The sequence below is a fragment of the Gluconacetobacter sp. genome (assembly GCF_047721585.1).
Lineage (GTDB): Bacteria > Pseudomonadota > Alphaproteobacteria > Acetobacterales > Acetobacteraceae > Gluconacetobacter > Gluconacetobacter dulcium.
The window spans coordinates 1-52,729 of the sequence record NZ_JBDNXE010000013.1; the positions used below are offsets into that span (position 1 = coordinate 1).

At 67.4% G+C, this 52,729-nt stretch carries 45 protein-coding genes; 19 read left to right on the top strand and 26 right to left on the bottom strand.

The window, feature by feature from the left end:
• Window positions 1–141: 141 nt before the first annotated feature.
• The 13 genes from rpoC to ABF821_RS04490 form a co-directional block, all read right to left on the bottom strand.
• Window positions 142–4,329 (bottom strand): DNA-directed RNA polymerase subunit beta', encoded by a 4,188-nt coding sequence (gene rpoC / locus ABF821_RS04430; protein WP_182973376.1) that lies wholly within the window; start codon window positions 4,327–4,329, stop codon window positions 142–144.
• 105 nt (window positions 4,330–4,434) lie between these two features.
• Window positions 4,435–8,607 carry a DNA-directed RNA polymerase subunit beta gene (gene rpoB, locus ABF821_RS04435; RefSeq protein WP_415529173.1) on the bottom strand — a complete coding sequence of 1,391 codons (4,173 nt, stop codon included), beginning with the start codon at window positions 8,605–8,607 and terminating at the stop codon, window positions 4,435–4,437.
• Between the two features lie 277 nt (window positions 8,608–8,884).
• A complete protein-coding gene (gene rplL, locus ABF821_RS04440) occupies window positions 8,885–9,259 on the bottom strand; it encodes a 50S ribosomal protein L7/L12 (RefSeq protein WP_182973378.1) in 375 nt (124 codons plus the stop codon).
• Between the two features lie 101 nt (window positions 9,260–9,360).
• A complete protein-coding gene (gene rplJ / locus ABF821_RS04445) occupies window positions 9,361–9,879 on the bottom strand; it encodes a 50S ribosomal protein L10 (RefSeq protein WP_182949581.1) in 519 nt (172 codons plus the stop codon).
• 291 nt (window positions 9,880–10,170) lie between these two features.
• On the bottom strand, window positions 10,171–10,866 hold the full coding sequence (gene rplA / locus ABF821_RS04450) for a 50S ribosomal protein L1 (protein ID WP_182973379.1): 696 nt from the start codon (window positions 10,864–10,866) through the stop codon (window positions 10,171–10,173).
• 4 nt (window positions 10,867–10,870) lie between these two features.
• Window positions 10,871–11,305 (bottom strand): 50S ribosomal protein L11, encoded by a 435-nt coding sequence (gene rplK, locus ABF821_RS04455; protein WP_182949585.1) that lies wholly within the window; start codon window positions 11,303–11,305, stop codon window positions 10,871–10,873.
• A 108-nt stretch (window positions 11,306–11,413) separates the two neighbouring features.
• A complete protein-coding gene (locus tag ABF821_RS04460) occupies window positions 11,414–13,045 on the bottom strand; it encodes an efflux transporter outer membrane subunit (RefSeq protein WP_415529174.1) in 1,632 nt (543 codons plus the stop codon).
• The gene (locus tag ABF821_RS04465; protein ID WP_415529175.1) at window positions 13,042–14,325 is read right to left on the bottom strand and encodes an efflux RND transporter periplasmic adaptor subunit; all 1,284 of its coding nucleotides are present in this window, start codon (window positions 14,323–14,325) and stop codon (window positions 13,042–13,044) included. Before ABF821_RS04465 ends, ABF821_RS04460 begins: the two co-directional genes overlap by 4 nt.
• Window positions 14,322–17,504: an efflux RND transporter permease subunit gene (locus tag ABF821_RS04470; RefSeq protein WP_182973382.1), complete on the bottom strand. Its 3,183-nt coding sequence runs from the start codon at window positions 17,502–17,504 to the stop codon at window positions 14,322–14,324. The genes ABF821_RS04465 and ABF821_RS04470 overlap by 4 nt, the downstream gene beginning before the upstream one ends.
• A 153-nt stretch (window positions 17,505–17,657) precedes the next feature.
• Complete coding sequence (locus ABF821_RS04475; protein ID WP_415529176.1) at window positions 17,658–19,049, bottom strand: sensor histidine kinase; 1,392 nt, start codon at window positions 19,047–19,049, stop codon at window positions 17,658–17,660.
• 3 nt (window positions 19,050–19,052) lie between these two features.
• Window positions 19,053–19,811 carry a response regulator transcription factor gene (locus ABF821_RS04480; protein WP_375288959.1) on the bottom strand — a complete coding sequence of 253 codons (759 nt, stop codon included), beginning with the start codon at window positions 19,809–19,811 and terminating at the stop codon, window positions 19,053–19,055.
• Window positions 19,812–19,825: 14 nt separating this feature from the next.
• Window positions 19,826–21,073 carry a DNA recombination protein RmuC gene (locus tag ABF821_RS04485; protein ID WP_415529177.1) on the bottom strand — a complete coding sequence of 416 codons (1,248 nt, stop codon included), beginning with the start codon at window positions 21,071–21,073 and terminating at the stop codon, window positions 19,826–19,828.
• Window positions 21,074–21,095: 22 nt separating this feature from the next.
• Window positions 21,096–24,302, bottom strand: a complete 3,207-nt coding sequence (locus ABF821_RS04490; RefSeq protein ID WP_415529178.1) for an AsmA-like C-terminal region-containing protein — start codon at window positions 24,300–24,302, stop codon at window positions 21,096–21,098.
• A gap of 116 nt (window positions 24,303–24,418) precedes the next feature.
• Here ABF821_RS04490 and ABF821_RS04495 point away from each other — a divergent pair, with 116 nt between their 5' ends.
• Window positions 24,419–27,517 (top strand): bifunctional [glutamine synthetase] adenylyltransferase/[glutamine synthetase]-adenylyl-L-tyrosine phosphorylase, encoded by a 3,099-nt coding sequence (locus tag ABF821_RS04495; protein WP_415529179.1) that lies wholly within the window; start codon window positions 24,419–24,421, stop codon window positions 27,515–27,517.
• 52 nt (window positions 27,518–27,569) lie between these two features.
• Window positions 27,570–28,049, top strand: coding sequence for a peroxiredoxin (locus tag ABF821_RS04500; protein WP_415529180.1), 480 nt, complete (start codon window positions 27,570–27,572; stop codon window positions 28,047–28,049).
• A gap of 6 nt (window positions 28,050–28,055) precedes the next feature.
• Here ABF821_RS04500 and ABF821_RS04505 read toward each other — a convergent pair whose 3' ends face one another.
• From ABF821_RS04505 to aat, 4 genes are all read right to left on the bottom strand, one after another.
• Entirely contained in the window at window positions 28,056–28,448 is a 393-nt protein-coding gene (locus ABF821_RS04505) for a hypothetical protein (RefSeq protein WP_415529181.1), read from the bottom strand.
• A gap of 133 nt (window positions 28,449–28,581) precedes the next feature.
• Window positions 28,582–29,172, bottom strand: coding sequence for a hypothetical protein (locus ABF821_RS04510; protein ID WP_182973389.1), 591 nt, complete (start codon window positions 29,170–29,172; stop codon window positions 28,582–28,584).
• Entirely contained in the window at window positions 29,169–29,843 is a 675-nt protein-coding gene (locus ABF821_RS04515; protein ID WP_415529182.1) for a DUF4412 domain-containing protein, read from the bottom strand. The genes ABF821_RS04510 and ABF821_RS04515 overlap by 4 nt, the downstream gene beginning before the upstream one ends.
• Window positions 29,844–29,887: 44 nt before the next feature.
• A complete protein-coding gene (aat, locus tag ABF821_RS04520; protein ID WP_415529183.1) occupies window positions 29,888–30,592 on the bottom strand; it encodes a leucyl/phenylalanyl-tRNA--protein transferase in 705 nt (234 codons plus the stop codon).
• A 105-nt stretch (window positions 30,593–30,697) separates the two neighbouring features.
• Here aat and ABF821_RS04525 point away from each other — a divergent pair, with 105 nt between their 5' ends.
• Complete coding sequence (locus tag ABF821_RS04525; RefSeq protein ID WP_415529184.1) at window positions 30,698–31,672, top strand: 2-hydroxyacid dehydrogenase; 975 nt, start codon at window positions 30,698–30,700, stop codon at window positions 31,670–31,672.
• Window positions 31,673–31,677: 5 nt separating this feature from the next.
• Window positions 31,678–31,842 carry a hypothetical protein gene (locus tag ABF821_RS04530; RefSeq protein ID WP_182973393.1) on the top strand — a complete coding sequence of 55 codons (165 nt, stop codon included), beginning with the start codon at window positions 31,678–31,680 and terminating at the stop codon, window positions 31,840–31,842.
• A gap of 20 nt (window positions 31,843–31,862) precedes the next feature.
• Here ABF821_RS04530 and ABF821_RS04535 read toward each other — a convergent pair whose 3' ends face one another.
• Window positions 31,863–32,714, bottom strand: a complete 852-nt coding sequence (locus ABF821_RS04535) for a shikimate 5-dehydrogenase (RefSeq protein ID WP_415529185.1) — start codon at window positions 32,712–32,714, stop codon at window positions 31,863–31,865.
• A 39-nt stretch (window positions 32,715–32,753) separates the two neighbouring features.
• The gene (locus ABF821_RS04540) at window positions 32,754–33,734 is read right to left on the bottom strand and encodes a LacI family DNA-binding transcriptional regulator (protein WP_182973395.1); all 981 of its coding nucleotides are present in this window, start codon (window positions 33,732–33,734) and stop codon (window positions 32,754–32,756) included.
• A gap of 152 nt (window positions 33,735–33,886) precedes the next feature.
• Here ABF821_RS04540 and ptsP point away from each other — a divergent pair, with 152 nt between their 5' ends.
• From ptsP to ABF821_RS04555, 3 genes are read left to right on the top strand one after another with little or no spacing between them, the layout of a single operon-like run.
• A complete protein-coding gene (gene ptsP / locus ABF821_RS04545; RefSeq protein WP_415529186.1) occupies window positions 33,887–36,421 on the top strand; it encodes a phosphoenolpyruvate--protein phosphotransferase in 2,535 nt (844 codons plus the stop codon).
• A complete protein-coding gene (pfkB, locus tag ABF821_RS04550) occupies window positions 36,421–37,389 on the top strand; it encodes a 1-phosphofructokinase (RefSeq protein WP_415529187.1) in 969 nt (322 codons plus the stop codon). Before ptsP ends, pfkB begins: the two co-directional genes overlap by 1 nt.
• Entirely contained in the window at window positions 37,386–39,107 is a 1,722-nt protein-coding gene (locus tag ABF821_RS04555; protein WP_415529188.1) for a PTS fructose transporter subunit IIC, read from the top strand. The genes pfkB and ABF821_RS04555 overlap by 4 nt, the downstream gene beginning before the upstream one ends.
• A 30-nt stretch (window positions 39,108–39,137) precedes the next feature.
• Here the strand turns inward: ABF821_RS04555 and ABF821_RS04560 are convergent, their stop codons facing one another.
• On the bottom strand, window positions 39,138–40,034 hold the full coding sequence (locus tag ABF821_RS04560) for an EcsC family protein (RefSeq protein WP_415529189.1): 897 nt from the start codon (window positions 40,032–40,034) through the stop codon (window positions 39,138–39,140).
• Window positions 40,035–40,266: 232 nt separating this feature from the next.
• Between ABF821_RS04560 and ABF821_RS04565 the strand changes: the two genes are divergently transcribed.
• Window positions 40,267–40,803, top strand: coding sequence for a hypothetical protein (locus ABF821_RS04565; RefSeq protein WP_415529190.1), 537 nt, complete (start codon window positions 40,267–40,269; stop codon window positions 40,801–40,803).
• Window positions 40,804–40,849: 46 nt separating this feature from the next.
• Here the strand turns inward: ABF821_RS04565 and ABF821_RS04570 are convergent, their stop codons facing one another.
• Window positions 40,850–41,266 carry an EVE domain-containing protein gene (locus ABF821_RS04570; RefSeq protein WP_415529191.1) on the bottom strand — a complete coding sequence of 139 codons (417 nt, stop codon included), beginning with the start codon at window positions 41,264–41,266 and terminating at the stop codon, window positions 40,850–40,852.
• A gap of 3 nt (window positions 41,267–41,269) precedes the next feature.
• On the bottom strand, window positions 41,270–41,563 hold the full coding sequence (locus tag ABF821_RS04575) for a YciI family protein (RefSeq protein ID WP_182973401.1): 294 nt from the start codon (window positions 41,561–41,563) through the stop codon (window positions 41,270–41,272).
• A 182-nt stretch (window positions 41,564–41,745) separates the two neighbouring features.
• On the opposite strand from ABF821_RS04575, the gene ABF821_RS04580 reads away from it, so the two are divergent.
• Genes ABF821_RS04580 through ABF821_RS04620 form a run of 9 tightly spaced genes read left to right on the top strand, consistent with a single transcriptional unit; the run spans window position 41,746 to window position 47,562 of the window.
• Window positions 41,746–42,564, top strand: coding sequence for a heme ABC transporter permease (locus ABF821_RS04580; protein ID WP_415529192.1), 819 nt, complete (start codon window positions 41,746–41,748; stop codon window positions 42,562–42,564).
• Window positions 42,561–42,725: a heme exporter protein CcmD gene (locus ABF821_RS04585; protein WP_114727458.1), complete on the top strand. Its 165-nt coding sequence runs from the start codon at window positions 42,561–42,563 to the stop codon at window positions 42,723–42,725. Before ABF821_RS04580 ends, ABF821_RS04585 begins: the two co-directional genes overlap by 4 nt.
• Window positions 42,722–43,252 (top strand): cytochrome c maturation protein CcmE, encoded by a 531-nt coding sequence (gene ccmE, locus ABF821_RS04590; protein ID WP_182973403.1) that lies wholly within the window; start codon window positions 42,722–42,724, stop codon window positions 43,250–43,252. The genes ABF821_RS04585 and ccmE overlap by 4 nt, the downstream gene beginning before the upstream one ends.
• Window positions 43,253–43,258: 6 nt before the next feature.
• A complete protein-coding gene (locus tag ABF821_RS04595) occupies window positions 43,259–45,238 on the top strand; it encodes a heme lyase CcmF/NrfE family subunit (RefSeq protein WP_415529193.1) in 1,980 nt (659 codons plus the stop codon).
• The gene (locus tag ABF821_RS04600) at window positions 45,235–45,813 is read left to right on the top strand and encodes a redoxin domain-containing protein (protein ID WP_415529194.1); all 579 of its coding nucleotides are present in this window, start codon (window positions 45,235–45,237) and stop codon (window positions 45,811–45,813) included. The genes ABF821_RS04595 and ABF821_RS04600 overlap by 4 nt, the downstream gene beginning before the upstream one ends.
• Window positions 45,810–46,286, top strand: coding sequence for a cytochrome c-type biogenesis protein CcmH (locus ABF821_RS04605; protein WP_246401556.1), 477 nt, complete (start codon window positions 45,810–45,812; stop codon window positions 46,284–46,286). Before ABF821_RS04600 ends, ABF821_RS04605 begins: the two co-directional genes overlap by 4 nt.
• 16 nt (window positions 46,287–46,302) lie before the next feature.
• Complete coding sequence (gene ccmI / locus ABF821_RS04610; RefSeq protein WP_182973434.1) at window positions 46,303–47,022, top strand: c-type cytochrome biogenesis protein CcmI; 720 nt, start codon at window positions 46,303–46,305, stop codon at window positions 47,020–47,022.
• 27 nt (window positions 47,023–47,049) lie between these two features.
• Complete coding sequence (locus ABF821_RS04615; protein WP_415529195.1) at window positions 47,050–47,346, top strand: hypothetical protein; 297 nt, start codon at window positions 47,050–47,052, stop codon at window positions 47,344–47,346.
• A gap of 54 nt (window positions 47,347–47,400) precedes the next feature.
• Window positions 47,401–47,562: a DUF1674 domain-containing protein gene (locus tag ABF821_RS04620; RefSeq protein WP_415529196.1), complete on the top strand. Its 162-nt coding sequence runs from the start codon at window positions 47,401–47,403 to the stop codon at window positions 47,560–47,562.
• Between the two features lie 6 nt (window positions 47,563–47,568).
• Here ABF821_RS04620 and ABF821_RS04625 read toward each other — a convergent pair whose 3' ends face one another.
• From ABF821_RS04625 to ABF821_RS04635, 3 genes are all read right to left on the bottom strand, one after another.
• Window positions 47,569–47,742 (bottom strand): hypothetical protein, encoded by a 174-nt coding sequence (locus tag ABF821_RS04625; protein ID WP_415529197.1) that lies wholly within the window; start codon window positions 47,740–47,742, stop codon window positions 47,569–47,571.
• 44 nt (window positions 47,743–47,786) lie between these two features.
• The gene (locus ABF821_RS04630; RefSeq protein WP_182973408.1) at window positions 47,787–48,308 is read right to left on the bottom strand and encodes a hypothetical protein; all 522 of its coding nucleotides are present in this window, start codon (window positions 48,306–48,308) and stop codon (window positions 47,787–47,789) included.
• An 86-nt stretch (window positions 48,309–48,394) separates the two neighbouring features.
• Entirely contained in the window at window positions 48,395–48,601 is a 207-nt protein-coding gene (locus tag ABF821_RS04635) for a bacterioferritin-associated ferredoxin (protein WP_415529198.1), read from the bottom strand.
• Window positions 48,602–48,787: 186 nt separating this feature from the next.
• Between ABF821_RS04635 and ABF821_RS04640 the strand changes: the two genes are divergently transcribed.
• Window positions 48,788–49,336 (top strand): hypothetical protein, encoded by a 549-nt coding sequence (locus ABF821_RS04640; RefSeq protein ID WP_415529199.1) that lies wholly within the window; start codon window positions 48,788–48,790, stop codon window positions 49,334–49,336.
• 6 nt (window positions 49,337–49,342) lie between these two features.
• On the opposite strand, the gene ABF821_RS04645 is transcribed toward ABF821_RS04640, so the two are convergent.
• A complete protein-coding gene (locus ABF821_RS04645) occupies window positions 49,343–50,515 on the bottom strand; it encodes a serine hydrolase domain-containing protein (RefSeq protein ID WP_415529200.1) in 1,173 nt (390 codons plus the stop codon).
• 104 nt (window positions 50,516–50,619) lie between these two features.
• Here ABF821_RS04645 and ABF821_RS04650 point away from each other — a divergent pair.
• Window positions 50,620–52,729, top strand: a 2,110-nt coding sequence (locus ABF821_RS04650; RefSeq protein WP_415529201.1) for a M16 family metallopeptidase, incomplete at its 3' end; no start/stop codon positions are given.

The following is a 52,729-nucleotide window of genomic DNA, read 5'->3' on the forward strand; positions in this document are numbered from 1 at the left end:
CACATCTAGGCTCGGGGCGGGTCGGGGGTCGCCATACATACCCGGGACCTGCCCCCATTAGTAAGGGGGGGGGGTGTGGCCACCCGGCCCCTTCCACAACCCGCCCCTTCACAAGGGGCGGCAAACACCGCCGAGACGCGCTCAGCCGGCCTTGGTGACCACCGGACGGCCCTGCGCGAGGCGCTGGCGGTCCTGCCCTGCCGCGATCGCCCGCAGCTTGTTCATCACGCTGCCCGTGCCCGCCGGGATCAGACGCCCGACGATCACGTTTTCCTTCAGGCCGTTCAGCGTGTCGCGCTTGCCGGCCGTAGCGGCCTCGGTCAGGACACGAGTCGTCTCCTGGAACGATGCCGCCGAGATGAAGGACTGGGTCTGCAGCGAGGCCTTGGTGATGCCCTGGAGCACAGGCATGGCCGCGGCCGGGCGCTCGCCCATGTTCAGGCGCTTCGTGTTCTCGGTCTCGTACTCGATCCGGTCCACCGTCTCGCCGACCAGATAGGTCGTGTCGCCGGGTTCGAGGATCTCGACCTTCTGCAGCATCTGGCGAACGATCACCTCGATGTGCTTGTCGTTGATCTTCACGCCCTGGAGTCGATAGACGTCCTGGATCTCGTTCACCAGATAATCCGACAGCGCCTCGACACCCAGAACCTTCAGGATGTCGTGCGGCACGCGCGGACCGTCGACCAGCGGATCGCCCACGCGGACGAAATCGCCTTCCTGGACCGAGACGTGCTTGCCCTTCGGGATCAGGTAGTCGGTCTCCTCGCCCGTCTCGTCGTTCTTCACGATGACCCGGCGCTTGGCCTTGTAATCCTTGCCGAACTCGACGCGACCGTCGGTCTCGGAAATGATCGCATGGTCCTTCGGGCGCCGTGCCTCGAACAGTTCGGCGACGCGGGGCAGACCGCCCGTGATGTCACGGGTCTTCGACCCTTCACGCGGGATACGGGCCAGCACGTCACCGGCACTGACCTGCGCCCCGTTCTCGACCGACAGCAGCGAATCGGGCGAGAGGAAGTAGCGGGCGTCGTTGCCGTTGGACAGCTTGATGACGTTGCCGTTCGCGTCCTTGAGCTGCAGGCGCGGACGCAGGTCCACACCCTTGGCCGCCTGCTTGTAGTCGACGACCACCTTCGAGGTCAGGCCCGTCACCTCGTCCATCCGCTCGACGAGCGTGATGGAGTCGATCAGGTCCAGATACTCGACCGTTCCCGACTGCTCGGTGATGATCGGCAGGGTGTACGGATCCCACTCGGCCAGCTTCTGGGCGCGTGTGACCGTGGCCCCTTCTTCCACCAGCAGGCGCGCGCCGTAAGGCACGCGGAAGCGGGCACGCTCGACCCCCTTCTCGTCCGTCAGCACGATCTCGCAGTTACGCGACATCACGATCGGCACGTTCTGGCTGTTATGAACGACGTTGCGGTTGTTGATCGTCACCTGTCCGTCACGCGACGCCTCGACCATCGACTGCTCGGCGCCACGCTGCGCCGCACCGCCGATATGGAAGGTACGCATGGTGAGCTGGGTGCCCGGCTCGCCGATCGACTGGGCCGCAATCACGCCGACAGCCTCGCCGATATTGACCGGCGTGCCGCGCGCCAGATCGCGCCCGTAGCACAGGCCGCAGACGCCGACCCGGCTCTCGCAGGTCAGGACCGAACGGATCAGCATGCTTTCCACGCCGGCCTTCTCGATCTTCTCGGCCAGGGCCTCGTCGATCAGCAGGTCGCGCTTCACCAGCACGTCGCCCGTCGCCGGGTCCAGCACATCGGCCGCGACCGTGCGGCCCAGAATCCGCTCGGACAGCGAGGAGACGACTTCGCCGCCATCCATCACGGCACGAACCGTCAAGCCGCGCTCGGAACCGCAATCTTCCTCGACGATGATGCAGTCCTGCGCCACGTCGACCAGACGGCGGGTCAGGTAACCCGAGTTCGCGGTCTTCAGCGCGGTGTCGGCCAGCCCCTTGCGGGCGCCGTGGGTCGAGGTGAAGTAATCGAGAACCGACAGGCCTTCCTTGAAGTTGGCGATGATCGGCTGCTCGATGATCTCGCCCGACGGCTTGGCCATCAGGCCGCGCATGCCAGCCAGCTGCTTCATCTGCGCCGGCGACCCACGGGCACCGGAGTGGCTCATCATCCACACCGAGTTCGTGACCTTGCCGACCTCCTGGCGCGAGATCTCCTTCATCATCGCGGCCTGCACCTCGTCGGTGCAGCGCGACCAGGCATCGACCACCTTGTTGTAGCGCTCGCCAGCGGTGATCAGACCGTCCTGATACTGCTGTTCGAACTCCTTCACCTCGGTGGCGGTGCGATCGACCAGGCCCTTCTTCTCGGTCGGGATGATCATGTCATCCTTGCCGAACGAAATGCCGGCCTTGGCCGCGTGACGGAAGCCCAGCCCCATCATGCGGTCGCAGAAGATCACCGCTTCCTTCTGACCGCAGTGACGATAGACCGCGTCGATCACGTCCGACACGTTCTTCTTCGTCAGCTGCTTGTTGATCAGCGCGAAGGGAATCGCCGCATGACGCGGCAGGATCTGCGCGATCAGCATACGGCCCGGCGTGGTGATGACGGTCTGGCGCACGGGCTTGCCGTCGGCATCCACCGTCTCGTACCGCGCGACGATCTTGTCATGCAGCTTGATGGCGCCGGCCGACAGGGCGTACTCGACCTCGCCGACCGTGGCGAAGGACGACGCGCCCTGCACCGTGATCCGGCCCTCGGCGTCGTACTCGTTACGGTCGGGCGTAACGCGGAACTCGGGGGTCTCGAGGCTGAGATAATACAGTCCCAGCACGATGTCCTGCGACGGCACGATGATCGGCTTGCCGTTGGCGGGGCTGAGGATGTTGTTGGTCGACATCATCAGCACGCGCGCTTCCAACTGGGCCTCGAGGCTCAGCGGGACGTGCACGGCCATCTGGTCGCCGTCGAAATCCGCGTTAAAGGCGGTGCAGACCAGCGGGTGAAGCTGGATCGCCTTGCCTTCGATCAGCACCGGCTCGAACGCCTGGATGCCCAGGCGATGCAGCGTCGGCGCGCGGTTCAGCATCACCGGATGCTCGCGGATCACCTCTTCGAGGATGTCCCACACCTCGGGACGCTCCTTCTCCACCATCCGCTTCGCGGCCTTGATGGTGGTGGCGTGACCGTATTTCTCGAGCTTCGAGTAGATGAACGGCTTGAACAGCTCCAGCGCCATCTTCTTGGGCAGGCCGCACTGGTGCAGCTTCAGCTCCGGCCCGACCACGATCACCGAACGGCCCGAATAATCGACGCGCTTGCCCAGCAGGTTCTGACGGAAGCGACCCTGCTTGCCCTTCAACATATCGGACAGCGACTTCAGCGGCCGCTTGTTGGCGCCCGTGATCGCCCGGCCGCGACGGCCGTTATCGAACAGCGCATCGACCGATTCCTGCAACATGCGCTTTTCGTTGCGGACGATGATGTCCGGCGCGCGCAGCTCGATCAGCCGCTTCAGGCGGTTGTTACGGTTGATGACGCGGCGATACAGGTCGTTCAGGTCGGAGGTCGCGAAACGGCCGCCATCGAGCGGGACCAGCGGACGCAGCTCCGGCGGAATCACCGGGATGAGGTCCATGATCATCCACTCGGGGCGCGATTCGCTCTCGGCGAACGCCTCGATCAGCTTCAGGCGCTTGACCAGCTTCTTGCGCTTGGCCTCGGACGTCGTGTCCTTCAACTCCTGGCGCAGACGCTCCTTGTCGGCCTTGCAGTCGATCCGCTCCAGGACCTTCTTGATGGCCTCGGCGCCGATTCCGACCTCGATCCCTTCTTCGCCATGCTCGTCCATGACGTCGAGATACTGGTCTTCGTTCAGCAGGCTGTACTGCTTGAGCGGCGAGGTGCCGGGCTCCAGCACCACGTAGCTTTCGAAATACAGGATCTTTTCCAGATCCTTCAGCGTCATGTCGACCATCAGGCCGATGCGGCTGGGCAGCGACTTCAGGAACCAGATATGCGCGACCGGGCTGGCCAGTTCGATATGGCCCATCCGCTCGCGGCGGACCTTGGCCAGCGTGACCTCAACGCCGCACTTTTCGCAGATGATGCCGCGGAACTTCATGCGCTTGTACTTGCCGCACAGGCACTCGTAGTCCTTGATCGGCCCGAAGATCCGCGCGCAGAACAGGCCGTCGCGCTCGGGCTTGAAGGTCCGGTAGTTGATGGTCTCGGGCTTCTTGATCTCGCCGTACGACCAGGACCGGATCTGCTCGGACGAAGCGAGCTGGATCTTGATCTGATCGAAGACCGTGGTCTGGCCAGTCTGGCCCAGGATCTTCATGAGTTCGTTCATGCGCCGCAAACCCCCTGGGGGAAATGAATGGCTGCGACCCGCCGGGTCGCAACCATCCATGAAAAAAGAACAGATAGAGACGAAGTGGTGTGACTGACGGCGGCGTCAGTCGCCACTCTGCTCCAGATCCACGTTCAGGCCGAGCGACTTCAGTTCCTTGATCAGAACGTTGAAGCTCTCGGGGATACCGGCCTCGAAATCGTCCTGCTCGCGCACGATCGCTTCGTAGACCTTGGTGCGGCCGGACACGTCGTCCGACTTCACCGTGAGCATTTCCTGCAGCGTGTAGGCCGCGCCGTAGGCTTCCAGCGCCCAGACCTCCATTTCGCCGAAACGCTGGCCGCCGAACTGGGCCTTGCCGCCCAGAGGCTGCTGCGTGACCAGCGAATACGGACCGATCGACCGAGCATGGATCTTGTCGTCGACCAGGTGATGCAGCTTGAGCATGTAGATGTAGCCCACCGTGGTCACACGCTCGAACTTCTCGCCCGTGCGCCCGTCGATCAGTTGCGACTGGCCCGACTTGTTGACGCCGGCATCCGCCAGCATCGCCTCGATATCGGGGATCGACGCGCCGTCGAACACCGGGGTCGCGATCGGCACGCCCTTGCGCAGGTTGTTGGCCAGTTCGACCAGTTGCTCGTTGGGCAGAGTGACGATGGAATCGTCATACACCTTGTCGCCATAGACGGCCTTCAGTCGGTCCAGCAACTCCTGCTTCTTCTCGCCGGTGCGCTGGTATTCATCCACCAGTCCGCCGATCCCTTTGCCGATATTGGCGCAGGCCCAGCCCAGATGGGTCTCCAGGATCTGCCCGACATTCATGCGCGAGGGCACGCCCAGCGGGTTCAGCACCAGATCGACCGGCGTGCCGTCCTCGAGGAACGGCATGTCTTCCACCGGTACGACGCGCGACACCACACCCTTGTTGCCGTGGCGGCCGGCCATCTTGTCGCCGGGCTGCAGCTTGCGCTTCACCGCGACGAACACCTTGACCATCTTCATCACGCCGGGCGGCAGCTCGTCGCCGCGCTGCAGCTTCTCGACCTTGCTTTCGAAGCGCGCCTGGATACGGGCCACGGCGACATCGAACTCGCGCCGCAGCACTTCCAGCTCGACCATCACCGGATCGGCGGCGACGGTGATGTTGCGCCATGCACCGCGCGGATGCTCGGCCAGCACTTCCTCGGTGATCTCGGTGCCCGAACGGATGCCCTTGAAGCCCGTGCCGGATACCTGGCCCACCAGACGCTCGCGCAGCCGGTTGTAGAACGACCGCTCCTGGATCGCGCGCTCGTCGTCGCGGTCCTTGGCCAGACGCTCGATCTCGGCGCGCTCGATCGCCATCGCGCGCTCGTCCTTGTCGACGCCGCGACGCGAGAAGACGCGCACATCGACGATCGTGCCGGTGGTGCCGGGCGGCAGCTTCAGCGACGTATCGCGGACATCCGATGCCTTTTCGCCGAAGATGGCGCGCAGCAGCTTCTCTTCCGGCGTCATCGGGCTTTCGCCCTTCGGCGTCACCTTGCCGACCAGGATATCGCCCGGATTCACCTCGGCGCCGACATAGACGATGCCCGCCTCGTCAAGGTTGCGCAGGGCTTCCTCGCCGACATTGGGAATGTCGCGGGTGATTTCCTCCTGACCCAGCTTGGTATCGCGGGCCATGACCTCGAATTCCTCGATATGGATCGAGGTGAAGACGTCATCGCGAGCGATCCGCTCGGAGATCAGGATCGAATCTTCGAAGTTGTACCCGTTCCACGGCATGAACGCGACCAGCACGTTCCGGCCCAGCGCCAGTTCGCCCAGTTCGGTCGAGGGGCCGTCAGCGATGATGTCGCCGGCCAGCACCTGGTCGCCCACGCGCACCAGCGGACGCTGGTTGATGCAGGTGGACTGGTTCGAGCGCATATATTTGCGCAGACGGTAGATATCGACGCCCTGGGTTGCCCCAGCCGCATCGGTGGCACGGACGACGATGCGCGCGCCGTCGATCTGGTCGATCACGCCGCTCCGTCGAGCCACGATCGTCGCACCCGAATCGTGCGCCACGGCCGCTTCCATGCCCGTGCCGACCAGCGGCGCATCGGAGCGGACCAGCGGTACCGCCTGACGCTGCATGTTCGAGCCCATCAGCGCGCGGTTCGCGTCATCGTTCTCCAGGAACGGGATCAGCGCGGCCGCGACCGAGACAAGCTGCTTGGGCGACACGTCGCAGGCGGTCACCTCTTCCGGCTTCACCAGACGGAAATCCCCGCCACGACGCACCGAAACCAGTTCGTCGGTCAGACGGCCATCCTGATCCTGCTTCGCATCGGCCTGGGCGACGATCAGCTTTTCCTCTTCCATGGCGGAGAGGTATTTCCAGCCGTCCTGCAGCACGCCGTCACGCACCAGGCGATACGGAGTTTCGATGAAGCCGTACTTGTTCACCTTGGCGTAGGTCGCCAGCGAGTTGATCAGACCGATGTTCGGCCCTTCCGGCGTCTCGATCGGGCAGATGCGGCCATAATGGGTCGGATGGACGTCGCGCACCTCGAAGCCGGCACGCTCACGGGTCAGACCGCCCGGGCCAAGCGCCGAGAGACGGCGCTTATGCGTCACTTCCGACAGCGGGTTGGTCTGGTCCATGAACTGGCTGAGCTGCGACGAGCCGAAGAACTCGCGCACCGCCGCCGCCGCCGGCTTGGCGTTGATCAGGTCATGCGGCATCACGGTGTCGATATCGACCGAGCCCATGCGCTCGCGGATCGCACGCTCCATGCGCAGCAGGCCGACGCGATACTGGTTTTCCATCAGCTCGCCGACCGAGCGGACGCGACGGTTGCCCAGATTGTCGATGTCGTCGATCGCGCCGCGGCCGTCCTTCAGCTCGCACATGATCTTGACGGTGCGCAGGATGTCTTCCTTGCGCAGCACGCGCATGGTGTCCGGTGCGTCCAGGCCCAGGCGCATGTTCATCTTCACGCGGCCGACGGCCGAGAGGTCGTAGCGGTCCGCGTCGAAGAACAGACCCGAGAACATCGCTTCGGCGGTTTCCGGGGTCGGCGGCTCACCGGGGCGCATCACGCGATAGATGTCGGTCAGCGCGTCGTCGCGCGAGCCGTTCTTGTCCACCGCCAGCGTGTTGCGGATCCACGGGCCGTTCGCGGCATCGACCGCCAGCGTCGGCAGGCAGTCGACGCCCGCCTCTTCCAGGGCCTCGAGGCGCGCCTCGGTCAGTTCCTCGCCAGCCTCGGCATAGATCTCGCCGGTCTCGGGGTTGACCAGATCATGCGCCACGTAACGACCGACCAGACCGGCGGCGCCGACCAGCACTTCCTTGGTCGTCTCGGCGATCTTGCGCACCATGCGGGCGGTCAGCTTGGCGTCGGCCTCGGCCACCACTTCGCCGCTCTGCGCGTCCACCAGCGGCTCCAGCAGCTTCATGCCACGGAACGACTCGGCGTCGAACGGACGGGCCCAACCCTTGGGGCCCTTGGTGAAGACGACCTTGTTGTAGAAATAGCCCAGGATCTCGTCGGCATCCATGCCGCGGATCTCCAACGCGTCCACGTCGCCGCCCTCGGCGGTCTTCGCGGCACGGGCGGCGGCCGAGGCCTCGCCTTCCAGGGCGTACAGCAGCGTCGTGACCGGCAGCTTCCGCTTGCGGTCGATGCGGACGTAGATCAGGTCCTTGCTGTCGAATTCAAAATCGAGCCACGAGCCGCGATAGGGGATGACGCGGGCGGCGAACAGGAACTTGCCCGAGGAATGGGTCTTGCCCTTGTCGTGATCGAAGAACACGCCGGGGCTGCGGTGCATCTGGCTGACGATGACGCGCTCGGTGCCGTTGATGATGAAGGTGCCGTTATCCGTCATCAGCGGCATGTCGCCCATATAGACGGGCTGTTCCTTGATGTCGCGGATCGAGCGCGAGCCGGTGTCCTCGTCGACATCCCACACGATCAGGCGCAGGACCACCTTCAGCGGCGCCGCGAAGGTCAGGCCGCGCTGGATGCATTCCTCGACATCGTATTTCGGCTCTTCGAGTTCGTAATGCACGAACTCCAGGCGGCCGCGCCCGGCGAAATCATTGATCGGAAAAACCGAACGGAACACTTCCTGCAGGCCGGTCTGCGTCCGGCTGTCGGGCGACACGTTCATCTGCAGGAACGCCTCGTAACTGGCGCGCTGCACGTCGATCAGATTGGGCATCGGAGCGATTTCGGGTATCCGCCCGAAGCTCTTGCGGATGCGCTTGCGTCCCGTGAACGATTTCGTAATGGCGTTCATCGTCTATCCTGCCCCCATCCCCGACGACCCGGACCTTTCCGCGCCCGGAACCCGGAGCCACGGCGACCGAAAGCGGATCATCACAAACCATCCATGCCTGGGCGCCGAAACCGGCGCCCCCGCCCACCCCGAAAGATGGGCCTTCTACCGCCGAAGGCGCCCGAGACCTTGCGGTCAGGGCGCCAGAACGGCCAAGGGGGCGGGCACCTTTCGGTTTCCCGCCCTCACCTGACATCAAGCAGGAGAAGCAGCCCGGAGGCCGCCTGCATCCGGCAGATTACTTCACTTCGACGGTCGCGCCGTTCTCTTCAAGAACCTTCTTGATCTTCTCGGCTTCGTCCTTGTTTACGCCTTCCTTCACGGTCTTCGGCGCACCCTCGACCAGGTCCTTGGCTTCCTTCAGGCCCAGGCCGGTGATGCCACGGATTTCCTTGATGACGTTGATCTTCTTGTCGCCGGCCTTGGCCAGGATAACAGTGAACTCGGTCTGCTCTTCAACCGGAGCGGCAGCGGCGGCGGCCGGCGCAGCGGCAACGGCAACCGGAGCAGCGGCGGAAACGCCCCACTTCTCTTCCAGCAGCTTCGAGAGCTCGGCGGCCTCGAGAACCGTGAGGGCGGACAGCTCGTCAACGAGTTTGGTCAGATCGGCCATGATTTGGTCTTCCTAATTTATACACTGATTGGCGCAACACAATCCCGATTTCACGAGAGTGTGTAAATTTCATCACCCCGCGCACGCGGGGCGCAGATGGCTCAGGCAGCCTCGTCCTTCTTGGCGTAGGCGCCGAAAACCCGCGCAAGCTGTCCAGCCGGCGCCTGGAGAACACCCGCGATGCGCGTGGCCGGCGTGGAGATCATCCCCACCAGCTGCGCCCGGAGCGTATCCAGGGACGGCAGTTCGGCCAGCGCCTTAACACCATCGACATTCAATGTCTGGGTGCCGAGCGCTCCACCGAGCAGAACGAGCTTTTCGTTGGTCTTGGCGAACTCGACAAGCACCTTCGCCACGGCCACCGGATCGGCCGACCACGAAATCGCGGTCGGCCCCTTCAGCAGCGGCGAAATGCCTTCGAATCGGGTCCCTGCCAGGGCGAGGTTGGCCAGCCGGTTCTTCGCGACCTTGTAAGTCGCTCCAGCCGCACGCACGCGCTGCCGAAGGATCGTCGCATCAGCCACCGTCAGCCCGTCATTGCGGGTTACGACAACCATGGACGTCTCGGCGAACACGGCCGCGAGGGAGGCAACAAACTCCCGCTTCTCCGTACGGTCCAATTCCCGTCTCCGTCGTGACCTGCCGGGGATGCCCCAACAGGCCGGGTTTACCCTAGGAGGACAGAGCCTTGCGGCCCATCCTCCGGTTCGCCTGTCCTGTGAACAACGGAACAACCAGTGCGGGCGGCGAAACCACCCCTATCCGGCAATCCCCGTCTTCCGGTTGCGGACCCGAAGGCCCATCAAGGCATAAGCCACATCCGGTCATGGACAGGTTCGGAAGAACGGGACCCGAAGCGCCCCGTCTCCTGTCCGCGATGCCCTTGCGGGCATCACGTCATCTCCTGATGCTCAGGCCGCCGAGAACGAGGACACGTCGACGCGCACGCCGGGGCCCATCGTGGACGACAGAGCAGCCTTGCGCAGATAGGTGCCCTTGGCGCCCGTCGGCTTGGCCTTCTGCACCGCATCGACGAAGGCGCGGATGTTTTCGGCCAGCTTGTCGCTGCCGAAAGACGCCTTGCCGATGCCGGCATGAATGATACCGGCCTTTTCGGCGCGATATTCGACCTGACCGGACTTGGCCGCCGTAACGGCGCCCTTCACGTCCATGGTCACCGTACCCAGCTTCGGGTTCGGCATCAGGCCGCGCGGACCCAGGATCTTACCCAGGCGGCCGACGAGGGCCATCATGTCCGGCGTCGCAATGCAGCGATCGAACGCGATTTCGCCAGCCTGCACCTTCTCGGCCAGATCCTCGGCGCCGACCACGTCGGCACCGGCGGCCAGGGCCTCCTCGGCCTTCGCGCCACGGGCGAACACGCCCACGCGCAGGGTCTTGCCGGTGCCGTTCGGCAGCGACAGCAGGCCGCGGACCATCTGGTCGGCGTGACGCGGGTCGATGCCCAGGTTCAGCGAGATCTCGATCGTCTCGTCGAACTTGGCGGTCGCCGTCTGCTTCACCAGACCGATCGCCTCGTCCAGGCCATAGGCCTTGTTACGGTCAACAGAGGCCTGGCCGGCCGTCAGACGCTTGTTCTTGGCCATTGGATCAGCCCTCCACCACCGTAAGGCCCATCGAACGGGCGGAGCCGATCAGCATCCGCACAGCCCCGTCGATGTCGTTGGCATTCATGTCCTGCTTCTTCTGCTCGGCGATCTCGCGCAGTTGCGTCATCGTCACGCTGCCGACGGCCGCCGACTTACCGACCGTCGAACTGCCCTTCTTGATGTTCGCGGCCTTCATCAGGAAATAGGTATTCGGCGGCGTCTTCGTGATGAAGGTGAAGGTGCGGTCGGCGAAGGCGGTGATGACGACCGGGATCGGCATGCCGGGCTCGAGGCCCTGCGTCTTGGCGTTGAACTCCTTGCAGAACTGCATGATGTTCAGGCCGCGCTGACCCAGCGCCGGGCCGACCGGCGGGGACGGATTCGCCTTGCCGGCGGGAATTTGTAGCTTGATGTAGCCAACGATCTTTTTGGCCATATCCGGGGCTCCTGACTGTTTCACCCGGACCGCGGTTCCTGCGGTCGCCCCGCCGCGCAAGGCAGCGGACGCGACCTCCCGCGTTCCGTAAGAGGCGGGTCCCTAACCTTATTGGGCCGGGGTTGTCAACCCCACCCCCGCCAGGCCGGGACCCGTCAGGTTCAGCTTCTCCGGCCCACTGCCCGTCGCGATGCCGCCAGCCTCCTTCGGCACGCGCAGCCCGTCATATTGCAGCGGCGCGAACGGCATGATCGACTTGTCGGAGGGCAACTGCGTGCGCGTCCAGCCGCCGCCCAGCGCGCGGATCAGCGCCACCGTCGCCTGATGGCGGCGCGTCTCGACCTGCACTTCCGCGATCCGCGCCGTCAGGGCCGCGATCTGGGCCACCACCACGTCCAGGTAATTGGTCAGCCCACCCGTATAGAGCGCCATGGTCATGCCCTGGGTCCGCATCGCGGCCTGGACCGAGCGATGCTGCTGCGCCAGTTCGGCCCGCAACTGACCGGTCATGGTCAGCCCGTCCTCGACATCCTGGAACGCCTGAAGCACGGTCCCGCGATAATTGTCTTCCGCCTGGCGGTATTGCGACCAGGTGCGTTGCAGTTCGGCACGACGCAGCCCCCCCTGGAACAGCGGCATCGCGGCCTGCACGGCATAGGAATACATGCTGTTCGACAGGTCGGCGAGCGTGAAGCCGTTATCCATGAAGCCGGTCATCGCATTGACCGACACGTTCGGATAGAACGCGGCCCGCGAGACGCCGATGGCGCGGTTGGCCTGCGCCATCTCGCGCTCCGCCGCGGCCACGTCCGGCCGCCGCTCCAGCAGTGCCGAGGGCAGAAGCATCGGAACCGCGACATCGGGGAAGCGCATCTGGTTCTCAGGCTCCAGATGGAACGCCGCCGGCGCCACGCCGACAAAGGCCGCGATGGCATGCTCCAGCACCGCCCGACGCGCCAGCAGGTCCGTTTCCTGCGCCTGGGTCGCATAAAGCTGGTTTTCCGCGCGCGAGACGTCCAGCCCGGCGGCGATCGCCCCGGCCTGCCGCATTTGCGTGATCTGAACCGCCAACTTGTAGGTCCGAATCGAGTCGCGATAGACCGCATCCTGCGCGTCCAGCCCACGAATCGCGATATAGTCCGATGCCAGTTCGGCATCGGTACTCAGCCGCATCACCGCATAATCGGCCGCGCGCTCCTGCGCCTGCTGGGTGCGCATGCGCTTGCGGTTGCGGATCGCCGACCAGAAATCCGGCTCCCAGGTCGCGGTCCCGCTATATTGCTCCGACGACATGTAGGTCGGACCCGTCGCGCCATGACCGCGCCACAGGCGATGCTGGGACCCCTTGTATTTTCCCATGCCCGCGTTGGCCGAGACTTGCGGATACAGCCCCGCCTGCGCCTCGGCCGCCATGTCGCGCGCCTGGGTAAAGGTCTCCGCTGCCACTTGCAGGTCGGGATTGACCCGATTGGCCTGCTCTTCCAGCCGGTTCAGGATCGGGTCGCCCAGCAGCGTCCACCAGTCTCCCCGCAAGGCCGCTTCGTTCGGCGCGGCATACCGCACCGTCCCCTCACCCTTCCAGTTGTCCGGAAAGACGAAATGATCGGGATGATACGCCGGCGCCATGTCGCACCCGGCGACGCCGACGAGCACCCCCAGGCCGCCGGCCAGCCGGGCTGCACGCCACAATCGACGGGCGGAACGGAGCCGCGCTCGCCGCGCAGGAGAAGACAGGGTCATTGACGGGCTCCCGCCTCCTCCGTGCCCGCCCGATCGTTCGGCATGGCACGGACATCGTCGGAGCGGACAGGTTCGCTGCCCGTGGGCCGCTGCACGTTGTAACCCGGCGTCGCATCCACCACGCGGACTTCCTGCCCGTCCAGCAGGCCGGCCGAGGGGTTGTTGACCAGCCGGTCGGTCACCTTCAGTCCGCCCCGGATCTGCACTGTGGTGCCCAGGTTGGTCCCGACCGTCACATTATGCAGCCGGATGCGGTTATGCTCGTCGACCAGAGCCACCTGCATGCCTTCCGCACGGAAGATCAGCGCGCCTTCCGGAATCACCAGAATGTCCGGATCGCCCGGCGCACGGAAATGAACGGTGGCATAGGAATCCGGCCATAGGGTGCGGTCGCTGTTATCCAGCGTCAGTTCGGTGGTAACTGTGCGGGTCGTGGAATTGAACGCACCGGCGGTCGCCAGGAACGTGGCCTTGTACACCCGCCCCGGATGCTGCGGCACGGTCACCTCGGCCGTCAGCTTGGGGCTGATGATGTCGGCGTAATCCTGCGGCACCGACACGAACACGCGCATGCGGTGCACATCGGCCACGCTGAACAGTTCGGTCGCCGTTCCACGAGAACTGACGTCACCCCCACCCGCATTCACATAATCGCCGACATCGGCCAGACGCGAGGTCACGACGCCATCGAACGGCGCGACGATCTGCTTGAAGCCGATCAGCGCGGCGTACCGCGACACCTCGTGCCGCGCCGCCTCGACCTGCGCCTGCTCGGCCTCGGCGTTCGCGACCTGCACGTCGACTTCCTGCTGCGACACGGCCTGCGTGCCCTGCAATGCCTTCCAGCGCTTCGCCGTGATCTGCGCCAGTTTGTAGCGCGCCATCGCCACGTCGAAATTCGCCTTCGAGGCCGCGTACTGCGCGTCCAGACCCGGCGTGTCGATGGTGGCCAGCACGTCGCCCGCCTTCACCTCGGCACCGAAATCCTTGTACCACATGCGCACATAGCCCGAGACCTGGGCATAGATCGGCGCCAGGTACCACGCCGAGATATTGCCCGGCAGATCCAGCGTGCGGATGCTCGGCCCCCTGGCGGGCGAAATCAGTTGCACCCTCGGGATCGCGGCATCTTCCGTCTGCTGGTGCAGCGCGCTGACATGCATCTGCCGCTGTATGATTCCGCCGCCGACCACCACCACCGCAAGGATGACGCCAACGCTGGCAAGAAGCCGCCCGCGCCCCGACGGTTTTGGTCCGCGGGTCTGTTCCACGGCGCTCATGCGCGCTCTCCTTCGGTGCTACGGTGTCTCTCGGCCCGGCGGCCATGCAGCAGGGCGAAGACGGAGGGCACGAACAGCAGCGTCGCTACCGTCGCAACCATCAGCCCACCCATCACCGCCCGGCCCAGCGGCGCGTTCTGCGAATTGCTCAGGGACATCGGCAACATGCCGATGATCATGGCCGATGCTGTCATCAGCACCGGCCGGATACGTTCGAACCCGGCCTCGATCGCCGCCTTGATCGCATCGCCATGCACCTCCAGCCGTTCGCGGGCGAAGGACACGACCAGGATCGAGTTGGCGGTGGCGGTGCCCATACACATGATGGCACCCGTCAGCGCCGGCACCGACAGGGTGGTATGCGTCAGGAACAGGCTCCACGCGATACCCGCCAGCGCGCCGGGCAGCGCCGTGATGATGATGAACGGGTCCAGCCACGACTGGAAGTTGACGACGATGATCAGGTACACCAGCAGGATCGACATCGCCAATCCGATGCCAAGCTGGCGGTAGGCACTGTTCATCGTCACCGCCTGGCCACGCACCGTCAGGCTGGAGCCGCGCGGCAGGTCGTGGCGCGATGCCTCCACCACCCGGTTGACCTCGCGCGAGACCGCGCCCAGATCGAGCCCGTTATTCGTGGCGTAAATGTTGAACACCGGCATGATATTATAGTGCGAGACCTCGCCGGGCGTGCCGGTCTGGACGATCTGGCTCAGGCCGCCCAGGATCTGCGGCGCCTTGCTCAGCGGATTGCCATCGCCCCGGTCGATCGGGATCGTCTCCAGGTCGTTCAGCTTCTGCAGGAATTGCAGCGGCGTCTGGATATCGACCAGATGCGACACCCCGGTCTTCGGGTCCAGCCAGTAGGTCGGCGAGACCTGACCGCTGCCCGAAAGGGTCGCCAGCGCGTTGTTGGCGATGTCGGCTTCCGTCAGGCCGGTCCCTAACGCGTATGAGCGCCTGGCATTCACCCGCAGCGTGGGCGTCGTCATCGGTTCCTGCACCGAAACGTCGGTCACGCCCGTCACATGGCGCAGTCGTTCGGCCAGATGCTGGGCGAAGGTGAAGTTCTCGGTCAGGTTACGGCCGCTGATCTGCACATCCAGCGGTGCCGGGAGGCCGAAATTGAGGATCTTGGCCGTCAGATCGGCGGGCATGAAGGTCATTTCGGTACCGGGGAAGCGGTCGCCCAGCCCCTTGCGGAGGATATCGCGGTAGGCTGCCACCGGCGCTTCCTCGTCGCGCAGGGTGATGGTCAGGTCGCAATCCTGCGTGCCGACGGTGGGGGTCGGAATGAAGGCCTGATTCAGGCCACTGAACGGCAGGCCGCAATTGGCCACGATATCATCGACCTCGCCCGGCAGCAGGCGATGGATCTCGTTGCTGACCAGCATCGAGATCTTGCCCGCTTCGGTCAGCTTGGTGCCCAGCGGCGCGCGCATATGCATGGCCAGCGCGTTCGAGTTGATTTCGGGAAAGAAATCCTGGCCGACAAACATCAACAGCCCCACCGAGCCGACGGCCACCCCCAGGAACGTGCCGATAAAGCGCAGGCGCGCGGCCACCAGCGCCGTCAGCACGTCGCGGTAGGCATGGCGGAAGCGCGTGAATTTGGCCTCGAACCCCTGCTGGAAGCGTCCGAAGAACCCCTTCGGCGGTGCATGGCCGTGCGCAGCGGCATCATGAGCCGCGACCTGGGCCGCCAGCATGTATTTGGCCATGGTCGGGACAAGGGTTCGCGAGAGGATGAAGGAGGCGATCATCGCGAAAATGATGGCCTCGGCCATGGGCATGAACAGCCAGCCGGCAACGCCGGTCAACTGGAACAGCGGCATCCAGACGATACAGATACACAAGGTGGACACGAAGGTCGGGATCACGATCTGGTTCGCCGCGTCGATGATCGCGGTTTCCAGGTCCTTGCCCATTTCCAGGTGCGCGTCGATGTTCTCGATCATGACGGTCGCATCATCGACCAGGATGCCGACCGCCAGGGCCAGACCGCCCAATGTCATGACATTGATGGTCTGACCGGCCCAGCCCAGCCCGATGATGGCGCACAGCATGGCCAGCGGGATCGAGGTGGCGATGATGACCGTCGAACGCCACGAGCCCAGGAACAGCAGCACCACCAGGCTGGTCAGCAGCGCCGCCGTGCCCATTTCCTGCACCACGTCGCGCACCGCCTCCTTCACGAAGGTCGAGGCGTCATTCAGTACCTTGATCTGCACGCCGGGCGGCAGGGTGGCGGTGACACCGGGGAGCAGGGCCTTCACGCCGCTGACCACGTCCAGCGTCGAGGCATCGCCGCTCTTCATGATCACGATCAGGACCGCCTGATGGCCCTTGACCAGCACCATGTTGGTCTGCGGCGGCCCACCCTGATGTACCCACGCCACGTCACGCACATAGACGACCGCATTGCCGACCTGCTTGATCGGAATCGCGTTGAATTCGTCGATCGCGCGCGGTGTCGCATTGGTCTGGACCATGTAGTCCAGCGCCCCGATCCTCTGGTCGCCCGCCGGCAGCACGATATTCTGCTTACCCAGCGCGTTGCCCACGTCGGTGGCCGACAGGCCGTGCGCCAGCAGCTTCGCCTGGTCCAGATCGACCATGATATTGCCCGGCTGGCCACCATAGGGATTCGGGATCGCCGCCCCCGCCACCGCCACCAATGCGGGGCGGATCAGGTTCGACGACATGTCGTAGATCTGCGAGGCCGTCATGGAGTCCGACGACACCTGGAGCGTCAGCACCGGCACCGAGGACGCATTGTAGGTCAGCACCAGCGGCGGCGTCATGCCCGTCGGCATCTGCTTGATCACGGTTTGCGAGACGGAGGTGATCTGGGTCTGGGCGACCGCGGTATCGGTGCCCGGCTGGAAGAACACCTTGACGATGCCGCGTCCGTAATAGGACTGGCTTTCGATATGCTCGATATTATTGACGGTCGCGGTCAGCGCGCGCTCGTAATAATAGATGACGCGGCCGGACATATCCTCCGGCATCAGGCCGGTATACCCCCAGACGATCGCGACGACGGGGATCTTGATGCTGGGAAAGACATCGGTCGGGGTCTGGACCATCGACCGGACACCGAACACGACGATAAGAATCGACAGGACGACGAACGTATAAGGCCGCTTGAGCGCGGTAACGACAATCGAATTCATGCGCGGCGCGCCCCCCATGCGCGCTGGACCGCGCATCTCTCCTGCCTGTCCGCCACGCTCCTGCGATCTGGCCCGCAAGCGTGCATCGTCGTCACTCCCGATCGTTCGGCGCCTCGTTAGCACGCCATTCGATCACGCCAATGAAATTCCCATTTAAAAAACGGCCTGCGCAGGCGGGGGAAATGTGACCCCGAACAACGCACCGGGGCGCTCTTCATGCTGGCGGGCGTTGGAAATTGTCAGTTGCGCATTATGCAGGCGCAGGATGGCCGAGACCAGGCTGAGCCCCAGCCCGCTGCCTGGCACATGGCGGCTCTTGTCCGAACGGTAGAAGCGGTTCAGCACCGCCTGACGCTCCTGGGGCATGATGCCGATGCCGGTATCGGCGATTTCCAGCCGTGCCGAACCCTGGCCGTCAGCGAAGGCCGCCAGGGTGACATCGCCGCCTTCATCGGTAAATTTCAGCGCGTTATCAATCAGGTTCGCCAGCACCTCGATCAGCAGGTCGCGGTCTCCATGCACAGGCACAGGCCCCGACGCCGCGAGAAGTTCCAGCCGGATCTGCCTCGTCTCCGCGATCGGCTCGTACAGATCGACAATGTCGGCCGCGATCTCGTTCAGGTCCACCAGCGAGAATCCGACCCGCCGACGGGCGTTCTCGATCTCGCCGATCCGCAGAAGCGCGGTGATGACGGAAAAGCACTGGTCCAGATCGTCGATCGCCCGGGCGATCACGGCGCGCAGGTCGTCGGCCGACAATGTGCCGGCCTGCGCGCGGTCCAGACGGGCGCGCACGCGGGCCAGGGGTGTGCGCAGGTCATGGGCGATATCGTTCCCGACATCGCGGATCTCGCCCATCAGATGCTCCAGCCGGTCCAGCATGCGGTTCACGCTGCCGGCCAGGCGCTGCATCTCGTCGCGCTGACGCCCGGCGGGCAGGCGCTCGTGCAGGTCGCCATCCATGATCCGGTCGATCGCCTCGTGCATCCTGCCCACGCGCCCCAGCGCACGATGGCTCAATATGATGCCGCACAGCAGCGCGAACAGCACCGTGGGCACAATCGAGACCAGCAGCGAATGGCGCATCATCAGCCGCCATTCCGCCAGCATGTGCAGCCCGCGCCCCAGCACCAGCACCCGGCCGCCCGCGACCGGCACGGCCAGGACACGCAGCACATAGGGCTCGTCCTCGTTCGGTCGCACCGTCAGTTCGTGGACTCGGCCGTCGACCGCGAGCCCCTCGGGCCATGCGCGCAGATCGCCCGCGACATAATGATGGGCGGAGTCGAACAGGGCGGCCTGGTTAATCACGACGCGCAGATCGTCGGTCGCGCGCTCGCTGACCTTGTGCGCCAGATCCTGCGGTGTTTCCTGCGCCAGCAGGGCGGCCTCACGATGCAGCAGGGCATCCGTGCGACGGAACTCGAACGCCTTGGTCTGGCTATATCCCACCGAAAATTGCAGCGCCGCCGTGCCGATCATCGCCACCACCACCGCGAGCGTCAGCCGGAACGTCGCGGTGCGCAGCACCTCGCCCAGTTGCATCGCCTATTCAGGCACGCGCAGCATGAAGCCGGTACCCCGGATGCTGTGGATCAACGGCACGCCGGCGGGATCGTCGATCTTGCGCCGAAGCTTGCCGATATGGACATCCACCAGGTTGGTCTGCGGAATGAAACGGTAGTTCCACACATCTTCCAGCAGCATCGTGCGGGTGAGTACCTGATTGGGCCGGCGCATCAGATATTCCAGCAGCCGGAATTCGCGCGGCAGCAACTCGATCGGCTGGCCGTCGCGCGTGACCGTACGCTCGATCAGGTCCATGCTCAACGGGCCGACATGCAGCATGGTCTCGCGCGTGTTGTTGGGGCGGCGCATCAGCGCCTCCAACCGGGCGGCCAGTTCCTCCATCGCGAAGGGTTTGGTCAGGTAGTCGTCGCCGCCGGCCTTCAGGCCGCTGACACGGTCATCGACCGCCGACAGCGCGGAGAGCACCAGCACCGGGCTGGAGACCTGACGGCCGCGCAGGGTCTCGATCAGTGTCAGCCCGTCCATCTCGGGCAGCATCCGGTCCACGACCATGACGTCGAACGTCTCGGCCAGCGCCGCAGCAAGTCCGGCCGGCCCGGTTTCCGCATGGCGGACGGCGAAGCCCCGGCTTTCCAGCTCCTCGGCGACTTCCTGGGCGATCTTGCCGTCATCTTCCACCAGCAGCACCCGTGGCCTGGCTTCGCGGCCAGGCCCGGCCTCCCCTGGCGAGGGAAACGGTTCTGTGGTCGATGTCGCATTCATGGTCCGGTCAGGCATGATCGCACCCCGCCTCAAGCACCATTAAATTCGGTTTCACCACGCTCTGTCGCACCCTCGTCCACCGCCGGCGCGGCCGCCGCGTCGATCCCGTCCAGCCCGCGCAACTGCTTCGCCACCACCCGCGTCCGCCGCCGTGCCTCGTCGATCGACGACGACATGGCCGAGGCATTGCGGGCCAGCCGTTCCAGCACCCCGTCCATCCGCAGCATCTCCTGCCGGGTGGCCCCCAGCAGGCGGGCGATGCCGTCGGTCCGTTCCTCCAGCGCCATGGTGACGTATCCCAGATGGATCGTCCGCAGCATGGCCGGCAGCAGGCCCGGCCCCATGATCATCACCCGGCAGGTACGCCCGATCTCGTCCACCAGCCCCGGAATCCGCGCGATTTCGGCATAGAGCCCGTCGGTGGGCAGATACAGGACCGCGAATTCCACCGTGACCGGCGGAACGATATATTTGGACGCGATCTTGCGGGCTTCAATCTTCAGCGTCGTTTCCAGCGCGCGACGGGCAGCGCGTTCGGCGTCGGCGTCCACCCGGTCCACGGCATCCAGCAGGCGCTCATAGGCTTCGGTCGGGAATTTCGAGTCGATCGCCAGCAACGGCGGGGTGGTGGCCCGTACCGGCATGCGTACGGCAAACTCCACCACCTCCGCACTGCCCTCGCGCAGGCGGCAATTGGCCTCGTAGGCGCCGGGAGGCAGCACGTCGTCCAGGATGGCGCGCAACTGCGCCTCCCCCCAGCCGCCGCGCGTCTTGACGTTGGAGAACAGGCGCTTGAGGTCCCCGATCTGCGCCGTCATCGCCGAGACTTCGCCCATCGCCTTCTGCATGGCCGTGAACTGCTCCAGCACCCGCTGGAACGAAGTCTGCATCTGACGTTCCACTGCTTCGTGCAGACGTTCGTCCACCGTGGCACGGATGGCTTCGAGCTGGCGCGCCGAACTCTCGGCCATCTCGCGCAGCGCCTCGCTCTGGCGCACGCGTGCCTCGGCCAGGTCGCGGGTCAGGGATTGCGCCATCAGCGCCAGCCGGTCGGCGGTCTCGCCACGCAACTGGTCCAGCCGGGTGCGCTGGGCCTCGGCATCGGCCTGGCGCGCCGAGGAATCCCGCTCCATCATCACATAGACACGCGCCAGCAGATCGCCGCTCTCCGTTCCGCGCCCGCCACCGCGCCGGGCCATCAGCACCAGAACGGCCACGATCGCGATCGCCGCCAGGGCCATGAGCCCCCATATGCCGGTGCCCAGACCGTCGGACATCGCCTCTCCTTCCAAAAACAGCCTATTCCACCAGCCGCCGCATTACGCCCGGCAGGAAGAGCGAGAACGGATTGACCCGCAGAGCCGGCGAATCCAGCGCGCCGCTGACCGCGAAGGTAGCCGCCAGCAGGCCGCCCTCCTTTTCTGGGCTCATCAGCCGCCCCACGCCCGGCATGTGGCCGGGGATGGTGTTGACGGCGAAAGCCGGCACGATCGTCCCTTTCAGGTCCAGCTTTCCCCGGTCCAGGTCGACCGGCCCCTCGACCGTCACGCCCAGCGAGGCGTTGCTGGCCACGCCGTCATGCACCGCCAGAATCCCGTCGCGGAAGGTAAAGGGAAGCGAGATGCGCGCGATCGAGAAACCCGGTGCCGGTGCGGCCTGCATCCAGCCATACAGCGACGCATTGTTGGCCAGACGCACCGCCCGGGGCACCTCGCGCACCGTGATCGGATCGACCGTCAGCACCCCGGCGAAAGGCGCCGTGGGCTGGGCGTCATCGAACACGCCCCGGATCACGGTTCGGCCGCCGTCGAACTTCGTGCTCACGCCCAGTGTGCGCAGCATCAGGCCCAGATCCTCGACACTGGCCCACAGATGCCGCCCGTCATGTTCCGGCGTCAGCGTCGCGCTGGCCGGCGACGGGCCTGCCATGGAAAACCGCATCCGCGTGAGGCGGACGCCATTATCCTCCAGATGCGCATGCACGCCGGTCAGGGCCGATTCTCGGGCGTAGAACAGGGTTCGGACATCGGCATCGATCAGCCAGCTTCGTCCGGGTGGCCCATGCACTCGGCCCGACGCGGCCTCGGGCATGTGATAGGCCGCTTTGGCGGGCGTTTTCGGAGGGGCCGCCGGGTCCGGCGGGGGGGCCAGCAGCGGCGAGAGATCCAGCACCGACGCATGGACGGCCACATGGAGCGGATCGGCCGGACGGGGCGAGACGCCCACCGTCGCATCGCCGCGCGACCGGCCGACGCGGAAGCCGCGCATGATCAGGGTGCGCCCGCCATCGCGGCCCATGGTGGCGCGCCCGTCGATCAGCAGGTCGGGGCCCGTCGCGTGAATGGCCTCGACCGAAACCAGGCGCCCGTCATCCAGGCCCAGCCGTGCAGAAGCCTCCGCCGGCTGTCCCCGCTGCTTGCTCCATACCGGGATGGTCAGCGCGGCATCGGCCAGATCCAGCTTCAGGCCCACCTGCCCGGCCCCACCGGGGAAATGATCGTAATCGACATCCAGGTCCGCGCTGCCATGAAAGCGCTGGCCGACATCGAAACCGGCGCGCGCCGCGCTCTCGGGCGTGACATGGGCGCGCACATGCGCGGTCTCGGTGGTGCGGACATCGGGCGTGCCCCGGAAATCCATGGCGTAGGCCAGGACCGACTGCATGCCGCCCAGCAACGCCGTGCCATGCAGGTTCAACCCCTCGGTGGTGGCATCCAGCGCCACCCGTCCGTCATCCAGATCCCGCCCCTGCACCACGTTGCCCAGATGCAGATGGTCCACGTCGGCATGGCCGTTCAGATGGATCTGATCGACCGACACCTTGTCGTCCAGCGGCAGGACCAGATGTAGCAGCACCCGCGCATTGCCGCTGGGCCGTTCGAACGCGACCGGATGGCGCGAGAGCAGATGCAGGCGCGGTTCGGCCAACAGGGCCAGCACATCACGCAGATTGCCGCGCAGGGTGGTGGTGATGTCGCCGATCTGGTCCTTTCCCATCAGGCCGGTGATGCGCATATGCCCGTCGCCCACCGCCAGATGGCCGGTGCCAGTGACGCCGACATTCCGGCCGGCGCGCTCCATGGTCTGGGTGCCGTCGCTGAAAGCGATCGACAGCGCATCTGGCCCCTCGAAGGTCAGGACAGCATTGATCCCCTCGATCGGCGGGATCGGGCGCAGCCAGTGCAGTTCCAGGTCCGAGCCGCTGACGCCGCCGGTCATCGACCGCATGGTGATGCCGCTCCACCCCGCCGGGCTGCCTAACCCAACCGCGACATGCAGGTCGCGCGCCGCGCCGCGCGTGATGTTCCGCGTGACCCATGCACGCGCGCCCTTCATCGCCCCTGCCGGCCAGTAGGCGCCGAGCGTCGCGAAATCGAGCGCGGGAATGGTGGCATCCGCCGACCCGTCGATCGGGCCGGGACCGTCGAGGCGGGCGATATTCAGCGCCGCATGGGCCGTCAGCGTAACTGTGTCGGCGGGCGTGCCGGCGGGACGGTCGGACGGCAGCAGATTCGCCGTCAGCGCGTCCAGCCGGATCTTCGCCCCGCCGGGCAGCATGCCGCCACCGGCATCGGGCGTGAAACCGGCGATGAGGTCGGCCCGCGCATCGGCCACGCGAATCAGGCCACCTGGCCCCGTCACGATCCGGCCGGCACCGGTTTGCACGCGCAGCGCCGCAGAAACGGGGCGCGCCATCAGCCCGTCCCGGCCGGCTGCAAGATGCACCGTACCGTCCAGCCAGACGGGCAGATCGGCATGCGCCAGACCCGGCGCCAAGGGGGCCAATGCGCTGGGTGTCACCGGCGTCGTGGACAGATGCCAGACCAGCCCGGCGGCACCGTCAGCCTGACCGTCGGCCCGCAGCGACGTGCGCACACCTGGCCCCGCCAGGGTCAGGCCCGCATGGCCGACGAGCCCGAACAGGGCGGCATGATGCACGGCATGCAGGTCGGCATTCACGCCGTCGGCGTGCCAGGTCTGGCCGGTGGGCACGTCGCGCAGCGTGACCGCCACATCCTCCAGCGCCAGACGCTCCGTCATCCGAGGGTCGAACGGAAGGCCCTCACCGCCACCACGGACGGGCGCCGGCCCGATATCGAGGCCGACCGCGCCGTCACGGCTCCGCCGCAGTGCCACCCGCGCGCCGGAAAGCGCCAGTTCCGGCGCGGCGAAGCGCCCATGCAGCAGTGGGCCGCTGGCCACCACCAGCCGCACCGCGCCCACGCTGGCCGCCACGCTGCCGTCCGGCCGGTGCAGGCGCAGGTCGTCAGCCGCGACCTCCAGCGGTGCGGCCAGACCGCGATGCAGCCAGTCCCAGCCGATGCGCATCCGCCCGAGAGCCAGACGGCTGGCCGACTGCCCCGGTGCGTCAGCCGGCAGGGCGCGCGCCAGGGCCAGCCGTGCCAGCGGCGTGACATCGACCGGCCGCCACGAAAGCCACGTCAGCAGCCCCAGGACCAGCAGCGCCGGCGCCGCGAGGCAGGCCGCCGCGAGCACCCACAGCATGCGCACCCACCGGCGGGGCCGGGGCGGTTGAGGGTCTTGACCTTGCGTCATGCCGCCGTCCAGGGTGCGCCCCGACCCCGGCGCGCCACGGCGCGGGGTCCGGACCAGGACGATCCATGCCCCGACATCGCACCGCCCGCGCCACGCCGGCGCCGCCCGCCTGCGGCCCGGCCGCCTGGACCAACCGCGCCTGGCCCGCCCCGGCCGATCCGCGTGGCGCCGGCCTGCTGCGCGAGGATCTGGACGAACTGTGGCAGGAACACGCGCTGGACCCGGACCTGCTGCGCGCCGAAGGTGTGGCGGCGATGCTGGCGGCGGTCGGCGGCAACAGCCCCTATCTGGCCGGGCTGATCCGGCGCGACGCCGTGCCGTTCGCCCGCCTGCTGGCCGAAGGGCCGGATGCGGGCATGGCCGCGGCACTGGACAGCATGGCGGCGCTGACCCCGCGCGACAGCCACGCCACGATCGCCGCCACCCTGCGCGCCGCCAAGCGTCAGGCCGCGCTGGCCATCGCACTGGCCGATATCGGCAACCTGTGGACTCTGGAGCAGGTCACGCTCGCCCTCAGCCGACTGGCCGAAGGCGCATTGGAAGCTGCGGTCAGACATCTGCTGCAAACGGCGCATGATAGCGGGCAACTGATTCTGCCGGACCCGAACGCCCCGAGCCGGGGCAGCGGATTCGTCGTGCTGGCGATGGGGAAGCTGGGTGCGCGGGAACTGAACTACTCCTCGGATATCGACCTGATCGTGCTGTACGATCCCGATTGCCATCCGGGCCACGAGGATTTGCGCCGGATCTTCATCCGCATGACTAGCGATCTTGTAAGCCTGATGGAAGCGCGCGATGCCGATGGCTACGTCTTCCGCACAGACCTGCGCCTGCGCCCCGACCCCTCGGCGACGCCGCCGGCGATCTCGTTTCCCGCCGCCATCGCCTATTACGAAAGCATGGGCCAGACCTGGGAACGGGCGGCGATGACCAAGGCCCGCCCGGTCGCCGGCGACATCGGTGCCGGCCGCCGCTTCCTGCGCGCGATCCACCCCTTCGTGTGGCGCCGGCACCTCGATTTCGCGGTGATCGACGACCTGCACGACATGAAGGCGCGCATCGACCGCCACCGCAATGCCGGCCATTCCGGCCTGTCGCGCCTGACCGACCGCACGGTGCATGACCCCGGACTGGCCCGCGACTGGCTGCTGGGCCACAACCTGAAACTGGGCCAGGGCGGCATCCGCGAGGTGGAGTTCGTCGCCCAGGCGCTGCAACTGGTCTGGGGCGGGCGGGAGCCCGAACTGCGCGACCCCACGACGCTGGGCGCGTTGCGGCGGCTGGTGCGCGCCGGCATCCTGCCCCGCCCGCAGGGCGAAAGCCTGGCCCGCACCTATCGCATGCTGCGCCGCGCCGAACACCGGTTGCAGATGCAGGCCGACCACCAGACCCACAGCCTGCCCGCGACGCGCGAGACCTTCAATATCTACGCGATCTTCATGCAGGAGGAGAGCGGCCGCGCCCTGGCGGCCATGATGCTGCCGATCATGCAGGAATCGCGCCGGATCTTCGAACGCCAGTTCGCCGAGCCCGAAGGCGCCGAAGCCTCGATCGACCCCGAGGCCGAGGACATGGCGGAGCATCTGCGCGGCGCCGGCTTCGCGGAGGCCGACATTCCCGATGCGCTGGCCCTGCTGGGCCGATGGAGCGGCAACCGCCTGCGGGCCCTGCGCTCGGACCGCGCGCGCAGCCTGCTGCGCCGCCTGATGCCGGCCCTTCTCTCCAGCTTCGGCCAGCGCCGCGAGCCGTTGACCTGCCTGCGCCGGTTCGACGCCATGCTCTCCCGCCAATGGGCCGGCGTGCAGTTTCTCTCGCTGCTGGAGCGCAATCCGGCGCTGATCGGGCGCATTGCCACCATCCTCGATGGCTCGGCCTTCCTGGCCGACCATCTGGCGGAAACCCCGGCGGCGCTGGAAGGGCTGCTGGGCGGCATCGGCGACGACGAGACCGACGCACGCACCGCCGACCTGCCGCCCGCCCAGCTCGTGCGCCAGCATGTGATGGCGGCGACCTCCACCGAACAGCTTCTTCCGGTGCTGCGTACGTTGGTGCGTGGCGAGGAATTCCGCCTCTCCAGCGCCCGTCTGGAGCATCGCATGGATGTGGACAGCGCCAGCCGGGCGCGCACCGACATGGCCGATGCGGTGATCCGTGGCCTGCTGCGCACCGTCACCGCCGAGCATCGCAAACGCTATGGGCGCATCCCCGGCGGGGCGATGGTGGTGGTGGCGCTGGGCAAGGCCGGGTCGCGCGAGATGATGCCCGGCTCGGACCTGGACCTGATGCTGATCTATGACCATCCGGCCGAGGTGACCGAAAGCGTGATCCCGTCGCGAGGCACCGCCGAGGGCGGCGGGTTGCCGCCGCGCCCGCTGCCCGTGGGGCAGTATTTCGTCCGGCTGGCCCATGCCTTCATCGCCGCGCTGACCGCGCCGGGCCCCGAAGGCCCGCTCTATGAGGTGGACATGCGCCTGCGCCCGTCCGGCTCCAAGGGGCCGGTGGCGCTGTCGCTGGACTCCTTCCGCCGCTACCATGCGGAAAGCGCCTGGACGTGGGAGCGCATGGCCCTGACCCGCGCGCGGGTGGTCGCCGGCGCGCCGCCGCTGGTCCGCGCCATGCGCGCCGCGATCGGCACCGCGCTGGATGGCACCCGCTCCCCCGCCGCGCGCCAGGCGATTCTGGACGATGCCAGCGCGATGCGTGCGCGGATCGCGCGCGAATTGCCGCCCGAAGGACCGTGGGATATCCGGCGCCGGCCGGGCGGGCTGATGGATGTGGAATTCATCGCGCAGACGCTGCAACTGGTCGCCGGCACCGCCGAGGCGCGCTCGCCCTGCACGCGGGAGGCGCTGCGTCTGCTGGCACGCCATGGCGATCTGCCCCCCGCTGCGGAAAGCACGCTGCTGCGGGCGGACCGGCTGTGGCGATCGGTACAGAGCATGCTGCGCATCCTGTTCGGCACCCGCCCCCCGACCGACCCCGCCACCATACCCGCCGCCACCAGCGACATCCTGCTGCGCGAAATCGGCGTGGCGTCGATGGCCGAGGCGCTGGGCCTGATGGACGACCTCGCCCGATCGGTGCGCGCCCTGTTCGTGACGCTGGTCGGCCCGGTCGAGGACCCGGCGGAACGCTTGCGGACACCGGCAAACCCATCAAGATAGAATACCCGCCCACGGCAGATCGCCCCGAACGGGGCCGAACGGAGATCCATCCATGACCGAGACCCCGATTTTTCCCGCCATCGGCGCCCCGGTGCCGGATTTCGACATGCAGGCCAGCAAGGGGCGGCATGTCAGTCTGGCGGCGATGCGGGGCAAGCCGTTCATCCTGTATTTCTACCCCAAGGCCAGCACGCCAGGTTGCACCACCGAGGCATGCGGCTTCCAGGAGGCGCTGGGCGCGCTGGGCGGCACCGGCATCCCCGTCATCGGCGTATCGCGGGACTCCATGAAGGCGATCGACAATTTCGCCACCAAGCAGAACCTCGCCTTTCCGCTGGCCTCCGACGCCACCGGCACGGTAACCGAAGCCTATGGCGTGTGGGTCGAAAAGACGCTGTATGGCCGCAAATATATGGGCATCGAACGCGCCACCTTCCTGATCGACGGCTCGGGCCGGGTCGCCCGCGTGTGGCGGAACGTCAAAGTGCCCGGCCATGTCGCCGAAGTGATGAAGGCGGCGTCCGAACTCTGATGCCGATCAATAGATCGGATAGGCGTACCCGTAGGGCTGCACATAGACCGGCGGAGGCGGCGGCGGCGGAGGGGGCGGCGCATAGGCCTGTTCGGCGATCACCGTTCCGGCCGCGCCGATCAGCGCCCCGCCGATGAGGCCGCCGACAAAAGCTCCGCCCACGCCGGGGCCGCGACCGTAATAGCCCCGGCCACCCCAGCCGGGACCACGACCATAATAGCCCCGGCGCCAGCCGCCATCGTGCCAGCCTCCCCCATGCCAGCCGCCGTGCCAGCCGGGGCCGGGACCGGGACCGCCATATCCGGGACCGCGCCATTGCGCGTGGGCCGGAGGAGCCGCGGCGGCAAGTCCCGCCGCCATCACCGGAACCACCAGCAGAAGCCGAGCCAGTTTATGCATGGCCGTACCCTTTCTTTGCGCGCAGGAACCAAACCATCCTGCATGAAAAGAAACACACCATGCCCTCATGGCGATTTACGGGCAGGTTTCGCCCCATTTCTGTCATGAAGTGAAGGAGACGGAAACCGCCGTTTCAGGGGTGGGCGGCCTGGATGACCTTCAGTCCCTCCGGCACGGCAAAGACCGTGTCCGGCTGGGCGTCATGGGTAACCTGCTCGGCACGCACCACGATCTGGTCGCCCTGCATGACCTGCAACATGTCGCCACCTTCGCTGTAGCAGACATCGCTGACCCGGCCGTCGCTGTCATGCGTATGCCAGACGGTGCAGCTCTCGCCGGCCACCAGCATGGTCTCGCCGCGCGCCCAGTTGCCCGCCGCCCGCTGCCCCGGCTCCGACAGGGCCGCACCGGGGGCGGGAATGACCGTGCGGGCACCACGGGCCTGATCGATCACCGTCAGGCTGCCCGCCCGATAATCGGTGATCATGTATGTGGCCGACCCTTCGGGATCGACGCGCTGCCGGCGGGTGGCCGCCGACCAGCGCATGCGCTGGTGCTGCAACGGAATCGACGGATCGGGCGACGCCAGGGCGTATCGTATATCGACATCCTGCTGCGGCGTGACGAACGGCGCATCTTCAGCCGCGCGCGCCGCCGATCCGGCAGGCTGGGCCAGAACGAGGACCAGGCCAGCCAGCGCCAGACGGCGTACGTCCCCCCTCATTGGCCGGACTGCGCCACCCCACCGGTGACGGGCTGGCCGCTGCCCACCGCGTGCGAGGGCGCGACCCGATGGCGCGTGACCATCTGATAGCCCTCGGGCGGCTGGAACGTGCTGGTCGGAAGAGGGCCATAGGTGACGCGCGTCGCTTCCAGCCGGCCCTTCATGCCGTCGCCATCCACCCCGTCCTCGCGCAGGATCACGCCGTCATCGGTGACGCAGGCGGTCGCCGTGCCGCGCCCCGACACCACGCCCCATTCGGTGCAGGGCACGCCCGCGACCTGCGCCTTGCCCTTGCGGGTGAATTGCATCGACAGATCGAGCAGGAACGGGTTGCGGATGCCGTTATGGGCGTCGAACTGCGTGTAGACCTTCTGCTTGTTCAGCACGATCGTCACCTGCCGCGTGGTGCGGTTGAGGATAGTCGAGCCCATGGCCTCGGGGCTGTCGATGCGCATCATGCCGCCATTGGCGGTGAACCAGGCCTCGATCATCTTGGGGGCCGGCGCGCCGTCGGGCTGCACGGCATATTGCACCTGCACGTCGCGCGCGGGGGCCAGCGGCGGATGGTCCGCATCGCTCTGCGCCCGGGCGGGCTGAACCGCGATGGCCGTCATCAGGCTCACCGCCAGCGCGCCAGCCAGGCCCGCGCGCGCCCCTGTCGGATGGATCATGGTCCTGAATTCCTTCCTGCTTATTTCGATCATGTCCGACGACCCTATCCGCTTCCGTCGCCGGACGAAATTGCGCCTGCGTCGCTTCCGCCCCGCATGGCGATAATTTCATGACGGATCGCATCGCGCTCCGGGGGCGATGCGTCATCCGGCCAACGGGCCGGCAGGCGCAATGCGGCCGCCAGGTCCTTCTTGTATCGCCACGAGGGAATTTCGATCCCGCCGAACTGCGCCAGATGCTCGGTGCCGAACTGGGTGTCGAGCAACGTGAAGCCCCCGCACCGCAGCCGCGCGACCAGCGAGACCAGTGCCGCCTTGGACGCATCGCGGGCACGGCTGAACATGCTCTCGCCGAAGAACGCACCACCGATCGCAACCCCGTAGAGACCGCCCACCAGGTGCCCGTCACACCAGCTTTCCACGCTGTGGGCGTGGCCCTGCGCGTGCAGGTCGCAAAATAGTCGGACGATCCGCTCGTTGATCCATGTGTCCTCCCGCCCCGGCGCGGGGGCGGCGCAGGCGCGGATCGTTGCCTCGAAATCGCGGTCGGAGACGATCTCGAACCGGTCGGACAGCACGGTGCGCAACAGGCGACGCGGCGCATGGAAGCCGTCGAGCGGCAGAATGCCCCGCAATTCCGGATCGTACCATTCCAGCCGCGCCGACCGGGCATCGGGCGCCATGGGAAACAGGCCGATCGAATAAGCCTGGATCATGATTTCGGGTGTGATGTCCATGCCCTCGCCCATCGCATTTTCCCTCCTGCCGTGCCAAGCGGCTGGACACACACCGGCAATCGGTCGAAATTGTAACCGACGCCGGCTGCGCGGCACCCACGAAAAAGAGGTCGACCCATGTCCCGGATACGCCCCCGCCTGATCGTTTCCCAGCACCTGCTGGCCGCCGCGGACGCCCGCATCGCGCGGGACTACGACACGCCCCCCGCCCCGGACCACAAGCTGACGGAAGACGAACTGGTTGCCCAGGCCCAGGCATTCCGCCCCGATGCCGTGGTGGTGACCAGCAGCACGCCGGTCTCCGCCGCCACCGTCGCCGCCCTGCCCGACAGCGTGCGCGTAATCGCCACCATCAGCGTCGGCACCGACCATCTGGACATTCCCGCGATTCTCGCGCGCGGCATCACCCTGACCAACACGCCCGATGTGCTGACCGACTGCAATGCCGACATGGCGATGCTGCTGATCCTGGCCGCGTCACGCCGGGCGAAGGAATATCTCGCGCTGGTCGAGTCGGGCTGGGGCCGGTCCCTGGGGCTGGACGAAATGCTGGGCACCCGCGTGACCGGCAAGACGCTGGGCATTATCGGCATGGGGCGCATCGGCCGGGCACTCGCCCGCCGGGCGCGGGGCTTCGAGATGAAGGTTCTCTATTCCAACCGCCGCCGTCTGGCACCGGACCAGGAAGAGGGTGCCACCTATTATGCCGATCCGCGCGAGATGCTGCCGCATTGCGACGTGTTGAGCCTGCATATGCCGGGCAGCAAGGACGGCAGGCCGGTGATGACGGCCGAACTGTTCGGCCTGCTGCCGCGCGGCGCCATCTTCGTCAACGCCGCACGCGGCAGCCTGGTGGATGAAGACGCGCTGATCGCGGCCCTGAAGGACGGGCAACTCGCCGGTGCCGGGCTGGATGTCTGCCGCAACGAACCGAACCCCGACCCGCGCCTGCTGGCCCTGCCCAACCTGTTCCTGACGCCGCATGTGGGCAGTGCCACGGTGGAGACCCGCACCGACATGTGCATGCTGGCGCTGGATAATGTCGATGCGGTCCTTGCCGGCCGCCCGGCCCTGACCCCCGTCACGGGATGATGACCATGCAGGCTGGCCAGACTTTCTTCCTCTCCTGCCTCGCGGGTTGCGCCGCGGCCATCGTCCTGGAACTGGCCATGCCGCATTACGCCGGCATGGCCCACACCCTCATCGGCTTCTATCTTCTGGGCGCCGTGATGACGGCGACAAAAATGGCTGTCCGGACCTGAATATCTCCCGCGCCCCGGCTTCAGTCCGCTGACAGGGCCAGGGCATCGGCCGTGGCGGCGCCGTGGGCGAACAGGACCGCCTCGCGGATCTGCGCCGGCGACGGACGAATGCCGGTGTAGAGCACGAACTGCTCGATGGCCTGAAGCACGATGACTTCGGCACCGGAAATGACGGTTTTTCCGGACGCGCGGGCCGCACGCAGAAATGGCGTCTCCGGTGGCTGGGCGACGACATCGAACGCGATGGCGCAGGCCCCGATCAGCGTTTCGGGGAAGGCCAGCGCCGTGCTGTCCGGCCCTTCCATCCCCAGCGGCGTGACGTTGACCAGCAGGAGCCCCCCCTGGTCGGGCATGTCCGGGCGCCAGCGATAGCCGTATTCGTCGGCCAGAATCCGGCCTGCCTCTTCATTGCGGGCCACGATCGTGCCGTCGGTGAAACCGCTATCCCGCAGGGCCGCCACCACCGCGCGGGCCATGCCGCCGCTGCCGCGCAGCAGGAAGGGGGTCGCCGGGTCGATCTCCCGCCGGGCCAGCAGGCTCCGCGCCGCGATGTAATCGGTATTGTGGCCGACCAGCACGCCGCCTTCGTTGACGATGGTGTTGACGCTCTCGATCGCCTGGGCCGACGGCTCCAACCGGTCGATCAGCGGGATCACGGCTTCCTTGAACGGCATGGAAATCGCGCAGCCCCGGATGCCGAGCGCGCGAACGCCGCCGATCGCCGCCGGCAGGTCGGTGGTGCTGAACGATTTGTAGATATAATCGAGGTCCAGCAGTTCATAGAGCCGGTTATGCAACCGCGACCCCGCATTGCCGGGCCGGCCCGACAGCGACATGCACAGTTTCGTATCGCGACCAATCGGCGGTTTCATGTCCATCTTCTCCTTATTTTTTTGAGGGGGGAAGTTGCGTCATCCGGCCGATCCCCTGGCGATGAATCGCCCAGCCAGCACGACCCGGCGCGTGACCTGATCGGCGTGGTCCAGCCGGTCGAGCAGCATCGTCACCGCGACGCGCCCGATTTCCTCGACCGGCTGCTCGATCACGCTCAACCCGCCGCCGACGAACTCCATCCAGGGCTCGTTGTCGAAGCTCGTAATCGCGATATCCCTGGGAATCGTCAGCCCCAGCGCATTGATGGCGCGCAGCACGCTCAGCAGCATCACCCCGTTGCTGACGATCAGCGCACCCGGCCGCCGCGATTCATCGGCGAGCAGATCGGTGACGATTCGCTCGGCCTCCGCACGCTCATGCGGCACCCGCACGGCATGCGCCGACAGGCCGAAATCGGCCATGGCGCGCTCGTAGCCGGCGCAGCGCTCGTTGCCGGTGACGGTGGCGGTGCCGAACAGGCCGGTAATGCGACGGTGCCCGCATGCGTGAAGATGGGCGACGAGCCGTGCCGCCATGGCGCCGTTATCGAGCACCACGCTGTCGCATGCGCCGTCCGACGCCGCCCGGTCGATGAGGACGATCGGAAAATCGCTCTGATACTGGGCGATGTTGTCCACGCCATGGCGTGTGGGGGCGAGGATGACGCCAGTGACGCGCTCCTCCTGCATCAATTGCAGATACATCGCCTCCTTCGCCGCGTCCTCGTCGGTATTGCTGAAGATGACGCGCAGGCCGTGCTCATAGGCGATGCCTTCGACCATCCGGGCAACGGCGGTGAAGAACGGGTTGCGGATATCGGCGACGATCAGGCCGATGGTGTTGGAGTGGCGCGAACGCAGGCGCCGGGCCGCGAGATTGGGCCGGTAGCCCGTCTCGCGCACCGCCGCGACCACCCGGTCGCGCATCGCCGGGTCGACCGCGCGACCGGCCAGCACGCGCGAAACCGTGGCCGGCGAGACCGCCGCCACGCGCGCAACATCCTTGATTCCGACGCTCATCGAGAAATCGTTCTCTCTCCACACGCCATGTAAAAATAGCCTACACGGGAAGATGCTCTGCCAATCGCATCCTTCTCCCATACCTGTCTATTGACAATAGGCTGAGAGAACGTTTTCTCTACCCGAAAAACAAGAATGGAGAGGCGCATCGCATGCTCCCCACCCCGATCGGCCCCGCGGTCGAAACCCTGATCCGGATCGACGCCCGCGCGGCGGACAAGGAGGATGCCATTCGGCAGGCCGGGCAACTGCTCGTCGCCGCCGGCTGCGTGGTCCCCGGTTACGAAGACAGCATGATCCGGCGCGAACAGGTGGCCAACACCTATCTCGGCTCCGGCGTCGCCATTCCGCACGGCACCGGCGAGGACAAGGGGCTGGTGCGCGGCGACGGCATCGTGGTGCTGCAATTCGTCGATGGCATCGAATGGAATCCCGGACAGGTCGCGCATCTGGTCGTCGGCATCGCCGCCGGGTCCGACAGCCATATTGCGATCCTGCGCCGCCTGACGCGCCTGATCCAGAACGAGCCCCGCCTGCGCGAACTGATCGCCACGCGCGACCCGGAGGTGATCGCCGCCGCCCTGCGCGACGAAGCACCGGCCCCCGCCGCCTCCGACGCGGCGGAGGATTATCCCGAGCGCATCGAATGGATTGTCGATTATCCGGCCGGTCTGCATGCGCGCCCGGCGTCCACATGGTCCGAAACCGCGAAGAGCGCCGGCAGCCCGCTGCGGGTGCGGCATGGCGGGGAAGCCGCCGATCCGCGCAGTCTGGTCGCCCTGCTGCAACTGGGCCTGAAGGCCGGGGATACCATCGTGATCTCGGCCGCCGGCGCCAATGCGCGCGCGGCGCTGGAACGGTTCCATGGTGTCGTCACGCGCCTGACCGTGCAGGAAAAGGCCGACGCCGCACGCGCCGCCGAAAAGGCCGAGGCGGCAGCCCGCAAGGGGCCGCTGAAAGGCTGGACGCCGGCCGGCACCCCACGCCTGATCTCCGGCGTCGCAGCCAGCCCTGGCCTGGCCATCGGCAAGATCCATATCCTTGCCGCCGCCGAAGCGGACGTTCCGGACGAACCCGTGGACCTCGTGACCGGCGGCGCGCTGCTCAACGGCGCGCTGGTGCGCACGCGCGCGCAGATGGCGGGACTGATCGACGACACGACGCGCCGCCTGGGGGCCGGAGACGCGGCCATCTTCATCGCGCAGGCCGGACTGCTGGAGGATACCGATCTGATCACGCTGACCTGCCAGATCATGGTCGAAGGGCATGGCGTCGCATGGTCCTGGCATCAGGCGGTGGAACAGATGGCGGCGAAGCTGTCTTCGCTCGGCAACCCGGTGCTGGCCGCGCGGGCGGCGGACCTGCGCGATGTCGGGCGCCGGGTGCTGGCGCAGATCGACCCCGATCTGGGCACCGGCACGCTTGACGACCTGCCGGAGGAACCCTGCATTCTGGTGGCCGGCGACCTGTCGCCCTCCGACACCGCGACGCTGGATATCAGCCGCGTGGCCGGGATTGCGACCGCGCTGGGCGGCCCGACATCGCACAGTGCGATCCTGGCGCGCACGCTGGGCCTGCCCTCGGTGGTGGCTGGCGGACCCGGATTGCTGGCCCTCCCCCCCGGCGCCACGGCGATCGTCGATGGCGATACCGGGCGCGTCTGGCTGGACCCGACGGCGGCCGACCTGGATTCGGCCCGCGCATGGCTGGCCGACCGTGCCCGCCTGCGCGCGGCGGAGGAAGAAAAGCGCGCCAACCCGGCCGAGACGACGGACGGCCATCGCGTGGCCATCGGCGCCAATGTCAACCGGCCCGACCAGGTGGCGTTCTGCCTGTCGCAGGGGGCCGAGGGCGTGGGCCTGATGCGGACCGAGTTCCTGTTCCTCGAACGCGGGGAGACTCCGAGCGAGGACGAGCAATACACCGTCTATCGCGAGATGATCGCGGCACTGGGCGATCGCCCGCTGATCGTGCGCACGCTCGATATCGGCGGCGACAAGCAGGTGCCGCATCTCGACCTGCCCCACGAGGACAATCCGTTCCTGGGCGTGCGCGGCGCGCGGCTGCTGCTGCGCCGGCCGGATTTGCTGGACCCGCAATTGCGCGCGCTCTATCGGGCCGCGAAGGCGGGCGGGGAATTGCTGATCATGTTCCCGATGATCACGTCGGTGCCCGAATTGCTCGCGCTGCGGCAGCGGTGCGAGGCCATCCGTGTGGAACTGGGCGCGCCGGTCGTGCCGGTCGGCATCATGGTCGAAGTGCCGGCGGCGGCGGTGCAGGCCCATATCCTGGCCGAACATGCCGATTTCTTCTCGATCGGCACCAACGACCTGACGCAATACACGCTGGCCATCGACCGGCAGAATCCGGAACTGGCCAGCGAGGCCGACAGCCTCCACCCCGCCGTGCTGAACCTGATCGCACAGACGGTGGCGGGCGCGCGGCGCCATGGCCGCTGGGTGGGCGTGTGCGGCGGGCTGGCGGGCGATCCGTTCGGCGCGGCCCTGCTGACCGGGCTGGGCGTCGATGAACTGTCGATGACGCCGCGCGACATTCCCGCCGTGAAGGCGCGGATTCGCGGCACCGACCTCGCCACCCTGCGCGCCCTCGCCGCGCGGGCGCTGGAAGCGGGAACACCCGATGCAGTGCGCGCGCTGGATGGCGCGCCCGATGGAAAGACCGTGTGATGCGCGTAGCCACCGTCACCTTCAACCCGGCGATCGACCAGACCATCACGGTCGATCACCTGATTCCCGGCGAAGTGCATCGCGCGCGTGCCGTGCGGCAGAATGCGGGCGGCAAGGGCGTCAACGTCGCCAGTTGCCTGGCCGACTGGGGCATCCCTGTCACCGCGTTCGGGCTGCTGGGCCGCGAGAATGCCGCGCTGTTCGAGGCACTGTGCGCGGAAAAGACGATCGCCGACCGTTTCCTGCGCATTCCCGGCGCCACCCGCGTCAATCTCAAGATCGTGGATGACCGGGACACCACCGACATCAATATGGGGGGGGCCGCCGTCGATGCGCCTGCCCTGGAAAAACAGATCGCGCAGGTTGAGGCATTCGCCGGCAGCGACAGCCTGATCGTACTCTCGGGCAGCCTGCCGCCGGGGTGCCCGCCCGGCCTCTATGCCGAACTGATCGCCCGACTGCGCGGCAGGGGCGCGCGCGTGCTGCTGGACACCAGCGGCCTGCCGCTGCTGCTGGCGCTCCAGGGCGATACCCCGCCCAACATCATCAAGCCGAACCTGCGGGAACTGGCGGAGTGGGCGGGCGAACCCGTAGAAACGGCGGAGGATGCGCTACGCATCGCGACCCGGCTGGCCGCGAAAGGCGTGGAACTGATCGTGGTCTCGATGGGGGCAGAGGGCGCGCTGTTCCTGTTCCATTCGGTTGCCCTGACCGCCCGGTTACGGGTCGAAGGCGTGACCAGCACGGTCGGCGCGGGCGACGCCATGGTCGCGGGACTGGTCGCCGCCCTGTCCGACGCAGTGGGGCTGGAAGAGATCGCACGCCTGTCCACCGCCTTCGCGGTCGGCAAGCTGGGCCTCGCCGGCCCGAATCTTCCGGATCGGGACGCGATCCTTGCCCTGATGGAACAGGTGACGATCGCATCAGCCGGACGCGCAGAAGCCGGCGAGGCGGGAGAGACGACATGAAACACATCCTGGCCGTGATCCAGGCCGGCGAAGAGAGCGTGACGGGCGTTCTCGCCGGCGAGGCGCTGCGTCGCGCGGGGCGCGAAACCGGGCGCACGCTGGATATCGAGATCCGCACCACGCAGGGAATCCTCAATCCCCTGCCCGACGGCGCGCCGGGCAAGGAAGACGTGCTGCTGCTGATCGGCACCAATGCCCCGACCGATGACGCGCTGACCGCGCGGGCCGACCGTCACCTGACGCTGGAGGCCGTGCTGGCCGATCCGGGCCGGGCCCTGGCGGCGCTGGACGATGCGCGCGGCGCCGCGCCACCGGAAACCCGCGCGCCGCGCATCGTCGCCGTAACATCCTGCCCCACCGGCATCGCCCATACGTTCATGGCGGCCGAGGGCTTGCAGGAGGCGGCGCGCCAGTTGGGCTACACGCTGCGCGTCGAAACCCAGGGCTCGGTCGGAGCGGGCACTCCGTTGACCGACGCGGAGATCGCCGAGGCCGATCTGGTGCTGATCGCAGCCGACCGGGAGGTGGATCGCAGCCGCTTCGGCGGCAAGCGCGTCTACGTCACCGGGGCCAAGCCGGCCATTACCGGCGGTGCCGCCGTCATCAGCAAGGCGCTGGCCGAGGCGACGGTGCAGCCTGTGGCCGATGGTGGATCGTCCGCATCCCGGCCGGCCGGCAAGGGTGAACGGGCCGGCCCCTACAAGCACCTGATGACCGGCGTGTCGTTCATGCTGCCTTTCGTCGTGTCCGGCGGCCTGCTGATCGCGCTTGCCTTCGCACTGGGCGGTATCCATGCCAGCGATGCGGCCTCGGCCGGAACGCTGGCCCATACCCTGTTCACCATCGGCTCCAAAGCCGCCTTCATGCTGATGGTGCCGGCGCTGGCGGGCTACATCGCCTTTTCGGTGGCCGATCGACCGGGGCTGGCGCCGGGCATGATCGGCGGGCTACTCGCCGCCAATGTCGATGCCGGTTTTCTCGGCGGCATCGCGGCCGGATTCATCGCGGGTTACGCGGTGGAGGGACTCAACCGGCTGATCCGCCTGCCGCGTACGCTGCAAGGGTTGAAGCCTATCCTGATCCTGCCGCTGCTGGGCACGCTGATCACCGGCCTGCTGACGGTCTATGCGATCGGCGGCCCGGTCGCCGCGCTGATGGCCTTTCTCACCGACTGGCTGCGCGGCATGCAGGGCTCCAGCGCACTGCTGCTGGGGTTGATCCTGGGGGCGATGTCGGCCTTCGACATGGGCGGCCCGGTGAACAAGGCCGGCTATGCCTTTTCGGTCGGACTGATTGCCAGCGCGGTCTATACGCCCATGGCGGCGACGATGGTGGCCGGGATGGTACCCCCGCTGGCGGCGGCGCTGGCGACGCGGCTGTTCCGCGCGCGCTTCACGGCCGAGGAACGCGAGGCCGGCGCCACGGCGGCGGTGCTGGGGCTGGCCTTCATCACCGAAGGCGCCATTCCCTTCGCCGCCCGCGACCCGCTGCGGATAATCCCCGCCCTGATGGCAGGATCGGCCACCGCCGGCGCGATCACCATGGTCTCGGGCGTGGAACTGAAGGTGCCGCATGGCGGCGTCTTCGTGCTGCCCATTCCTGGCGCCGTCACGCATCTGGGCGCCTATGTGGTGGCGCTGCTGGCCGGCACGGTCGTCAGTGCCGTGCTGATCGGCCTGCTGATGCGCTCGCCCGCGAAGGGCGAAGCGCTGGCCTGACGCCGGCCGGGCCTACGGAGCGCCGGCCGGTCAGAAGGGCTGGCTGGCGCCCGTCATGGCGGCGCGCAGAGATTCGGCGGTGCGCCGCACTTCCGGCCCATGCTCCCGCTCCAGGCGCCGGATGGTGAAATGGGCGCGGGCCAGGGCGCGATAATGCGCCAGGAACGCCACGTTGAGCGACGCCCCGCACAGGGCGCCCGCGACCGGCATCATCTGCACCGCCAGCTTGCGCGACAGGCCCAGCCCGTAATGGGACGCCACCTCGGACACCAGCATCACCACCGGCCGCCCGCGCAGCATGGCCCGCGCCGAGAAATAGCCCAGTTCGCTCTCGTCGTCCGAGGCCCCGACCGGGAAGGCGCGCAGCGCGAACACCTCCAGACAGGCGCGCCTGGCATCCTGGGAGGAAAGATCCTCGCCTTCCTCGCGGGCAATGCGTGCGATCTCGCGCATGATGGCCATGGTGGTGAAGGTGATATCGGGCAGCAGGCCGGCCAGGCCGGCAAAACCGCCGACAGCACCCGAGACCGTCACCGCGGCCTGCAAGGCCGGCCCCCGCCAAGCCGGCGTGGCGAGAGGCGCCGAGGCAACGGGCACCGAAGAAGAAAGAGCGGCAGACGCCGGCGAAGACGAGTCGGAGACCACCTGCTCGCCCTTGAGAGGCGTCATGCCGACGATCGCGACATCAAAAGCGCGTGAAATAGCGGTCTCGGCGATTCCCTTCAGCTTGGCCTGCATGGTGGGCGCCATGCCCAGGCCGCGCATGCCCAGCATTGCCGCCTGGCCCACGGCCCCGCCCATCAGGTCCGCCAGCCGCACCAGCACGCCGCGGCCCGATTCGACCTTTTCCAGCGCCCGCTGCAATTCGGCGATCGCCGGGGCGTCCAGGACCATTGGCGCGATCTCGCCCCCGGTTTGAATGGTCATTCCCCAACCCTCCTGCCGATCATGCGCCCCCGCCCGCCCGGATGGGCGGAGCGACGGCCAATAGATGATGCCCCACCGGTAACGGCGGGCGTCGCTTTATCAAGCATATTACCCCTCTCGCAAATCCGCCGTCACGCCGTATATGGTTCGTGACGCAGGGCCGCCATGTCCATGCCGAGAGAGGACGAACCGGTCACAGCCCAGGTACAGTCCGAACGCAAGGAGAACCCTTATGGATGCGAAGAAGGCCAGACGGCCCGCCATGTGGCCAATGCGCCTCAGCCTGCTTTCCCGCACCGGCATGGCCCTCGTGGCGGGCTGGAGCCTGCTGGCAACGACACCAGGCGCCGAGGCCGCACCGCACCGCGCCAGGTCGGCGGCCGCGACCGGCAGCCTGAATGCGCCGGTTGCCGCGTCGCTCGAGCCGGTCGATGGCCGCCACGATCCGACTGTCGATCCGGACAATCCTCCGGCCCCGCCGCCGCCCGACGGCTATCAGGTGGTGGAGGACGAAGACGTGACCGCCCGGACCTTCAGCCCGGAGATCGCAGCCCTCCACGGACCCGGCCTGCCTTCGATCGAGGCCCGTCAGACTCCGCGCGATTCCAACGACGTGCCCTCGCATTTCAGCGTCTTCGACGTGCCGGTGAAGTTCAACGCCCCGGTGCAGCCGGCCTATAACGCATCCTTTACCTATTCGACCTATGCGGGCCAGCCGGGACGCGGCATCGAGGCCATCGGCGCGGAGGGCGCGGCCGGCGAGCCATGACGGCCCGCCAACCAGCCGAGAACGTAGAAAAGCCCGGAAGGCAGACTTAATCCCCTGCCCAGCCCCCCATGCGGCACAGATGCGCCCAATGCGTGTCGGACACCGGCACGACCGAGAGCCGCGACTGACGGACCAGCGCCAGGTCGGCGAGGTCGGCATCGGCCTTGATCGCCGCCAGGGTGACCGGGCGCGGCATCGGCCCGATAGCGCGCACATCGACGCAGACCCAGCCACCGTCGCTGGCCGAGGGGTCGGGGTAGGCTTCGCGCACGATCTCGACCACGCCCACGATCTCGCGGCCGATATTCGAATGATAGAAGAAGGCGCGGTCGCCTTTCGCCATCGCCATCAGGTTGCGCTTGGCCTGATGATTGCGCACGCCCGTCCACGGCTCGACGCCGTTGGCCACCTGCTGGTCCCACGAAAAGGCGTCGGGTTCGGATTTCACAAGCCAGTATGCCATCCGCTATTCCACCAGCGCGCCGTCGCGGAAGACCGGGCGGAAGGGGCGGATCACCACGCTTTCGAACACGTCGGCCTTGGCATAGGGGTCGCTGGCGGCGAAGCCTTCGGCCGTCGCGCGATCCGCCACGTCGATCAGCAGCATGCTGCCGCAGGGCCGCCCGTCGGCGCCCATCAGCGGACCGCCCTGGACGATCCGGTCCTGATACGCCTGGAGATAGGCCAGATGCTGCGGTCGCGTGGCGAGGCGCGTTTCCAGCGCCCCCGGCTTGTCGGTGCAGATGATGGCGAACAGCATGGAAAATCTCCCTCCGGAAATCGCGGACCCGGCCGGGATGTGAACAACGCTCCATGGTTCCGGCGTGGGCCGTGCCTTTCTTCGCATGTTCGTGTAGGAACGGAAAGCGAAACGCCCCGCCGTCGCCAGACGGACGCACAGACAGACAGGAGCCCCCCGCGCGTGGGGAGTACGAGACCGTCTTGAACGCCACACCGAGCCTTGCCGCGCGCACGGGCACCTTCTTCCACCGCTACGCCAATCCGGGGCGGTTTCTCCGCTTGGGCGCGCGCCTGCAACCCTGGCTGACGTGGCCCGCCATCGTGCTGTCGGTCGCCGGCATCGTCTGGGGCCTGTTCCTCTCGCCCGCCGACTGGCAGCAGGGAGACAGCGTGCGGATCATGTATGTCCATGTGCCGGCCGCATGGCTGGCATCGTCCGGCTATATGGGGCTGGCGGTCTGTTCGCTGCTGTCGCTGGTGTGGCGCCATCCGCTGGCCGATCTGGCGGCGGTGGAAATCGGGCCGGTCGGGGCCTCGGTCACCGCGATCTGCCTCGCGACCGGTTCGCTGTGGGGCAAGCCGATGTGGGGCACCTGGTGGGTGTGGGACGCGCGGCTGACATCGGTGCTGGTGCTGTTCTTTCTCTATCTGGGCCATATCGCGCTGATCCGCGCCTTCGACGAACCGCAGCGCGGCTATCGCGCCGCCGCGATCCTGGGCCTGGCCGGGGCGGTGGATCTGCCGATCATCAAGTTCAGCGTGCAGTGGTGGAACACCCTGCACCAGCCCGACAGCATCACGCTGACCGCGGCCCCCACCATGTCGACCGACATGCTGTGGCCGCTGCTGGTCTGCACCATCGGCTTCACCTTTGGCTTCGCCGCCATTCTCGTCGCACGCCTGCGCGCCGCCGTGATGGAAAGCCGGGTCCGCACGGCGCTGGCCATGCGCCGGGGCCGCACGGAGGCCTCGGGCGATGCCCAGGATTCCGGCCCCGACCTGAGCGGAGCCGTCGCATGACCCACCTGCCCTATATCGTCGCCGCCTACGGCATGACCATCGGGCTGGCCGTGATCCTCGGCACCGGCGCGGCACTGCGCCTGCGCCGGGCCCGCGCGCGGCTGGCCGCGATCGAGCGCCCATCCCGCGCCGAACGCGCCGGCGGAGTATCCGCGCCATGACCCGCAAGAGTCGCCGCCTGTGGCTGGTGGGGGGGTGCCTGATCGGGCTGGGCACCGCCACCGCGCTGACGCTGAGCGCGTTTTCCTCCAACATCGTCTTCTTCATGGCGCCGTCGCAGGTCCATGCCCATCCGCCGTCCGCCGACCGCACCATCCGGCTGGGCGGCATGGTGGTGGCCGGGTCGGTGCGCCAGCAGAAGCACGGCGACACGCCGACCAACCAGTTCGACGTGACGGACGGCCAGGACGCCGTGACCGTGCATTACGAAGGCATCCTGCCCGACCTGTTCCGCGAGGGGCAGAGCGTGGTGGCCATCGGCAGCGTGCAGGCCGACGGGTCGTTCCGCGCCAGCGAGGTGCTGGCCAAGCATGACGAAACCTACATGCCCAAGGAAGTCGCCGAGGCCCTGCGCCGCAGCGGCAAATGGGACCCGCGCTACGGCAAGCCGCCCGACGCCGCGAGCTGGAACAGCATGACCAAGACCGCCACGAGCCAGGATAAAGCGGCCCCGCAGCATGGAAGCTGACTGAACATGACCCCGGAACTGGGAAATTTCGCCCTCGCGCTGGCCTGCTGCCTGGCCGCCGGGCAGGCGGTGCTGCCGATGGTCGGCGCACAGCGGCGCGACCCGCGCCTGATGGCGCTCGCCCCCGCCCTGGCCATCGGGCAGCTTCTGGCGCTGCTCTATTCCTTCGCCTGCCTGGTCCATTCGGCCATCCAGGACGATTTCTCGGTCCAGAACGTCGCGGCCAACAGCGCGGTGGCCAAGCCGCTGCTGTATAAGATCACCGGCGTCTGGGGCAATCACGAAGGGTCGGTGCTGCTGTGGGCGCTGATCCTGGGCCTGTGCGGCGGCGCGGTGGCGCTGTTCGGCCGCGACCTGCCCTCGGCCCTGCGCGCGCGCGTCATCGCGGTGCTGGGCGGGGTGTCGGCGGGCTTCCAGCTTTTCTGCCTCACCACTTCCAACCCGTTCGACCGGGTGTGGCCGGCGCCGATGGACGGCCAGGGCATGAACCCGCTGTTGCAGGACCCCGGCCTCGCCTTCCATCCGCCCATTCTCTACACCGGCTATGTCGGCTTTGCCGTGCCGTTCGCCTTCGCCGTCGCGGCGCTGATCGAAGGCCGGGTCGATGCCTCCTGGGGCCGCTGGGTGCGCCCGTGGGCGGTCGCGGCCTGGTGCTTCCTGACCTGCGGCATCGCGCTGGGGTCGTGGTGGTCGTATTACGTGCTGGGCTGGGGCGGCTACTGGTTCTGGGACCCGGTGGAAAATGCCTCGCTGATTCCGTGGCTGACGGGCACCGCTCTGGTGCATTCCGCCATCGTCGTGGAAAAGCGCGAGGCGCTGAAGATCTGGACCGTGCTGCTGGCCATCGGCACCTTTTCCTTCTCGCTCTCCGGCACCTTCCTGGTGCGCTCGGGCATTCTCAATTCCGTCCATGCCTTCGCCAACGACCCGGCGCGCGGCATCTTCATCCTGGGCCTGCTGGGGCTGGTGATCGGCGGATCGCTGCTGCTGTTCGCCATCCGCGCGCCTTCGCTCACGGCCGGCGGCGTGTTCGCCCCGGTATCGCGCGAGGGGCTGCTGGTGCTGAACAACATCCTGCTGTGCTCGATCTGCGCGGTGGTGCTGACGGGCACGATGTATCCGCCCTTCATGTCGCTGCTGTTCGGCAAGACGATTTCGGTCGGCAAACCGTTCTTCGACGCCACGGCGGCACCGATGGCGATCCCGCTGATGGTCTTCATGGGGCTGGGGCCGATGATGCCGTGGAAGCGCGCGCAACTCTGGCCGGTGCTGCGCCGGCTGTGGTGGGCCGGCGCCCTGACGATGCTGGCTTTCGCCCTCATGGCATGGCGGGTGCGTGACCTGCTGCCGCTTCTGGCCGCCACATGCGCCGTCTGGGTCATCGCCGGCAGCATCGCCGACATCGCCGAGCGCATCCGCCTGTTCCGTATCCCCGTCGGGGCAAGCTGGCAGCGTGCCCGCATGCTGCCGCGCGCGGCGCTGGGTGCGGCGCTGGCCCATGCCGGCGTCGGTGTCAGCGTGCTGGGGCTGGCGGCGATGTCGCAGGCCCAGCACCGGATCGTGGAGGTCCATGTCGGCCAGACCGAAATGCTGGCCGGCGATGCGTGGACGCTGACCGACGTGCGCGCGGCGCCCGGCCCGAACTACACCGCGCTGATCGCCACGATCGAGGTCCGGCATGACGGGCGGCTGGTCACGGTGCTGCACCCGGCCAAGCGTACCTTCGCCAGCCAGAACCAGACGACGACGGAGGTGGCCATTCATACCAACCTGATGTCCGACCTGTACGGCGTGCTGGGCGACCGGCACGAGAATGGCGGCGAGACGACCTACGTGCTGCGCCTGCATTACAATCCGCTGGCGCCATGGATGTGGCTGGGCGGGTTGATCATGGCGCTGGGCGGCGTGCTCTCGCTGTCTGACCGGCGCATGCGCGTGGGCGCGCCGCGCCGGGCCGCGACGGCCGGGCTGGTGGCAACGTCATGAGCGACAAGACAGCCCAGCCGGACCTCACGCGCCGGCGCCTGCTGATGGCGGCGCCGCTGGTGGTTGCGGGCGGCGCCGGGATCGCGTTCTGGCAGATGCTGTCGGGTATGCGCCAAGGCTCGTTCGACCCGCATGACATCAAGGCCCCGGCGCTGAACCGGCCGGTGCCGGACTTCACCCTGCCCGACCAGTCGCCGGGCCAGGGCTTCGGGGCCGCCGATCTGCGGACACTGAAGGTGCCGGTGCTGGTCAATTTCTTCGCCTCCTGGTGCATTCCCTGCGTCGCCGAGATGCCGCAGCTCAACGCGCTGAAGGACCGGCTGCCGATCTGGGGCATCGCCTACAAGGACAAGCCGGCCGACGCGCAGGGTTTCGTGCACCGCGCGGGCAATCCCTATGCCCGCATCGCCAGCGACCTGTCGGGCATGACCGCAATCGACTGGGGCGTGTCCGGGGTGCCGGAATCGTTCCTGATCGGGCCGGGCGGCGTCATCAGGTGGCATTCCGCCGCCGCGCTGGACGAGGCCACCATGCACGACATCCTGTTGCCCCTGGCCGCGAGCCTGCGGACATGAAGGCTGCGATGCGTCGGCTGGCCTTCGTGCTGGCGACCGTGCTGACGGTGGCAATCGGTCTTTCGCCACTGGCCGCCGTCGCGGTGGACGATCCGTCGGAAATGCTGCCCGATGCCCGCCAGGAAGCCCGCGCCCAGGCCATCGGGTCGCAATTGCGCTGCCTGGTCTGCCAGAACGAATCGATCGAGGACAGCAGCGCCGGACTGGCGCGCGACCTGCGCCATGTGGTGCGCGAGCACGTCGCCAAAGGCGAATCCGACCGCCAGATCATGGACTGGATGGTCGGCCGCTACGGCAATTTCATCCGCCTGAGCCCGCCGCTGACCGCCGGTACGGTGCTGCTGTGGGTGATGCCGGTCCTTGCCCTGCTGGTCGGCGGTCTTGTCGCCTTCCTGTCCTTCCGCCGAGCGCGCGGCTCCGGCCCCGCGCCGCTGAGCGACGACGAACGCACGCGCCTGACCGACCTGACCTGACCGCGCTGAGATAATGATGATCTGGATTGGCATTTTCCTGCTCAGCGCCGTTGTGCTGCTGCCTTCTTTCCTGGCCTTCCGCCGCACCACCCGCCTGCGGGACGAACGCGAAGCAGCCCTCGTCCTGTTGCGTGCGCAACTCGCCGAACTGGACCGCGACCGGGAATCCGGCCTGATCGCCGACAGCGAACATGAAGGCGCGCGCCTGGAAATCCAGCGCCGGCTGCTGGCGTCGGACGCCGCGCCGACGCGGGGTCTCGGCCGCGCCGCCACCACCCCGATCGTGCTGGCGTGCCTGCTGCTGCTGCCCGTCAGCGCGACGGGGCTGTATCTGCTGTGCGGCCATCCGTCATTGCCCGCGCAGCCCCTCGCCCCGCGCCTGCTGGCGCAGAAGGCGCAGGACAAGCGCGATGACGGGCTGCTGGCGGAATTGCGCGCCGGACTGGGCCGCATGTCGCCCGACGATCCCAATCGCTTCCGGGGTTTCCTGCTGCTGGGCCAGGCCGAGGCCGCGCGCAACCATTACGCGGCCGCGGCCGAAGCCTGGCGCCAGGCCACCGCGATCCAGTTCATCCCCGAAATCGCCGCGCGCGCCGCCGAGGCCCAGACCCTGGCCGACGGCCGGGTGACGCCGGAAAGCGCCGCCCTGTTCCGCCGCGCGCTCGATGCCGCACCGGCCGACGCACCATGGCGCATGGCCGCCCAGCAGCGGATCGCCGAGTCCGAGCATCAATAGACACACCGGCGACCTGAAGGCCCCTTTATGATCGAACCCATCGCCGGCACCGTCGAGCAATGTCCGTTCTGCCACAAGACCATTCGCGGCACGGCGGAAATCTGCCCCCATTGCGGCGCGGAACGGCGCTTCGGCCCGACATTGCGCGAGAGCCTGCTGACCTTCACCGTCGGGGTGACGGCCGGCCCCGTCTTCATGCTGCTGATCGGCGCCGGGCTGCAACTGGCGGCCCTGGCGGCGGCGATCGGCGGGTTGATCGGCTTTTTCATCGCCCATTCCCGCCATGCCGGCGATCGCTGGATGAAGCCGCCCGACAAACCCTGACCGATCACACGCCCGTTTCTTGCCGTCGGCCGAAAGTCGGGCCAAGCTGGCGCCATGACCAGCACCGATACCGACAACGAAACCCCCTCGCCCGCCACGCCGGCCGATGACGCGACGGCCACCACGTCTGATGCCAAGGAATATGGCGGCCCCAAGGAAAAGCAGCCGACGCGCTATGGCGACTGGACCGTCAAAGGCCGCTGCATCGACTTCTAGGTCCGTTCAGAACAGCGCATCTTTCGCCGCGCCGCAGGCCCACTGACCGGCTTCGGCATTCAGCGAACCATCCGGGGTCGGTGTGGCCGCGAATAATGCCGTGCCGTCCGATGCCCTCGCGGCAACGGGGCTGGCATCCTTCAGCACCATTCGCCCGGCGCGGAAATAATCGTTCTCCACCAGCGCATACCGGCTGTACGCACAACAATAGACCGTGTGCGAGCCTACAGGCTGCCCTGTTCCTGCATGCGGCCGAAGCGTACACGGCTGGTCTGGCGGTGTCCCGGCGGCCGGACCTCGCAGGAGATCAGGTAGATCCCGGCGACGAAGATGATATTGGCCAGCGAATTGAACCACAGCGCGATCTCGAAATGCGGCGGCGCCGTCGCCCCCTGATAGAGCGCATAGATCGCAAACGGGATCGAGAGCGGCCGCATGCCCGCCAGCATCACCCGCAGCGGGTTCATATGGCCTGGCCTGACCATCGGCCGCACCCGGTTGATGCCCACATAGAAGGCCAGACCGAGGCACCAGACGAGCACATTGAACATCGCGTCACTGAGCGCCATGTGCCCGATCACGATCATCGCGATGATCGACGCCGCCGACAGCATGATGGCGCCAAGCTGAAAGCTCATCCCGACCGCCATCGCCGGCACCCGCTCGGGCAGGCGATCGGCAAATGGCTGGAACACGCGGTCCAGCAGCCAGACGTCGAACTGATTGATGCGGTCACCGAAAGACATGCGCAATCTTTTATCAAGCCCGCTTCACCGCCGCATCCCCTTTTCGGAGGTCGGCAGGCAAATGCGCAATCGGGCCGGACAGGCCCTCACATCGCGGGCAAGGGTTCCGACGCCGCCATTTCGCTGCGCGCCTGAAGCGCCCGGCGCAGCAGGCACAACACACCCGGAACGCAATTGCCGCACTGCGCACGGCATCCCTGTGCGGCATAGATCTCGCGCGGGCGGGTGGCCCCCTCGTCAACCGCGCGTTTCACATCCTGGTCGGTCAGCATATTGCAAGAACAGACAAACATCAGACGTCTCATCTCCGTGCCCGTCCCTTCAAGCACGACTGATAATAGTTCGCAATAGCATTCTCATCTCCCGTCCACGTATGGCACCTTCGCCCACGGCGCATGGTGCCTACCCGTTGCCTCCGCACGCTGGACGGCGGCCATTCGCCCGATACACTCGTCACCTCCAACGCAGGAGACGGAACGATGAAGACCAGGGCTGGCCTCCGCTTCATGCTTGCGACCGTCGGCCTGATCGCCGCCCTTCCCGCGGCGGTTCACGCATCTTCCCCTCCCGAAACGACGGTCCAGTCCTTCGCGGGACGCTACAGCACGCATTTTCGCAATGGCCTGGTCAGCGGCGAGGAGTATTGGAGCGACGATGTCGTCGAAATCGTCCCGGTCGGCGCGCAAGCCGCCTATATCCGGGTCTCGCTGCAATTCTATAACGGCCATAGCTGCGATATCTGGGGCGTCGGCCGGGCCGAAGGGGCGCATCTCGTCTATCACGACCCCAATCCGCCGCCGCTGCCGACCCTGCCGCATTGCACGTTAAGCCTGTCGCATCACGGCCCGGACCTGCTGATCGAAGACGCCGAAAATACCTGCAAATCCTATTGCGGCATGCGCGGCAGCCTGATGCACCAGACCCTGCCCCTCACCAGCCGGCGTCCCATCACCTACATGCGGCGGTTGCGGGACTCGCGGAACTATCGGGAAGCCATGACCGCATGGAAAGATCGGGCCACCCCCTAGCCCGATCTACCCCGCGCCATAGACCGCATCCCGCACCGCATCGGGATAGGCGCCCGCCATCCCCGCCAGCGCGGTGTTGCTGATCATCACGATCGACACGCCGCGCGCCGGATCGGCGATCCATTGATGGCCGTACACTCCCCCCCAGGTGAAGCCGCCCCGCGAAACCGGGGTCCGTGCCCGCGCCGGGTCTTCGACCACGGCCGCACCGATCGCGAATCCCATGCCGGCATTCATCGGCCCCATCGACAGATCGCCGATGGCATTCCGCCCGAACAGCGCGGCACTGTCCGGTGACAGGATGGGGCCACCGCCACCGCGCAACGCCTCGACAAACGACAGAAACTCCTCGGCCGTACCGACCATCCCGGCCCCGCCCGACGGATAGGAGCCTGGGTCCAGCACCCGATCGGGCGCGAACACGATCTCGCTGACCTTGCCGCCGCCCAACTGGCGCGGCATCACATAACGCGCGCCCATCTCCACCGGAGCCGGCCGGCCATCGGCATAAGGCGGGCAGAGCGAGGCGGGGTCGGGCACGGCGAACCCGGTATGCCTCCAACCCAGCTTCGCGCCGACATGCCGCTGCACCAGATCCGGCAGCGCGGCATCACCCGCGCGTTCCAGCACGCCCCCCATCACATCGAGCGCCAGGGAATAGGCCCAGCCCTCGCCGGGCGCGAACAGCAGCGGCACCGAGGCCAGACGCGCCAGATTCTCCTCCAACGCCATGCCCGGCTCGGCAATGCCATCGGAGATTCCGGCTTTCGCATAAGGATTGTCGTCACGCGGAAAGGCGAAGCTGTATGAGAGGCCCGCCGTATGCGTCAGCAGATGCCGCAGCGTGATCGTCGGCACCGATCCGTCGGCACAGGCAGGGCGAAAATCGGGCAGAAAGCGTGTCACCGCATCGTCCAGCGACAGCGCCCCCCGTTCGGCCAACGCCAGGGCCACGGCCGTCACCACCGGCTTGGTCAGCGACGCCAGCCGCACCAGCGTATCCGGCCGCATGGGCTCATCCGCCGCGCGATCCGCCAGCCCGGCGGCACGGCGCACCACCGTTCTGCCATCCACCGACACCAGCACCGTGGCGCCTACCAGCCGTCCGCGCGCCACAGCCGCGTCCATCACCTGACCGACCCGTTCGTCCATTCCCGCAACCGGCATGGTTTCGCTCATCGCATCCTCCTTTTTCCGTCGCGTTTCCTGCATGGCCGCTTCACGGTTTCCACACTGAAATCTGGCGTCTACGCTGCCTGCATCAGCAGGAGTACCAGCGAATCATGACCGCGAGACTGGCCACCACCGCATTAAGCCTCTCCCTGGCCCTTATGGCCATGCCACATGCCTGGGCCGATGTTCCGGGCGCCCGGCCCGTGGCGGCACCAGCCACGGCCGTCGCCGATACCGCCGTTCGCGCCACCCTGCCGAACGGACTGCGCGTTGTGGTGGTGCGCGACCGCCTGGCCCCGGTGGTCACGACCGAGGTCAATTATCTGGTCGGTTCCAGCGAAGCCCCGAAAGGCTTTCCCGGCACCGCCCACGCGCTGGAACACATGATGTTCCGCGGCAGCGCCGGGCTGGACAAGGACCAGCTATCCGCCATCGGCGCACGACTGGGCGGCAGCTACAACGCCGATACGACCGAGAACGTCACCCAGTATTTCTACACGGCTCCGGCGGAAGATCTGGACGTGATGCTGCGCATCGAGGCGCTGCGCATGCGCGGACTGACGCTGGCCGATGCCGACTGGGAGAAGGAACGCGGCGCGATCGAGCAGGAGGTGGCGCGCGACCTGTCCAGCCCCAGCTACCAGTACCTGACCCGCCTGCAATCCATCCTGTTCGCCGGCACGCCCTACGAGCACGACGCGCTGGGCACCCGCCCCTCCTTCGACAAGACCGACGCCGCCCTGCTGCGCCGCTTCTACGATGCGTGGTACGCCCCCAACAACGCCATCCTGGTCATCGCCGGCGATGTGGACCCCGACCACGCGATCGAACGGGTCAAGGCCATCTTCGGCGACATCCCCAGCCGCACGCTGCCCGCACGTACGCCCGTCCAGCCCGGCCCGGTCACCGGGCAGACGCTGCATTTCCCCACCGACTACCCGGTCGGGCTGGCCACGGTCGCGTGGCGCATGCCCGGCCTGCGCTCGAAAGAGTACGCCACCGCGCAGATCCTGGCCGATGTGCTGACCAGCCAGCGCGGCGCGCTGTATGATCTGGTGCCCTCCGGCAAGGCGCTGTTCGCCGGCTTCGAATTCGCGCCCAAGGCCAATGCCGGCATCGGCATCGCGGTGGCGGCCTATCCCCGCACCCAGGACCCGGCCCCCCTGCTGGCGGAAATCAACGGCATCATCGCCGCCATCCGCGACAAGGGCGTACCGCCCGATCTGGTCGAGGCCGCGCGCCGCAAGGAGCTGGCGCAGCTCGGCTTCTCCGCCAACAGCATCAGCGGCCTGGCCGAAACCTGGTCGCAGGCGCTGGCGGTCATGGGCCTCGACTCGCCCGACGCCCTGAGCACCGCGCTCAAGGCCGTCACGGTGGCGGACGTCAACCGGCTGGCCAGACAGATCCTCGACCCCCACCAGGCCGTCACCGCCCTGCTGACCCCCGAGGATTCCGGCCACCCCGTCGCCGGCAAGGGCTTCGGCGGCTCCGAATCCTTCGCCACCCCGCCCGACCACCCGGTGGCCCTGCCCGACTGGGCGCGCGAGGCCCTCTCGACCGTCAACCTGCCGCCGCCGGTCGGCCTGCCCAGCGTCTTCACCTACCCCAACGGGCTGCGGCTGATCGTCCACCCCGCGCATGTCAGCCACACGGTGTCGGTCTACGGCCAGATCCGCCAGAACGCGAACATGCAGGAGCCGAAAGACCAGGACGGCATCGCCGCGATCACCGAGAACCTGTTCAGCTACGGCACGCAGACGCTCGACCGGCTGGCCTTCCAGAAGGCGCTGGACGACATCGCCGCCACCGAAAGCGCCGGCCCCGGCTTCAGCGTATCGGTACTGACACCCGATTTCGAAAAGGCGACGCGCCTGCTGGCCGATAACGAAATGCACCCGGCCCTGCCCGACCGTGCGTTCCAGGTCGTGCGCATGCAGACGGCCCAATCCTATGCCGGGCTGCTGACCACGCCGAACTACCTGTTCGGCCGGGCGATCAAGGCCGCCGTCTCGCCGGCCGGCGACCCCACGCTGCGCCAGCCCGACCCGCGCAAGATCATGGCACTGAAGGCCGAAGACGTCCGCGCCTTCTATGCCGGCGCCTACCGGCCCGACCTGACCACCATCGTCGTGGTCGGCGACGTCACACCCCGGCAGGCACAGGACGTGATCGGCCGCACCTTCGGCGCCTGGGCGCGGCCGGCCGGCCCGACCCCCACGG

Bases quoted from the DNA above. Each gene is read 5' to 3' on its own strand.
- aat (WP_415529183.1), bottom strand. From the start codon at position 30,592: ATGGGCGAGGGCATGGACATCACACCCGAAATCATGATCCAGGCTTAT.
- ABF821_RS04570 (WP_415529191.1), bottom strand. From the start codon at position 41,266: ATGGCATACTGGCTTGTGAAATCCGAACCCGACGCCTTTTCGTGGGAC.
- ABF821_RS04630 (WP_182973408.1), bottom strand. From the start codon at position 48,308: ATGTCTTTCGGTGACCGCATCAATCAGTTCGACGTCTGGCTGCTGGAC.
- ABF821_RS04495 (WP_415529179.1), top strand. From the start codon at position 24,419: ATGCCCCGACATCGCACCGCCCGCGCCACGCCGGCGCCGCCCGCCTGC.
- ABF821_RS04505 (WP_415529181.1), bottom strand. From the start codon at position 28,448: ATGCATAAACTGGCTCGGCTTCTGCTGGTGGTTCCGGTGATGGCGGCG.
- ABF821_RS04525 (WP_415529184.1), top strand. From the start codon at position 30,698: ATGTCCCGGATACGCCCCCGCCTGATCGTTTCCCAGCACCTGCTGGCC.
- ABF821_RS04555 (WP_415529188.1), top strand. From the start codon at position 37,386: ATGAAACACATCCTGGCCGTGATCCAGGCCGGCGAAGAGAGCGTGACG.
- ABF821_RS04575 (WP_182973401.1), bottom strand. From the start codon at position 41,563: ATGCTGTTCGCCATCATCTGCACCGACAAGCCGGGGGCGCTGGAAACG.
- ABF821_RS04500 (WP_415529180.1), top strand. From the start codon at position 27,570: ATGACCGAGACCCCGATTTTTCCCGCCATCGGCGCCCCGGTGCCGGAT.
- ABF821_RS04600 (WP_415529194.1), top strand. From the start codon at position 45,235: ATGAGCGACAAGACAGCCCAGCCGGACCTCACGCGCCGGCGCCTGCTG.
- ABF821_RS04585 (WP_114727458.1), top strand. From the start codon at position 42,561: ATGACCCACCTGCCCTATATCGTCGCCGCCTACGGCATGACCATCGGG.
- ABF821_RS04535 (WP_415529185.1), bottom strand. From the start codon at position 32,714: ATGAAACCGCCGATTGGTCGCGATACGAAACTGTGCATGTCGCTGTCG.
- ABF821_RS04635 (WP_415529198.1), bottom strand. From the start codon at position 48,601: ATGTTTGTCTGTTCTTGCAATATGCTGACCGACCAGGATGTGAAACGC.
- ccmE (WP_182973403.1), top strand. From the start codon at position 42,722: ATGACCCGCAAGAGTCGCCGCCTGTGGCTGGTGGGGGGGTGCCTGATC.
- rpoB (WP_415529173.1), bottom strand. From the start codon at position 8,607: ATGAACGCCATTACGAAATCGTTCACGGGACGCAAGCGCATCCGCAAG.
- ABF821_RS04565 (WP_415529190.1), top strand. From the start codon at position 40,267: ATGGATGCGAAGAAGGCCAGACGGCCCGCCATGTGGCCAATGCGCCTC.
- rplK (WP_182949585.1), bottom strand. From the start codon at position 11,305: ATGGCCAAAAAGATCGTTGGCTACATCAAGCTACAAATTCCCGCCGGC.
- ptsP (WP_415529186.1), top strand. From the start codon at position 33,887: ATGCTCCCCACCCCGATCGGCCCCGCGGTCGAAACCCTGATCCGGATC.
- ABF821_RS04490 (WP_415529178.1), bottom strand. From the start codon at position 24,302: ATGCTGTGGGTGCTCGCGGCGGCCTGCCTCGCGGCGCCGGCGCTGCTG.
- ABF821_RS04595 (WP_415529193.1), top strand. From the start codon at position 43,259: ATGACCCCGGAACTGGGAAATTTCGCCCTCGCGCTGGCCTGCTGCCTG.
- rpoC (WP_182973376.1), bottom strand. From the start codon at position 4,329: ATGAACGAACTCATGAAGATCCTGGGCCAGACTGGCCAGACCACGGTC.
- ABF821_RS04640 (WP_415529199.1), top strand. From the start codon at position 48,788: ATGAAGACCAGGGCTGGCCTCCGCTTCATGCTTGCGACCGTCGGCCTG.
- pfkB (WP_415529187.1), top strand. From the start codon at position 36,421: ATGCGCGTAGCCACCGTCACCTTCAACCCGGCGATCGACCAGACCATC.
- ABF821_RS04560 (WP_415529189.1), bottom strand. From the start codon at position 40,034: ATGACCATTCAAACCGGGGGCGAGATCGCGCCAATGGTCCTGGACGCC.
- rplA (WP_182973379.1), bottom strand. From the start codon at position 10,866: ATGGCCAAGAACAAGCGTCTGACGGCCGGCCAGGCCTCTGTTGACCGT.
- ABF821_RS04620 (WP_415529196.1), top strand. From the start codon at position 47,401: ATGACCAGCACCGATACCGACAACGAAACCCCCTCGCCCGCCACGCCG.
- ABF821_RS04515 (WP_415529182.1), bottom strand. From the start codon at position 29,843: ATGATCCATCCGACAGGGGCGCGCGCGGGCCTGGCTGGCGCGCTGGCG.
- ABF821_RS04540 (WP_182973395.1), bottom strand. From the start codon at position 33,734: ATGAGCGTCGGAATCAAGGATGTTGCGCGCGTGGCGGCGGTCTCGCCG.
- ABF821_RS04480 (WP_375288959.1), bottom strand. From the start codon at position 19,811: ATGCCTGACCGGACCATGAATGCGACATCGACCACAGAACCGTTTCCC.
- ABF821_RS04485 (WP_415529177.1), bottom strand. From the start codon at position 21,073: ATGTCCGACGGTCTGGGCACCGGCATATGGGGGCTCATGGCCCTGGCG.
- ABF821_RS04530 (WP_182973393.1), top strand. From the start codon at position 31,678: ATGCAGGCTGGCCAGACTTTCTTCCTCTCCTGCCTCGCGGGTTGCGCC.
- ABF821_RS04645 (WP_415529200.1), bottom strand. From the start codon at position 50,515: ATGAGCGAAACCATGCCGGTTGCGGGAATGGACGAACGGGTCGGTCAG.
- ABF821_RS04460 (WP_415529174.1), bottom strand. From the start codon at position 13,045: ATGACCCTGTCTTCTCCTGCGCGGCGAGCGCGGCTCCGTTCCGCCCGT.
- ABF821_RS04465 (WP_415529175.1), bottom strand. From the start codon at position 14,325: ATGAGCGCCGTGGAACAGACCCGCGGACCAAAACCGTCGGGGCGCGGG.
- rplL (WP_182973378.1), bottom strand. From the start codon at position 9,259: ATGGCCGATCTGACCAAACTCGTTGACGAGCTGTCCGCCCTCACGGTT.
- ccmI (WP_182973434.1), top strand. From the start codon at position 46,303: ATGATCTGGATTGGCATTTTCCTGCTCAGCGCCGTTGTGCTGCTGCCT.
- ABF821_RS04510 (WP_182973389.1), bottom strand. From the start codon at position 29,172: ATGAGGGGGGACGTACGCCGTCTGGCGCTGGCTGGCCTGGTCCTCGTT.
- ABF821_RS04475 (WP_415529176.1), bottom strand. From the start codon at position 19,049: ATGCAACTGGGCGAGGTGCTGCGCACCGCGACGTTCCGGCTGACGCTC.
- ABF821_RS04470 (WP_182973382.1), bottom strand. From the start codon at position 17,504: ATGAATTCGATTGTCGTTACCGCGCTCAAGCGGCCTTATACGTTCGTC.
- ABF821_RS04605 (WP_246401556.1), top strand. From the start codon at position 45,810: ATGAAGGCTGCGATGCGTCGGCTGGCCTTCGTGCTGGCGACCGTGCTG.
- ABF821_RS04615 (WP_415529195.1), top strand. From the start codon at position 47,050: ATGATCGAACCCATCGCCGGCACCGTCGAGCAATGTCCGTTCTGCCAC.